Origin of the sequence: Bacillus multifaciens (assembly GCF_030756675.1) — a bacterium.
In the GTDB taxonomy this organism is placed as follows: Bacteria; Bacillota; Bacilli; order Bacillales; family Bacillaceae_G; genus Bacillus_A; species Bacillus_A multifaciens.
On sequence record NZ_JAVBXD010000023.1, the window covers coordinates 1 to 57,671 of the forward strand.

Genomic DNA, 57,671 nt, shown 5'->3' on the forward strand with positions numbered 1-57,671 from the left:
GATCCCTGAAAGATGATCAGGTTGATAGGTTCGAGGTGGAAGCGTGGTGACACGTGGAGCTGACGAATACTAATAGATCGAGGACTTAACCAAACAAAAAGCGTAAGCGACTCGCTCAGAATTGCAGGGCGTTGGAGCTCCTGACGTAGAGGCGTTATTTGCCTCGCAGAAAGGTGCGAAACGACCGGAAATTCTAGTCGCTGGAGCTGGATTAAATCCAATATGCATACTACATGAATGTTATCTAGTTTTGAAGGAATATACCTTCATAAGTCTGGTAATGATGGCAGAGAGGTCACACCCGTTCCCATACCGAACACGGAAGTTAAGCTCTCTAGCGCCGATGGTAGTTGGGACTTTGTCCCTGTGAGAGTAGGACGTTGCCAGGCTTTTATTATTCCGCAGTAGCTCAGTGGTAGAGCTATCGGCTGTTAACCGATCGGTCGTAGGTTCGAGTCCTACCTGCGGAGCCATATGCTTCCATAGCTCAGCTGGTAGAGCACTTCCATGGTAAGGAAGAGGTCACCGGTTCAAGCCCGGTTGGAAGCTTGCGAGAAGTATCAAAACTTTTTGGCCCGTTGGTCAAGTGGTTAAGACACCGCCCTTTCACGGCGGTAACACGGGTTCGAATCCCGTACGGGTCACCACTTTTGGAGGATTAGCTCAGCTGGGAGAGCACCTGCCTTACAAGCAGGGGGTCGGCGGTTCGATCCCGTCATCCTCCACCATATATATTTAAATGTCGGAGGGGTAGCGAAGTGGCTAAACGCGGCGGACTGTAAATCCGCTCCTTCGGGTTCGGCAGTTCGAATCTGCCCCCCTCCACCATTTTTAAAAACAACCTTACAAAGGTTTATTTTTTTGGTGAGACGACTATACTAATAAGTATTAATGGGCTATAGCCAAGCGGTAAGGCAACGGACTTTGACTCCGTCATGCGCTGGTTCGAATCCAGCTAGCCCAGCCATTTAAGAGCCATTAGCTCAGTTGGTAGAGCATCTGACTTTTAATCAGAGGGTCGAAGGTTCGAGTCCTTCATGGCTCACCATTTTTGCGGAAGTAGTTCAGTGGTAGAATACAACCTTGCCAAGGTTGGGGTCGCGGGTTCGAATCCCGTCTTCCGCTCCAACTTGGGGCCTTAGCTCAGCTGGGAGAGCGCCTGCCTTGCACGCAGGAGGTCAGCGGTTCGATCCCGCTAGGCTCCATACAGTTAAAAAAGCTTGAAGTCGAATAATAGACTTCAAGCTTTTTTGTTTATCCCACTATTCGTGGGCAGTAAGACCCCCATCTCAAAATTCCGAGAAAGTCGTTGTCCAGCTCCAGTGGCTAGAATGTTCGGTGGCTTCGCTTCTTCCTACGAGGTAAAAAACACCTCTACGTCAGAAGCTCCATCCCCCTCACATTATGAACGAGCTACTTCCAGTTTTCTAAAGAAGATAGATGGGAGATGAAAACATCCCCCGCTGATTGAAGTTTCACTTTATGTAAATCCATTTTGATATATAAGTTGTTGCTATGCAGAATACAACATGACCACTACTTGCTTTCTCCTTTTGCTTAAAACCTTGCATGTGGCAGAAAAAGGCCCTCGCCGCTTCTATGCATGGCCAGATGCTCTCGCCTTTCAAAGAAAGGTTTTTAAATTTCAATTTATATATTTTTGGTGACTTCAACTTTAATATTGAAGATCAAGGGAGTTGTTTCATGTGAAGATTATTATTGCGTCTGATTCATATAAAGAAAGTTTAACGGCTTTAGAAGTATGTGAAGCAGTAGAAAAAGGGTTTCGCTCTATATACCCGGAGGCAGAGTATATCAGAATTCCTATTGCAGATGGCGGAGAAGGGACAGTACAGGCACTTGTTGATGCAACGCAAGGGAAAATCGTGAAGGTTCCTGTGACAGGTCCATTAGGAAATGTAGTAGAAGGATTTTACGGCCTTTCTTCGGATAAACAGACTGCTTTTATTGAAATGGCAGCTGCTTCTGGTTTACATCATGTTCCACTTGAGAAAAGGAATCCATTTGTAACGACAACAAGAGGGACGGGAGAACTTATTTTACACGCGTTAGAACAAGGAGTTCATCGTATTATTTTAGGGCTTGGGGGAAGTGCTACAAACGATGGGGGAGCAGGAATGTTATCCGCGTTAGGTGTCCGTTTTTTTGATAGTAATAATTGTGCTATAGAGCCAAATGGAGGAAATTTAGATAGTATTACATATTTTGATATATCACAGTTAGATTCCCGTTTAGCACGGATTAAAATTGAGGCAGCTTGTGACGTTGCGAATCCCTTAACAGGGGTGACAGGGGCATCGTTTATATTTGGGAGACAAAAAGGGGCTACAGACGAGATGATAGAGCGGTTAGATTGTAATTTAAGACATTACGCTCGATTAATTAAACAAACTCTTCATGTTGATATCGAATTTGTTCCAGGAGCAGGTGCTGCGGGAGGACTTGGAGCGGCTATTGTTGCTTTTTTACATGGTACGCTTAGAAAAGGTATTGATATTGTACTTGATTACACGAATTTTAATGCTCATTTACAAGGTGCAGATTTAGTGATTACAGGAGAAGGAAGAATTGATGAACAGACAGTCTATGGAAAAGCGCCTATAGGAGTAGCAAAACGTGCTAAAGAGCATAATCTTCCTGTTATTGCGATTGCCGGAGCTGTTCATCCGAATCATACTCCTATTTATGAAGAAGGCATTGATGCTGTATTTAGTATCGTTTCAGGAGCAATGACATTAGAAGAAGCTTATAAATTAGGAAAAGAAAATATTTTTACAACAGCACGAAATATTGCGGCTGTATGGAAACTAGGATTACAAAAACGTCCCTACTCGTAAGGGGCGTTTTTTTTATGCATATTTTAGTGAAAAAGTCTTAATTTATTGCTTCTTTCTATTGTATTAAGTGTATATAAATACAAAAAAATGTCGAGTTGAGTCAGATAATATAAAAGATTTAAAATATTTAGTGAAAGCATAAAAGGGGGAATCATCTATGACGAAAGAAATTTCAATTGTGGGAGTACCAATGGACTTAGGACAAATGCGCCGTGGTGTTGATATGGGCGCGAGCGCGATTCGTTATGCTGGAGTTGTTGAAAGAATTGAAAATATAGGATATAACGTAGAAGACTTAGGGGATATATGTATTGAAAGAGAAGTTCAAATAAATGAAAATGAAAAATTACGAAATCTTGAACAAGTTGTAAACGTATGTCATGAGCTAGCAAGTAAAGTCGATAGCATTATTGAGAAGAAAAGCTTTCCACTTGTATTAGGCGGCGATCATAGTATTGCGATTGGAACGCTTGCTGGTATTGCGAAACATTATAAAAATCTTGGTGTGATTTGGTACGATGCACATGGAGATTTAAATACAGAGGAAACATCTCCATCTGGAAACATTCATGGTATGTCATTAGCTGCAAGTTTAGGACATGGTCATCCATCACTTGTTAATTTATACGGTGAGTATCCGAAAGTGAAAAAAGAAAATGTAGTTATTATCGGTGCTCGTTCTTTAGATGACGGAGAGAAGGAGTTTATTCGTAAAGAAGGTATTAAAGTCTTCACTATGCATGAAATTGATCGCATGGGAATGACAGCGGTTATGGAAGAAACAATGGCGTACTTATCACATACAGATGGCGTACATTTATCTTTAGATTTAGATGGCCTTGATCCGCATGATGCACCTGGTGTAGGTACACCGGTTGCTGGTGGTTTATCGTACCGTGAAAGTCATTTAGCGATGGAAATGTTAGCGGAGTCTGGTATGATTACATCTGCTGAATTTGTGGAAGTGAATCCCATTTTAGATGAAAAAAATAAAACTGCAATTACAGCTGTAGCGTTAATGGGTTCTTTATTTGGTGAAAAGTTGAAATAATTTTAAAAAAGCGAAAAAGCAGCTGAAAAGCTGTTTTTTTTGCTTTAAAATAAAGATACAGCGACACATTATGTTTAGAATCATTTCCAGAGGTCTGACATCTAACGATTTCATGTCAGGTTTAGAAATGTGGTTTGAAATTGTGGTTCGTATAATGTATGTTATAATTAATTTGTTGTTGTAAATTACATATAGATGGAGGAAGGGTCAGAATGCCTTTTGGAGATATAAATGTGATTTTTAAATATCTCAGCACTATAGTAGATATCGCCCTTGTGTGGTTTGTTATATATAAATTGATTCTTGTAATCCGTGGTACAAAAGCTGTTCAGCTTTTAAAAGGAATTACAGTGATCATTATTGTTCGTATTTTAAGTAATTTCTTTGAGTTGCATACATTGCAATGGCTTATGGATCAGGCGTTAACTTGGGGATTTTTAGCGATTATTATCATTTTCCAACCAGAGTTAAGACGTGCTCTTGAGCAGCTTGGACGGGGAAGTTTATTTTCACGTGGAGGCAATCAAGAGGAAAATGAACATGAGTCAGTTGTAAATGCTGTTGTAAAGGCAACAGAATATATGGGGAAACGTCGTATTGGTGCGCTTATTACAATGGCGAGAGAAACTGGTATGGGGGATTATGTTGAAACAGGAATCCCGTTAAACGCAAACATTTCATCAGAGTTATTAATTAATATTTTTATACCAAATACTCCGCTGCATGACGGGGCTGTAATTATGCAAGGAAATATTATTAGAGCAGCTGCTTGTTATCTACCATTATCAGAAAGCCCGTTCATTTCTAAAGAATTGGGAACACGTCATCGTGCGGCAATGGGTGTAAGTGAGGTAACAGATAGCTTAACAATTGTTGTATCAGAAGAAACGGGACACATTTCTTTAACAAAAAACGGCGAGTTACATCGTGATTTAAAAAGTGAACAATTAAAAGAACTGCTTATGAAAGAGTTAGGCGGAAACGTAAAACAGTCTTCTTCGTCTTTATGGAATTGGAGGAGAAAACGTCATGGATAAGTTAATGGATAACCATTGGTTTCTAAGAGGAATTGCATTGTTATTAGCAATTATGCTCTACATGTCAACAAACATAGATAAAAATGTATCAGATAATTTTAATCCATCGCCATTTCCAGTAGGAGATACAACAGAAACAATATCTGGTGTTCCGGTATCTGCATATTATGATGAAGATAAGTATATTGTAAGTGGAATTCCTGAAAAAGTAAGCGTCACTCTTGAAGGGCAAAATAACGTTGTGGCAGCAGCTAAAGTGAAACGACAGTTTGAGGTATTTGTTAATTTGCGTGGTTATACACCGGGAACATATGAAATTCCTTTAAAATATAGCGGAGTTCCGAATAATTTACATTTAAAAGTTCAGCCAGCGAAAATACAGGTTACCATTCAAAAGAAAGAAGTAAAATCTTTTCCTGTAGAAGTGAAATATTTAAATGAGAATCAAGTGCAAAAAGGAACAGTTATAGATAAACCGATTGTGAAACCGGGCACTGTAGAAGTAGCTGGTACAACAGAGCAACTTTCACAAATTGCTCTTGTGCGGGCGTATGTTGACTTGAAAGGTGTTAACAAAACCGTGACAAAAGAAGCAAAAGTTGTATTGTATGATAAAGACGGGAATCAGTTAGATTTGAAAACAGGTTCTTCTACTGTTAATGTCACTGTACCAGTTTCATCACCTGAAAAAACGGTTTCCCTAGGTGTCACGAAAAAGGGAAGTTTACAAGAAGGTATAACTGTAACGAGTATAAAAGTTGAACCGAGTGAAGTAGAGATTTATGGTTCGAAAGACGTACTTGATAATATTACATCTCTTGAGGGCATCGAAGTCGACTTAAGTAAAATTACAGAGTCAACTACCTTCGATGCCTCTGTTTCTTTGCCTAAAGGTGTCACAAAGTCGGATCCTGGCCAAGTAAAGGTAACAGTTGAAGTACAAAAGCAACAGCGAAAAACAATAACTGACATTCCTTTACAGGTGAATGGGTTATCAGATTTATTAACAATGAAATTTTCCGATCCACAAAATGGAAAAATTAGTATTGATGTTTCTGGGGATGCAGGTATTATAGAAAAGATAAGTGCGGATCAGATTAAAGCATCAATTAATGTAGGAAATATGAGTGCAGGAACACATGACGTTCCGATTCAAATTAGTGGTCTAAGTAATGTCACATTAGAATTAAAACAAAAGAATGCGAAAGTAGAGCTTGCAAAGAAGCAAGATACAGGACATGAAGTACAAGGGCAGCCAGAGCAGCCAACGAATAAAGGAAATGAGCAAGAAAAAAGGAGCGAATAGCAATGGGAAAATATTTTGGTACTGACGGCGTACGAGGTGTTGCTAATGAAGAATTAACGCCGGAATTAGCATTTAAGATTGGTCGATTTGGTGGTTATGTATTAACGAAAAATACAGAGCGTCCAAAAGTCATTATTGGCCGTGATACACGTGTGTCTGGACATATGTTAGAAGGTGCTTTAGTAGCTGGACTATTATCAATTGGGGCAGAAGTAATGCGCCTTGGTGTTATTTCTACTCCTGGGGTTGCTTATTTAACGAAAGCGTTAGATGCACAAGCTGGTGTGATGATTTCTGCATCTCATAACCCTGTACAAGATAATGGAATTAAGTTTTTTGGTCCAGACGGTTTTAAATTAACAGACGAGCAAGAGGCAGAAATTGAAGCGTTATTAGATAAAGAAGTAGATGAACTTCCACGTCCTGTTGGTACAGCTTTAGGTCAAGTAAATGACTATTTTGAAGGCGGACAAAAATACTTACAATACATTAAACAAACTGTAGATGAAGATTTCTCTGGCCTACATATTGCGTTAGATTGTGCACACGGTGCAACATCTTCTCTAGCACCGTATTTGTTTGCTGATTTAGAAGCTGACATTTCAACAATGGGAACATCGCCAAACGGTATGAACATTAACGATGGTGTAGGTTCTACGCACCCTGAGGTATTAGCTGCGTTTGTGAAAGAAAAAGGTGCTGATGTTGGTTTAGCATTTGACGGAGATGGTGACCGTTTAATTGCTGTTGATGAAAAAGGAAATGTTGTAGATGGCGATCAAATTATGTACATTTGCGCGAAATATATGAGCGAATCTGGAAAGTTAAAACATAATACAGTTGTTTCAACAGTTATGAGTAATTTAGGCTTTTATAAAGCGGTAGAAGCGAATGGCATTACAAGTAATCAAACAGCTGTTGGTGACCGTTACGTAATGGAAGAAATGAAACGTGGTGGCTATAACCTTGGCGGAGAACAATCTGGTCATATTATCTTCTTAGATTACATCACAACTGGGGATGGTATGTTAAGTGCACTTCAACTTGTAAACATTATGAAAATGACGAAAAAATCATTATCTGAGCTTGCAAGTGAAATGAAACAGTTCCCTCAATTACTTGTGAATGTTCGTGTAACAGATAAAAAACAAGCGTTAGAAAATGAAAAAATTAAAGAAATCATTCGTGTTGTAGAAGAAGAGATGAATGGAGATGGTCGTATTCTCGTTCGTCCTTCTGGTACAGAGCCATTAATTCGTGTTATGGCGGAGGCGCCAACACAAGATCTTTGTGATCAATACGTAAGCCGTATTGTAGAGGTTGTAAAAGCGGAAGTTGGAGCTGAATAATAGCCGAATGTTATTACAAAAAAGGAGCACATTTTGTGCTCCTTTTGCATATACTTGTTATCTACAATGGAAAAATCTCATTGACGATTTATTCCATTTGTTATAAGATAATTTTGTTCTTTTTCTCAGCAAAATAGATTGAAGTAAGAAGCGCCAGAACTACTTGTGATGTAGTTGACGAGGAGGAGTTTATCGAGATTTCGGCGGATGGCTCCCGGTTGTTCATCACAACCGAAAGCTTTTACTTAAAGCATTGAGGTGACTCAATAGACAAAGGTGAAAGTGTGATGAGAGAAAAAGAACGGATTACACTAGCAGTATGAAGTATACAGGCTGAAACCAAAATGAGAGGAAGGTGAAAGCCGTTATAAGCTTACAAAGCTAGCGATATGTAAATCCGTTTTTTTGTATGCAAAAATAAGATCGGGCTATGTCGTTATATGTTTATGAAAGAGCATAAGCATATTGTAACGGCGACTAATTATGTGTGGAATCGTAGGATTTATTGGGGAACAAGATGCAAAGGAAATTTTATTAAAAGGGTTAGAGAAGCTAGAATACCGCGGATATGATTCAGCTGGTATTGCAGTGCAAGCAGCTAACGGTGTTGTTGTATTTAAAGAAAAAGGCCGTATTGCAAAACTTCGTGAAATCGTGGATGAAAATGTAGCAGCTAACGTGGGAATCGGTCATACACGTTGGGCAACTCATGGCGTTCCAAGTCAGGTGAACGCACATCCGCACCGAAGCACTACAGAGCGCTTTACCCTTGTGCATAACGGTGTAATTGAAAACTACGAGTTATTAAAGAATGAATATCTTCAAGATGTAAACTTTGTAAGTGAAACAGATACAGAAGTAATCGTTCAGCTTGTAGAAAAACAAGTGAAAATAGGTTTGACGGTAGAAGAAGCATTCCGTAAAACATTAACACTATTACACGGTTCATATGCATTAGCATTACTTGATGCAGATAACCCAGACATGATTTATGTTGCTAAAAATAAAAGCCCGCTATTAGTGGGTACTGGAGATAACTTTAATGTTGTTGCAAGTGATGCAATGGCAATGCTACAAGTTACAGACCAATTTATTGAACTAATGGATAAAGAAATGGTTCTTGTAACAAAAGAAAAGATTACAATTCAAAATTTACAAGGTGAAACGATTGATCGTGCACCATTTACAGCAGAATTAGATGCAAGTGACATTGAAAAAGGAACATATCCTCATTTCATGCTAAAAGAAATTGATGAGCAACCACTTGTTATTCGTAATATTATTCAAAAGTATCAAAATGAAGATGGCGAAATTGAACTTGATGCAGAAATTCGCAATGCAATTTTAGAAAGCGATCGTGTGTATATCATCGCATGTGGAACAAGTTATCATGCAGGTCTTGTTGGAAAACAATTCATGGAACGTTTTGCAAAAGTACCAGTAGAAGTACATGTAGCAAGTGAATTCTCTTACAACATGCCATTATTAACAGAAAAACCATTCTTCATTTACATTTCACAAAGTGGTGAAACTGCTGATAGCCGCGCAGTACTTGTGCAAACAAATGAAATGGGATATAAAGCATTAACAATTACAAACGTACCAGGCTCTACACTATCTCGTGAAGCCAATTATACATTGCCATTACATGCTGGTCCGGAAATCGCTGTAGCTTCTACAAAAGCATATACAGCACAGCTTGCAGTACTTGCAATCTTAGCAGCTGACATTGCAAAAGCAAAAGGTTTAGCAATTGGCTTTGATTTAATCAAAGAACTAGGTCTTGTTGCAAACGCAATGGAAGTACTTTGCAATCAAAAAGAAGAAATGGATGCAATTGCGAAAGAATACTTAGCAACAACACGTAACTGTTTCTTCATTGGCCGTAGCGTTGACTTCTACGTTGGTTTAGAAGGTGCATTAAAGCTAAAAGAAATCTCTTACATCCAAGCGGAAGGCTTTGCTGGAGGAGAGTTAAAACACGGTACAATCGCGTTAATTGAACAAGGTACACCAGTTATCGCAATTGCGACGCAAGAGCACGTAAACCTTGGAATTCGCGGTAATGTAAAAGAAGTAGCAGCCCGCGGAGCAAACCCTTGCATCATCGCAATGAAAGGCTTAGAAATGGAAGGCGACCGCTTCATCGTACCAGCTGTACACGAAGCACTAGCACCGCTTGCAGTAATTATTCCATTACAATTAATCTCATACTATGCAGCACTTCACCGTGAGTGTGACGTTGATAAACCACGTAACTTGGCTAAGTCGGTTACTGTTGAGTAAGAGGGTTGTAGGTTTGGTATAAAGTGTAGATTTAAAATAAAGTTGCACTGTTTCTCCCCCTTTAGATATGATTATCTAAAGGGGTGTTTTTATGTCGAAAAGAAAAAGAACATCTGAGATCGAACAGTGGATTAAACAAGGTCGAGGGACCGGTATTGGAGTAGATTATAAACCTTGGCTGAAATTCAAGATGTTTCCTCATTAGGGCGGTCAACAAGATTAAAGGGTATAAAGACCGCCAGACAACATGAGTTTTTATCGGATTTGGAACGGAACTACTTTTATTTAACTGAACATTCGGATTTTGTTATTGATATTCGTGAGCAATTTCCGTTACTGCCGTCGGAAGAAACAATTGTTATTGCAGATGAGTTAGGTATTGAGCATCCTACTAATCCTAAAACTGGTGAAACAATTGTTATGACAACGGACTTTTTATTAACAGTTGATAAAGGACAAGGTGTATTTGAAGTCGCTCACACTATCAAAATGAAAGATAAGCTATTAGAAGAATGTGTGTTAGAGAAGTTTGAAATTGAACGGGAAAATCGCTCTTTGTCGATGTTAATATTATCATCATTTGAAATTCGTGAATGGAAAACTATTCATGATCGACTGCTTATAAATCTTGTGAATGATAGTAGAACTTGGACAAGTAAGTTATTGAAAAGCATTGAAGGCCAATGTATTACAGTGGTGAAAGCTAAACGCAGTTCTAAATGGATTCAGCATAGGATGGGGGTTTTATCCCGCATTAACGGGCTGTAAGACTCTCACCTCGAGATTCGGCGAATGTGAGGAAGTTAGGTGGGAGATCGACTATCCGTAAAAGACCGATTGGTGAGGGCTGATTAAAGTTTCACTTTATTGAACAAATTAGATTACTAGACATTACGAGGGGGTTTATTAATGAAAATGAATGAAAAAACATATCTAAGTATAGAAGAGATTATTTCATTACCAACCTTATCAGGTACAAACATAAGTGATGATGGCAAAAACGTAGCATTTGTCAAGAAGACAGCTAACTGGAAAGACAATAAATATAGGAATCATGTATGGATATATGAAAAAGATAAGGGGCAGAGTTACCCATTAACAACTAGGGATATAGATAGTACATACCCATTATGGTCTCCAGATTCTAGGAATATCGCATACCTTAGCCCAGTTGGTGACGGGGATAATAAGAAAAATCAGATCTTTGTTAATTCAATAGATGGTTATAGTGGGGTTCAAATTACTGATGAGAAAGAAGGGGTCAGTAAATTCAAGTGGGAGCCTACTGGCAAGGGTTTTTATTATGTTGCACAGTCAAAAGAATCTGAGGCGATAAAGAAACGTAAGGAACAATATGGAGATTTCCATCATATAGGTAAGGAATACCAGAATCATTGTTTATATTACATTGAAATAGAAAAAGTGATAGAAAATGATAAATATGAACACGAAAATAGCGTTGTTTATCAACTAACTGATGGGAAGGATTTTCATATCCATGAATTTGATATTTCAAATGATGGGAAAAAGGTTGTATTAATGGCTACACCAAGCCCAAATATGGGAGATTATATTAATGGAGATCTATACATACTAGATATTAAAGCTAGAGAGCTACAAAAGATGAATATAGATAAGTTGTTGGGAGGGAGCGTTTGCTTTTCTCCTGATGGCAGCAAAATATGTTACTCAGCAAGCATAAGGGAGAAGGATTACTATAAGACCCATATACAAGACAGTACATTAGAGATATATGATATTAATAATGAAGAGCTAATTCAACCTTTAACAGATTTTGATAGTACGGTAATTCCATTACGGTGGACAGCTAAAGGAATTTTAATTAGATGGCAGAATAAAACGAATTATCTTATTGGGTTGCTATCTGAGGATGGCACTGTGGAAATATTAAGTGAAAAAGTAGATGGCTTTATAATGGATGCTTCTATAACAAGGGATGGAAATCATATATCCTATAATAAGGCTATAACAAATGAAACCTTTGAAATCCATTTAGACGATAAAAAAATAACGAATGAAAATAGCTTTTTCAAAGGAAAGCTTAAAAGTAACAGGGAAATAATCTCATGGCAAAGTAGTGATGGTCTTGAAATAGAGGGTGTTTTATCAACCCCAGTAGATTTTGATGCAAATAAAAAATATCCCTTATTAGTGGTAATCCATGGTGGTCCGGCTTGGGCATCCTTTCCAATATTTTCAGACTGTTTTAATGAGAAATATCCTATTGAACAGTTTATCGAAAAAGGCTTTATAGTTTTAGAACCAAACTACAGGGGAAGTTCTGGTTATGGTAATGAATTCTTAAAAGCAAACTATAGAAAACTGGGAATTGCTGACTACGATGATGTTATATCTGGAGTGGATAAACTAGTTGACAAAGGGATGGCAGATAAAGATAGAGTAGGGGTTATGGGATGGAGCAACGGGGGATATATATCAGCTTTCTGTTCTACGTTTAGTAGTAGATTTAAAGCTATTTCAGTTGGAGGTGGAATTACGAATTGGAGTACCCATTATGTAAATACAGATATACCTTACTTTATTAGGATGTATTTAGGAAATAATCCATGGAATGATCCAGAGATATATACGAAAACATCACCAATGACATATATTAAATCAGCCTGTACTCCCACTTTAATCCAACATGGCGAAAAGGATGCAAGAATTCCAACTCCAAATGCATATGATCTATATCAAGGATTAAAGGATATGGAAGTTGATACAGAATTAATTATATTTAAAGGAATGGCATATAGTTCTGACCAGCCAGGAATTCATGTGGCTATTATGAAGCAGAATTTGATGTGGTTTTCCCACTATATTCTTGGAGAAAGTATGAAAGATTTTAGGGTTTTATAATGGATATCCTCACAGGATACATAAGGATGAAACAGTCTTCATAAGGAAGCTTTTTTTTTCATATTTAGCCTGTGATTGTAGCTCTATGATTTCCATGTGAATCTCCACTGTATAATACTCTAGCAACTACATTGACTTACAATTGTATAGCAACGTTATGGCATTAAGCTCCCTGTACCTTTGTAGGGTACGGAAACGATTCGTGTAAAAACTGCAATAGGATAAAAACGTGGCTCAGATATGGAAAATTACATATTTGCCACGTTTTCTACTTATAAAAGATTAATTAGACCTAGAAGGCAAAGTAGATATAAGAAATGGATATTTCAGTACAACTGGTTTATCTACGGGACAAAAAAAGATATATTAAGTAGAATAATCAAGCTTTTCCGGAATTTAGCTCTTGTTTTTTGCTGAAAAAACAATACTTCACACAAGGTTTTGATCAAACTTTTTTTAACACCTACAGGGATTAGGTTTTAAAGTTCATTCTCTTTTCATTGAGTACATTCCGGTTTAAGTTGTAATTATTCAGTAAAGGACACGCCATAAATAAAAGGTAGCGTATGATTCCCAATTTTTCCATGGAAACGATATTTCTAAGATTTCATATTTCGTAGGCTTTCGGTCCATATTACGTAATATTTTTATCGAATTAATAAGACCCACATCATCGATTGGAAAAGCTGTCTGGAACCTGAGGCAGCGCATTAGAACATAATTGGCTGTCCAAGGACCGATGCCTCGTATTTTAATTAAGTTTTTTTCAGCATCTTTAAAGTTCATTTTCATTAATTTCTCCTTCGATAATTCTCCACTTGCCATTAACCTGGCAATTCCAATGATATATTCACTTTTTTTAACCGTCATTTTAATATCTGCTAGGTCAGTAGGTGTTAACAGTGCAATTCGTTCGTACGGTGGGAACACCCAATACTTTTTACCATTCCATTCGATGTAATCGCCAAATCCTTCTACAAATTGCTTCTTTAAGGAGTACGCGAACGCTAAGTTAATTTGTTGCCCTAAAACTCCCCAACATAAAGCTTCAAATAAGTCGGGAATGCCGACGACTCGCAATCCATAGAATTTTCGGACAGGCATTTTAAGTAATGGATCTGCTTTTGCCATTTCATAAAATGGGGTTAAATCGTTATCAAGATCAAACCATTCACGAATATATTTTACAATCTCTTCCCGTTGCCACTCTTCAATAGGCCTAGAATCATTTAAGAACTGAATAATCATTTGTTTATTATCGATTACTCTTACCTGTACCAAGGACCGAATTCCCCCAATGGTTATGACTCTTGTAATGATACCGTTCTCGATTTCATACATGCATTCATTTTTTTCCCTTGTTAGATAGCCAAGGTTAGCATTCATGTCAAACTCTTCAGGTAATGTAATAATAATATCATCATTGACTTCATGCCATTTCACTTTTTCATTCTCCTCATCTTAATACTATCTCCTATAATATTCACAAAATAATTAGAAGGAAAACTCACACTGATTGAAGTTTTACTTTATCACATAATAATCTTGATTAATTTCGTTATCTTGCTATTTCATTCCTAGAATTGTACATTCTGAATTTATAGGGAGTATATTGTAAGGAGAGGTGAGATAAATGCTGGATAGCATCAATAATGAATTCCAAGAGAGTCATGATCATAGAATTTTGAATGACGTGGACATGATGACAAATGAGAAGTGGCAAGCAATTATAGACAATGATGCTTCGTACAATAATCAATTTTTCTATGCTGTAAAGACCACGGGGATCTTCTGTAAACCGTCATGCAAATCTCGCGTTCCGAAAAAAGAAAATGTACGTATTTTTCCAAACGTAGAACAAGCTCTCCGTGCAAATTTTCGCCCTTGTAAACGTTGTAAGCCTACTAATGTGAGATTGCCTGATAGTGAATGGGTGACACTTATCACAGAATACATTGATAAAAATTTTACAGAAAAATTAACTCTAGAAACGCTATCAGATATTGCTCACGGGAGTCCCTATCATTTGCATCGAACGTTTAAAAAGATTAAAGGCATCACACCAGTTGAGTATATACAACAGGTTAGGTTAAACGCGGCTAAAGAGTATTTGATTCAGACAAATAAAGCAATTGCGGATATCGCTATATGTGTGGGTATGGCTAACACGCCCTATTTTATTACCTTATTTAAAAAGAAAACCGGACAGACACCAGCACAATTTCGTCAAATGAGTAAAATGGAGGAAATGTAAAATGGAAACAAAGAATAAACCAACCCTTTATTGGTCTTTACTAAAGTTTAAGGATTGGAAATTTTATATTGCTTCAACCTCTAAGGGTTTATGCTACGTGGGTTCACAGAACAAACCATTCGAAGAATTGTGCGAATGGGCTAAGAAACGCTTTCCAGAAAGTCCTCTTATTGAAGATGGTGAAAAGCTTGAACCCTATGCGGTTGAAATTACCCAGTATCTAGAAAGAAAAAGGAAAACCTTTACTGTTCCATTTGATTATAATGGGACAGCATTCCAGCTTGCAGTCTGGAACGCACTTTGTGAGATTCCATACGGACAGACGAAGTCCTATTCCGATATTGCAAATTATATAAATAAACCAGCAGCTGTTCGTGCTGTAGGGGCAGCCATCGGAGCTAATCCAGTATTAATTACCGTACCTTGTCATCGTGTAGTAGGAAAGAATGGATCATTAACTGGCTATCGTGGTGGATTAGAAATGAAGACACTGCTTTTGAATCTGGAAAGACAAGCTTCTTCCAGCAATGAGTGATTTTTGCCGTACAATGAAGGGAAAGGAGGTTCCGTCATGAAAAGTGAATTGTTCTATAAAAACCCGAAAACCATCCTTAATAAAGGTACAGGCTTTCTTTCTGGATATACTCATTCACTAAATCCTTATACAGGCTGTTCATTTGGGTGTTCATATTGTTATGTACGCCAAATGCCTGTATCCCTTTTTCGAGAAGGGGAATGGGGAAATTGGATCGATGTTAAAAATGGAGCTGCGAATTTACTAAGCAAGGAGCTTCATCGTGCCAAAGCCAAAGGGAATGTAACCATTTTTATGTCATCAAGCACAGACCCGTATCAACCAGTAGAGTATAAGGAAAAAGTAACGCAATCTCTACTAAAGGTTATAGTAGAAGATCCCCCTGACTTCTTATTAGTACAGACGAGGAGCCCACTTGTAAGTCGAGATATCGATTTGCTGCAGCATTTAAAAGATAGAGTCCGGGTAAGTATGACGATTGAAACGGATTCGGAAACGATACGTAAACATTTTACTCCAGAGGCACCTCCTATTCAGGCACGCTTTAAGACATTGGAAAAATTAGTGGATGCGGGAATACCGACCCAAGTGGCGATAGCACCCATATTACCGAGTGGAGAATATTTTCCTGAGAAATTGAAGCCATTCGTCGATCGGATATGTATTGATGACTACTTTATGGGCGATGGCAGTGGAGGAAAGCGGACGAGAAAACTTGGAATTGAAAAAAAATACGCCCAACTTGGTTTAGAAGAATGGTATGGACCGCAAGTTATTAAAAAAGTATATAACAGATTTATAGAAACCTTTCCGGAAAATCAGGTTTATGTGAGCCAGGCAGGGTTCGAACCGTAAAAAAAAATAGGAAGTAATTGCATGCGATATTAATGAACATTCCTTAAATAATTTGAAATTTTACCCGAAGAAGAGACAATGGTGCATTTGTCGATGAAATCACCCAAGCTGGCTACAACGCTTTTTCACGTTTGTTCCGAATTCAATGGACTGAACCCGAGAATTGAATTTAATATCAAGGGTAAGGCTGAGAATTCGAAGTTTTGGCGGCAATGGCATAATATCCAAGGAGGAAGACATGGAAGTTTTTGTGAAATATTTAGCGGGTATCGATAACCCTGATCACCGCGACCGAACAGAGGAAATTTTGGAGTGGGTTGCTAATAAATTTACAAATTTGGAACCGCAAATCAAGTGGAATACGCCAATGTTTACCGATCATGACACATTTATCATCGGCTTTTCCACAGCGAAGCATCATTTGAGTGTTTCACCCGAAGAAGTAGGCATTGCGCACTTTGCCGATGAAATCGCCCAAGCTGGCTACAGCGCTACGAAAGGCTTGTTTCGAATTCCGTGGAATGAGCCGGTAAATTACGAATTACTTGAGAAAATGATCGAGTTTAATATTTTGGATAAGACAGACTGTTCAACTTTTTGGCGGAAATAAAAAAATCTGATTATGAAGGGTGAACTGAACCCGAATAGGTCTACTTTTTTTAGTGTCCACTATTCGGGATTCAGTTTATTAAATTCATGCTTTTTAATTAATTGATTTGTAGGTCGTTCCAATCTTCTCTTAATAAGCCAAACAAATATACATCATGGAACTTGCCAAATCTAAAAATTTCATTGCGTAAAGTACCTTCTTTTACAAAGTGACATTTTTCGTATGAACGAATGGCGTTCTTATTGAAACTAAACACTTGCAGTTTAATTTTATTAATGTGAATGTAATTAAAAATGAACGATATTAAAGTGTTCATAGCGTCTGTACCAATGCCTTTATTTTGCCATTGTGCTCCGATAGAGATACCGACAAAACAAGTGCTATTTTTCCAATTGATTGCGAAAACACCACATGATCCAATCAATTCGTTTGATCTCTTATCAAAAATACCAAAAATAAATTCTTCCTTTTTGCTACTAATACCATTGAAAAAAGTTGTGTTGTCTTCGAGCGTCCCTGGAAATGGGATGTCATCATTTGCAAGTAATAGCGCACCTTTTTCATTTTCCATTTGAGCAAAGCGCTCAAGGTGGTTTTGTTCCATTTGTTTTAATATAACAGCTTGACCTGTCAAAAAGTGATTAAAAAACTGTTCCATGTTATTCTCCCTTTATTAAGGGGCGCAGCCGGAGGTACAACCCCTTAGATGTTTTGTTGATTAAACAAAACATCTACTGCAATTTTCGCAAACATATTCACAACTCCTTTTAGTTAATACTTCCATTATATCTGATGTAAAAATATTTGAAAATTATGTTTTTAATAATTAGGGGCACTTTCTGACATAGTACAAAGATAGCTCTAATTTCATCAAATTGTATGTTCAATCTGAGTAGACTCTATCTGAATACAAAGGAATGTAGTAAAATTAAGGTATCTAATTGTTTATTATAGGTTGTTTATTAATAGGAGGAGGGCGAGAATCGATAATTTTCGGTTATGCAAGAAGATTGATACTGAAAAGTAGTCAGCGGCTATATGAGGTATTTTTAATCAAACTTTATTCCGAACTATTCCGCGCGGAGCACCATATTACAAGTAACAGCAAAGCAAGGCTTTAACTCTTGCAAGAAGCTGGGTAAAGGGCGTGGTTTTGTATGTTCCGAGGGCCTTGTGAATGGACTTCTTACTTTCTTACTATTTCTAAATAGTTTATAATTATCAGATAATAGTAGATATTTTACTATGTAAATCATTATAATAGATTATGATACGGTTATAATTGAGACAAAAAAGATGTGTTCCTAGGTGGGGGTCTAGGTGGCGCCTTACTTTTTATAACATTTAAGTAGGAGGGCCAGCTCTTTTTTGTAAATATAGGGGATGAGGATGGTTATAATGAGCAGCATACAGAAAAAAACAGACATTATTTTAATTGGTGCTGGAGTCATGAGCGCGACTTTGGGATCATTGCTGAAAGAGTTAGCACCTGAGTGGGAAATCAAAGTCTTTGAAAAACTTGCAGATGCAGGAGAAGAAAGTTCTAACGAATGGAATAATGCAGGTACGGGCCATGCTGCACTATGCGAGCTTAACTATACATCTGAAAAATCTGACGGATCTATAGATATCAGCAAAGCTATAAAAATTAATGAACAGTTTCAGCTTTCAAGACAGTTTTGGTCTTATCTTGTAAACAGCAATCTGATTCGTAATCCGCAGGACTTTATCATGCCAATACCTCATATGAGTTTAGTACAAGGAGAAAAAAATGTAACGTTTTTGAAAAAACGTTTTGAAGCGCTTTCAAATAATCCGCTGTTTCAAGGGATGGAATTTTCCGATGATCTTGAAAAGCTGAAGAAATGGATTCCGCTTATCATGGAAGGTCGTACATCGAATGAACCGATAGCGGCAACCAAAATTGACTCTGGAACAGATGTCAACTTTGGGGCTTTAACACGCATGTTATTTGATCACTTACGGAGTAAAAACGTCGAGATAAACTACAAACATAGTGTTAAGGATATTAAACGTACTAGCGGTGGCTTGTGGGAAGTAAAAGTGCATGATATCGATAGCGGTAAAATCGAACATCATACTGCAAAATTCGTCTTTATCGGCGGTGGGGGCGGAAGTCTGCCTTTACTACAAAAAACCGGTATCCCTGAGTCAAAACATATTGGAGGATTCCCGGTAAGTGGATTATTTATGGTATGTAACAATCCGGAAGTTGCAGCGCAGCATCATGCAAAAGTATACGGTAAAGCTAAGGTTGGTGCTCCGCCAATGTCCGTTCCGCATCTTGATACAAGATATATCGACAACAAAAAAACGTTGTTGTTTGGACCGTTTGCCGGCTTTTCACCAAAGTTCTTGAAAACGGGTTCAAATTTTGATTTGATAGGTTCCGTAAAACCGAATAATGTCTTCACGATGTTGGCAGCAGGCGTAAAAGAGATGGCATTGACAAAATACTTAATCCAGCAAGTTATGTTATCGAATGAAAAGCGAATGGAAGAATTACGAGAGTTTATTCCGAACGCTAAAAGTGAGGACTGGGATGTAGTGGTAGCTGGCCAACGTGTGCAAGTTATTAAAGATACTGATGCCGGGGGGAAAGGAACGCTTCAATTTGGTACGGAAGTTGTCAGTTCTTCTGATGGCTCAGTAGCTGCATTGCTCGGAGCTTCTCCGGGGGCTTCTACTGCCGTTCATGTTATGCTGGAGGTATTAGAAAAATGCTTCCCACAACGTATGAAAGAGTGGGAACCGAAAATAAAAGAAATGATTCCTTCTTATGGCGTGTCACTAGTGGAAAACCCTGAGATTTTCAAAGAAATTCATAATTCAACAGCGAAGACGCTTGGTCTAAGCAAAAAAGAAATGGCTTGTTGTTAATTTTTGGATGTGAAACAGTTTAAGTAATATAGTCTGTGGATTTGGAATAAAGTCACGATGTCGCCCCCCTTTTAGATAATTAGATTTAAAGGGGGGCTTTTTATCGTAAAAAGGAAAAGAATATGTGCTATAAGTATTGTTAAGTTGAGATGTTCTAAAGCTTGTTTAGATCCTGTGTTACAGGATCTTTTTTCATTAACTAAAAGGGCAGTCTGGTAGCAGAAGGGTTTCACTATAATGATATCGAATTTGGCATTATGATAAATTATTTTAAGGGGAGAAAATAATTGAACCTAGGATATGTCATGGAGACTTTCATCCATTTAACTTAATCATGAGCAATGATAACGTGAAAATTATTGATTGGGTGGATGCTAGCTCGGGAGATATTCGTGCAGATGTATATCGAACATATCTGTTGTATTCGCAATCTTCAGTAGAATTAGCTGAAATGTATTTGCATATATATTGCCAAAATACTGGTTTAGCAAAGGATGAAGTTTTTGAATGGGCTCCTATTATTGCTGGGGCAAGGTTATCGGAAAATGTATCTTCAGAAAACGTGGAGCATCTAAATCAGTTGGTAGATCAGTATTGGAATTAAGGAATATCATAGAGGGGACTATGAAAAAATTGCTTAGCCTTATATTTGATATAGTCACTAAGCGGTTATATGATATAAATACCAAAGTATAATGAAATGCTTAAGTGAAAAAATAATAACCGGAAGAAAGTGGGGATTTAAATGATTAATAAAGTCGGTCAAATTATGTTATATGTAAATAACCAAGATGAGGCAGTGCAATTTTGGAAAGAAAAAGTAGGGTTCTGTGTAGTTTCTGAAGAAGATAATGGCCAAGGGTTTAGATGGATTGAAATTTCTCCAACAAAGGAAGCAGGGACGAGTATTATTCTTCATAATAAGGAGCTAATTGGTAAAATGCAGCCTGAATTAAATCTGGGTACACCTTCGCTGATGTTTTTTACGGAAAATCTCGATCAGTTATATAAAGACTTATCAGATAAAAAAGTCACAGTCGGAGAAATTGTAAGCATGCCTTCTGGTAGAGTATTTAATTTTGCTGATCATGAAAATAATTATTTTGCAGTAATGGAAAAAAAGTAAATTAAAAACACACTAAAAGAGAGAGCATGATGACATCTCTTTTGGTGTGTTTTTTTGTAAAGTGTAATAAGAAATATTTGGGCTCTAACTGTCATATGAAAATAAAGGGTTAACTGAACTGCAATGTAATTCACTAAGCTAACGAATAGATTGTGAAGATGAGTGGGAGGGGAACATATGGATTCAAGGAAAGCATCTTTGAGCTTCGAGAAAGCTAAATGTGGTGGTCTTTATGAAGGTGCCATGTATACAATCATCGTCAATAGGCTTAGGACGGCTGGTTGTGTTTTCGCCGAAGATGAGGCACGGCTGCTTATTTCTGCGGCCATGACGCCGGCTGAACTTGCCGCCATGGTGGACCGGCGAGTAACTGGTTTTCCTCTCGAACACATCATCGGATGGACGGAGTTTTGTGGTCTACGGATAGCGGTGGGACCGGGAGTCTTCGTACCCCGCTATCGCACAGAGTTTCTCGTCCGCCAGGCTGCCGCCCTCACTCGGCCAGGAGCTGTCGTAGTTGACCTGTGTTGTGGTTCGGGTGCATTGGGCGCTGTACTGGCTGCAATGCAGGAACGGATTGAGTTATACGCCTCCGACATTGACCCAGCTGCGGTGCAGTGTGCTTTGCAAAACGTCGCTGCAATCGGTGGTCGTGTGTACGAAGGTGATCTCTATGAAGCATTGCCCACCATACTGCGCTGCCGCGTCGATGTCCTAGTTGCGAACACACCCTATGTACCTACCGAGGCGATCAGGCTGCTCCCTTCAGAGGCTCGCATACACGAGGCGCGTGTGGCGCTTGACGGGGGAACGGATGGGCTTGATATACAGCGACGAGTGGCGGCTGAGGCATCGCTTTGGCTGGCACCTGGTGGCCATCTGCTTGTTGAGACGAGTGAGTGGCAGGCATCGTATACCGCCGAGATATTCACTCGGAATGGGTTGATACCGCGTTTGGCCAGGTCTGAAGAGCTGGATGCCACCGTGGTCATCGGAGCGAAGAAAATCAGTAGGGGATAACTGGCTGTAAAAGCCCAATTGGGCTTTTACAGCCAGTGAGGAGATGAAGAAGGCCTACTGATGGAAGTTTTACTTTATTTGAATACTAACTTTGCAAGCTGCTTATAAATCTCTACAATTTCTTCAAGTCTCATTCTTACTAACCCGCTTGAGGATGGAGCAACAAAATCAATTGTTCCAGGTATGATTGGTTCAGGCTGCTGTCCCCACGGCGCTACTTTTTGTCCGCTATATTCTTGATAAACACCTTTTCCAACAAAACAAACCACTTTTGGTTTTAACCGTATAATTTTTTGTTTTAAAATTTCTTTTCCTTCCTTATACTCTTCTTTTGTAATTTCATTCGCCGCCTTAGTTGGTCTTGTTACTATGTTTGTAAGACCCATATCGAGATCCAACAGTTTATAATCTTCCGAAGCATCATATTTCTTAGGGGTTAATCCCGCTTCATAGAGAATTTTCCAAAAGCGATTATTGGGATTGGCGAAGTGATGTCCTGTCTCACTTGAGCGAATACTTGGATTAAAGCCGACGAATAAAATGTTTAAATCTTCTTTAACATGATCATTAATTGAGTTCAAGGTTAAACCTCCTCTTTTATGGAATTTAAACGTATAAAGTTTTTTTATTTTACCACAAGTTCTGGATTACATTTCCTATTCAAAAGATGTAAGGGGCAGTTCAAATTATTCATGATGCTCTGGTTGTTATGTTAATGGTGTTTTCGCACGAGGGAAAAGTACTTTTCCTCGTATTTTGTATTTCCTGTGAAGAAATGAGTTTTTGCAACTACTTCTTAATTAAGAAATAGTTAAGAAGTAGTTAAGTCCCATTTAAACCTTTTTTCCGATAATAAAATGAGAAGCATACAAAAAGGTATATGGCAATCAGTCAATCACCTTACGATAAAGGAGGATTTGAAAATGTCTCTTTCACAATTCAATATTGATGTCTTTCGAGCAATCAATGATTTAGGTAAACAATATTCGTTCTTAAACTCGGCCATGGTATTCTTGGCGGAATATATGGTATATATTTTAGGCTTAATTATTATCGCTTATTGGTTTACCGGGTCCAGAAAAGGTAGGATGATGGTTATTCAGGCGATGATTGCTTTTGTAATTGCTGAGGTGGTTGGAAAAATAGCAGGGAAATTCCATTTCAATTATCAACCGTTTGCAGTGTTGCCTGATGTGAATAAACTTGTCAATCATGCGGTAGATAATTCATTTCCTAGTGACCATACGATTCTATTTTTCTCAATTTGTTTTTCGTTTTGGCTTGTTCATAAAAAGACTTGGTGGTTATGGCTTATACTTGCATTTTGCGTAGCGATCTCTCGTATTTGGGTAGGAGTTCATTATCCTTTCGATGTTGTAATAGGAGCTTTAATAGGATGTGTTTCAGCGGTATTTTCGTATTGGTTAGTACCTAGATTTTCTTTTATCACACAATTGCTTACTCTATATGAAAGAGTAGAACAACATGTTTTACCATCCAAAAACAAATCAAAGGGATTTTGAGTATACAAGTATAAAAATCTTTAAAGAGGCTGAGCATAAGTCAAACATTGACTTATGCTCAGCCTCTTATTATATCTTTGTACTTATTCAGCTTTTTCAATAGCTCTCATGGATTCAACCACTTTAACCATCATGGAACATTCGACCCTCTTACGGAAGATGTCACAACTGAAATCGTAGATTCCATTGATGGAGCCAGTTGCGTGCAGCGCATTGGCAGGGCAGCCGCCGCTGCAGTAAAGCTTCGCCCAACATTCCTGACATTCTGGCTTAGAATAACAGTTGCTTTCTTTAAATTGGCACGCTGTTTCTTGTTTTGTAATTCCATCCCAGATATTTCCCATGCTGTATTCTTGATCTCCAACAAATTGGTGGCAAGGGAAGAGCTCGCCCCATGGTGTGACAGCGAGATATTCGGTTCCTGAGCCGCAACCTGAAATTCTCTTTTGGATGCAAGGGCCTTCAGAGAGATCAAGCATGTAATGGTAGAAGGTGAAGCCATTGCCTTCTTCCTCACGCTTTAGCATTTCCTGGGCGAGAATTTCGTACTGGTTGTAAATCTCAGGTAGGTCTTCTTCGGTAAGTGCATATGGTTCCCGAGGATCACAGATGACTGGTTCCATCGAGAGTTTGTCGAAACCAAGATCTGCGATATGAAAAATGTCATTAGTAAAGTCGACGTTGTTGTGAGTGTAGGTTCCACGCACATAGTATTCTTTATCTCCACGCTTTTCGATGAATTCCTGGAACTTCGGAACGATATAATCGTAGCTGCCCTTTCCAGTTACTGTTTTACGCAGGTGATCGTGGACTTCTTTTCTTCCATCAAGACTTAATACGACGTTGTACATTTCCTTGTTTAAGAACTCCGTGACCTCATCGTTTAAGAGCATCCCATTTGTAGTGAAGGTGAAGCGAAAAGTTTTTTTGTATTCTTTTTCTTTGCTTCTTGCGTAAGTGACAATTTGTTTAACAACTTTCCAGGCCATAAGCGGTTCTCCGCCGAAGAAGTCGATGTCGAGGTTTCGGTGGTGACCGGAGTTTTCTAGTAGATAATCGATCGCTCTTTTACCAACCTCATAGCTCATAATCGCCCTATTTCCGTTGTATTTTCCTTGGCTGGCGAAGCAGTATTCGCATGACAGATTGCATGTATGTGCGACGTTGAGGCAGAGGGCCTTTACATAAGTTTGGCGATTTCTTAAATCAATTGAGAGATTCTTAAATTCATCCGCAGTAAAGAGTTGCCCATCATTTTTCAGCTCTTCAATATCTACGATTGTTTCTTGAATGTCCTTCTCAGAGATGCCTGCATCATGTGCGTATTTTTCCAGCATCATTGTTACGATTGCTTCCGCAGGAGTAGTCTCATAAAGCGCGATAATTTCATAGGCGAGATCGTCGACAACATGTACCGATCCACTATAGGTATCGAGCACGATGTTGTAGCCGTTTAGTTTATATTGATGAATCATACTTGATAATCAAGCTCCTTTTATTTATAAAGTGAAACTTCCATTATACCTGTTCATACGGGATAAAAATGGCCGCCCATCTGGGAAGCAGCTGGGCGGTACGTGTCTTGTTTCCTATCTGTTCATTGTGTTTTCACACTTTTGATTTGCAACTCCGCAAGACGTTTTGCAAGCTGATTGGCAAGATGTTTGGCATGCGCCACATCCACCATGTTTTACCGTATCCATTAGTTTACGAGTGCTAAGTGTTACGATTCTTTTCATGACGTATAACTCCTTTTAAAAAGTATTTTTTAAGTAACAAGCTCCATGTTTGTGAATTACTTCACATTAAAAGTTATAATTTGTGAATCGTTTCACATTTACAACTGCAATTTGTGATTGCTTTCACATTAATTTCAGTAATTATTTTAACAATACCTTCGATTTACGTCAATTACTCGTGTTGTTTTGATACTGCGGAAATGCCACTTGATTGTGGGTCTTCTTTTTTTCATCGCGATGTGAAGGGTATTGAGAGTTTAAAACTTTCTCATATAATTATGATTTGGGATTTCCTATTATATAATAGGGAATCCGTCCGTTCTTAAGATCATAAACGGACGGAGATTTTTATTTTACGAGTTTTGCGATTATGACCCCTGCGCGCGATATTTTCGCTGCAATTCTTTTAATTCTTCTACCAAATCCTCTCCAATCGTAGGAGCAAGTTTATCATATATGGGTGATAGCGTTTTTTTCCACTCCTGTTGCTCTTTGTTAGTTAGTTCGTGAATTTGAATCGATGAGTTTTGTTTAATCAGTTCAAGTTGTTCTTTATTTATTTGAGCGGCTTGTTGGTTATTCCAATCAGTAGTTTCTTTCATTGCTTCTGTTAATATTTGCTTCGTTTTTTGGGTTTGCTTGTTCCAAGTTTTTTGATCCATCATGACAACATATCCTAAATATCCGTGGTTACTAATTGTCAAATAGTTTTGAACGTTATAGAATTTTTTAGAGTAGATATTTGAAATGGTATTTTCTTCACCGTCAACTTTTCCTGATTCAATTAATTGATATGTAGAATTGAATGAATCTTGATGCGACTTAACCTTTAATAAATCGAATTGGGATTGGATAACATTGCTTTGCATAATGCGAAAAGATTGTCCTTGTATATCTTTTGGTGTATAAATAGGTCCTTTGTTTGAAGTGATTTGCTTAAAGCCGTTGGACCAGTGGGCAAGCCCTTTTATTCCATCTTTTTGTAAGGATTGAAGTAATTGTTCCCCAATTTTTCCGTTTAAGCCTTCTTGCAAGGCTTCATAATTTGAAAAAGCAAATGGTAAATCAAGTACACCCCATTCAGGGGAGAACGTTCCAAGCTTTGATGTGGAGGGCGCAATCATTTGTACTTGTCCAGATTTTAAAGCGTGAAATTCTTCTATATCAGAATATAGGCTTCCGTTAGGGAAGACCTCTATTTTTATTTTACCATTTGATTTTTCATTCACGAGTTCCGCAAATTTGTTAGCAGCAAGCCCTTTCGGTGTATTTTCTGCGACAACATGGCTAAATTTGAAGACGATCTGGTCTTTTAGCCCGTCTTGGTCATCGTCATATGAGAGTTCATTTTGAGGAGAGTGCCCCTGATGAATAAAAAATAAAGCGCTTGCAATAAAAGTGATAAAAAGGAGTGTAAAAATAGCTGCTTTTTTCATCGTCGTTCTCCTTTTGAAGTAGTTATCCCGTAAAAGCCCGATTGGTGAGGGCTTTCCATCAGTGAGAAATGCGTCACTGATGGAAGTTTCACTTTATTGTAAGCATACCGAGAAGATTTCTATTCGTAAAGATGCTTTTAGGAGAAAGGAGGTCCAAGTGTGAGGAATTTACCAATCCGTTGGAAGATTACGATTCTTTCTTATGCAGTTGTTATCGTTTCACTCATGATTGGTGGAGGGATTATCGTCGCGAATATTCAACAAAAAGAAGAGAAAGAATTAAGAATTAGATCTATGAATACAGCACGAACAGTAGCAGAAATGTCAGATGTAAAGAAGTCTCTTCAAGAAAAAAATGGGTGGGTAACGTTAAATTCTGTTATTGAAAATATTAGAGTTATTAATGAAACAGATTATATTGTTGTTATGAATATGGAGCGAGTTCGCTATTCACATCCTGTGAAAGAAATGATAGGAAAAGTTTCAAAAGGAGCAGATGAAGAAGCGGCATTTGCAGAGCATATTTATTTTTCAAAAGCAAAGGGAGAAATAGGTACTGTCATTCGTGCTTTTATGCCTATTAAAGATCAAAACTTAAACCAAATCGGCGTTGTTGTGGTAGGAAATAAAATACCAAACTTCTTTGAGATTATGAGTGAATTAAGGGGAGAAATTCTTTTTATAGTCATCTTAACTTTAATACTTGGATTGATAGGTTCGTTAATGCTTGCTAATCATATAAAAAAACAGATGTTTCAGTTGGAGCCATATGAGATTAAAAGAATACTTGAAGAAAGGACAGCAACCTTTCATTCCATGAATGAAGGGGTGATTGCAATTGATAATCAAGAAATGATTACGGTTTTTAATGAGAAAGCGAAACAAGTTTTTCATGTAAATGGAGACGTTGTCGGACAGCCTATTCGAAAAATATTACAGGATACAAGGCTTCCGGAAATCGTGGAGAAGAATCAAGCGGTATACAATGAAGAGATAAAAGTAAGTGGCAAAGTCATTTTAAGCAATCGCATACCTATTAAGAAGGATAATGAATTAATCGGAGCTGTGGCAATTTTTCAAGATCGTACGGAAGTAACGAAGCTTGCGGAAGAATTAACTGGGGTAAAGAACTTTGTTGAGGCCCTGCGTGTGCAAAGTCATGAGCATATGAATAAACTTCATACAATTGCAGGTCTAATTCAGCTCGGTAAAGCTGATAAGGCCTTGCAACTTGCCTACAACACTTCAGAAGAACAGGAGAACGTAGCAAACTTTTTAAATGAGACAATTAAAAATGATGCCGTTGCAGGGCTTCTTTTAAGTAAAATAAGTAGAGGAAAAGAGCTCGGAATTCAAGTGAATATTGATCAAAATAGTTATTTAGAAGCTTTTCCGTACCAATTAGATCAACATGATTTCGTTGTTTTATTAGGGAATTTAATAGAAAATGCATTTGGGTCATTTGAACAAATTGAGGCAGCAGATAAAAGAATTGATATTAGTATTGAGCAGTCAGAGGATGTGTGTGCGATCTTAATAGAAGATAATGGATGCGGAATAAAAGAAGAACATTTACCAAGGTTATATGAAAAAGGATTTACTGTGAATAAACGTGACGGGACAGGTTATGGTCTTTTTCTAGTAAAACAAATTGTTGAAAAAGGAAGAGGAGAAATTAAAATTTCATCTTTTGAAGGTGAAGGAACTAGCTTTATCATTACTTTTCCAATGGGGATGGAGGCGGAATTGTATGGCGTATAAAGAGGAATTTAAAGTAGTGCTAATCGAAGATGATCCAATGGTTCAGGAAGTAAATAAAGAGTTTATAAAAAGTGTAAAAGGGTTTCAAGTAATTGCTATCGCCAGCAATGGCGAGGAGGGGATTAGCTTTGTAAAAAAAATGAATCCAGATCTTGTTATTTTGGATATCTTTATGCCTAAAAAAGATGGTATTCAAGTATTGCAGGAATTTCGAAAACAACAATTAGAAACGGATGTAATTGTTGTTTCTGCTGCGAAAGATAGGGAAACAATTAAACTCATGCTGCAAAATGGAGCAATAGATTATATTATTAAACCTTTTAAGTTGCATCGCATCCAGCAAGCGTTAGAGAAGTATCGCCAATATAGAATAAGTTTGAGAGATTCTGGATCTATTTCGCAGGAACAGCTCGATTTATTATTATATTCTGGGCGCTCTGAGAGAACGATGAACAATTTACCAAAAGGTTTAAATGAGTTTACATTAAATGAAATTGTAACGTATGTAAAACAGCAGGAAGAACCTCGTTCTGCTGAAGATGTGGCGCGTGCCATTGGCATAGCTAGAGTGACGGCTCGTCGTTACTTAGATTATTTAGAAAAAAAGGGTGTTATTCATTTGGCAGTTCAGTATGGGGGAGTTGGAAGACCGATTAATCGTTATGTGTTTCGAGCAATGAAAAGTTAAGACCAAAATGAACAAAATATTCGTTATGACCATAAACTTCTCTCTTTTTAATGTAAACGCTATCATTATGTTAGAAACGAACAGATAGAAAATTTAGAAAAATCAAAGGGGAGAAGAAAGGTGAAACGACTCTTTAAAAATTTAACCTTTCAAGTATTAACGGCTATTGTACTTGGGGTGTTAGTTGGATTACTTTGGCCAAGTGTTGGTAAAGAAATGAAGCCGATAGGCGACACATTTATCAATGCTGTAAAAATGGTAATTGCACCAATTATTTTCTTAACAATTGTACTCGGTATTGCCAAAATGGGGGATATGAAAAAGGTTGGTAAAGTCGGCGGAAAAGCTCTTATTTATTTTGAGGTGGTAACGACATTTGCCCTTATTGTTGGTTTAATTGTTGTAAATGTTATGAAGCCAGGAGAAGGCCTTAACTTTAATGAGCTTGCAAAAGGGGATGTATCAAAATATACCCAAAACGGTGGAAACGGCATTAACTGGATTGAGTTTGTTACCCATATCGTTCCGTCTAATATGGTTGATGCGTTTGCGAAAGGTGATATTTTACAAGTATTATTCTTTTCGATTTTATTTGGTGTAGGATTAGCGGCTCTTGGGGAAAAAGGAAACTCAGTCATTGATTTCTTAGACAAACTTTCACATGTATTCTTTAAAATTATTGGTTATGTAATGAAAGCTGCACCGATCGGGGCATTTGGTGCTATGGCATATACAATCGGTAACTTTGGACTTGCTTCGCTTGTACCACTTGGTAAATTAATGATGTCAGTATATATAACGATGTTCTTATTCGTTTTTGTAGTTTTAAATATTATTTGTAAGATATATGGATTTAGTTTATGGAATTATTTAAAATTTATTCGAGATGAGATATTAATTGTATTAGGAACAAGTTCTTCTGAATCTGTATTGCCAAGAATGATGAATAAGATGGAGCGATATGGATGTTCAAAATCTGTTGTTGGTCTCGTTATTCCAACAGGTTATTCCTTTAATCTTGATGGTACGTCTATCTATTTATCCATGGCAGTTGTCTTTTTAGCACAAGTATTTGGTATCGATCTAACAATTGGACAGCAAGTTACCATTATTTTAGTACTTATGTTAACGTCTAAAGGTGCTGCAGGTGTGACAGGAAGTGGATTTATTGTATTAGCTTCTACGTTAGCTGCGTTAAAGGTTATTCCTTTAGAAGGATTAGCGTTACTTCTTGGGGTCGATCGCTTCATGAGTGAAGGAAGAGCCATCGTAAACTTAATTGGAAACGGGATTGCAACAATCGTTGTCGCGAAGAGTGAAAATGAATTTGATGAAGCAAAGCACGCAGAAGCCGTTTCTGGTATAAAAGGATTAGCAGAGGCGAAGGAAGCTGTATAATGCATGAATAGAAGGAACTATCCACTAGAATAGGTGGATAGTTTTTTTGAAATTATATAAATACAAATTGAAAAACTGACATAAAAACCGCTTTCCTTTTAGGTGGGGGATGAAGCCCTTCACTGATGGAGGCATCATTTTGGTGTAAAAGGACCTCTCCCCCCGCAATATCATTACATGAAATGCCAGATTGAATGGGGCTTTCATACTCAAATGTGCCGATAGCATAATTGTGATTAGTAACATCATTTGTTTTAAATTGAATATGGATTGCATTGGTTTTATAAAATTCTACTAGGAGAGAATTCTTTGCTAACTGGGTAGGGCATGTAAGGAATGGATATTATCTGCAAACAGAACCGCAGTTTAAGTATTGAACTGTTAAAATTTATTTGGAAATTGCTTTATAATACCTTCTGTAAGTATATCGGCCATTTTAACAATATGGTCTTCACCTTCATCGAAAGCACGAATATCTGCATCCCAATCCTTTTTGATTTACATAAATGTTCTATTGTTAGTTTGTATTGCTTTGCTAGTTTTATTCCTCTTACCTACAAAAGGGGATTGTCATATAAGCAATGTGGATAAAGTGACGATATTGTGAACAGAATATCGCTGTAGGTAGAAATGAGAGCAGATACGTGTAAATTTTTACTTGTTATCGCTATAATAATGATAGAAGACATACAGTGAACAAAAGGAGCAGTTTAAAATGAAGCAAAAAGCTTGGGGCGCGATTCTGCTTAGTAGTGCATTACTATTAACCGGATGTACTAGTAATAAAGAAGCAAAACAAGAAACGAAGGAAAAAGTAGAGCAAACAAACCATAAAGAAGACAATCCTGAAGATTTGAAAGTGTATCAATCTGTACATAGTCAATATGAAGACAAAATTAATAATGAAGTAAATGAGGCTATGAAGCTTTGGAAAAAAGCGGAAGAAGAATCTGGAAAGGCAATGAAACTCCCGGAGTTTAAAGAAGACGTACAAAAGGTAACGGACAATACGTTAGCAGATATTGAGAATGTGCGTAAAGAAATTCGGGTTCCAAAATCAAAAGAAAGAGAAAATGAATTATACGTAGGTTTTTTAAATGAAACAGAACAAGCGGTGAAAAAATTAGACCGATTAGTGAAAGAAGGAGATACTTCATTAATTCGCGATATTGAGGTGCACCTTTCTACAGCAGTTAATTATTATGACCGTTTTAAAAAAGAAGAGAAATCAGCGAAATAACTTTGTTTTCAAACAAAGTGAGTAGCCCTTTTAGACGAAAGTTAAAAGGGCTACTTTATTTCTATCTGTTCGGATCTTCATGATACATATAGGTGTACTTTTAGAGTTCACCTTTTACTTTGGCATTTTATATTCTTTTTTCGTTCCATCTGTAAAGACAACTTCTAAGTCGAATTTTTCATAGTCTTTGTCAAGTTGGAATACATCTACTACTTGATTAATGACATCTTCATCTTTTGTGTCTTTATCAAATTTTAGTTGCTGTAAGAGTGGAGTGAGCTTTGTTAATGCTTCATCTCCAGCTAGCTTTTCATTTGTTTTACGATCTTCTAATTTTACCTCAGGTTTGTCGCTTGCTGTTTTATGTTTGTAGTCAGCTTCGTAGTCTTTCTTTGTATCTTTGTAGTTTGCTTTTAAATCAAATTCATTAAAGCTTAATTTTAAATCTTGGTTAGCTGCTTGTTTTCCACCTTCTGTCGTTTTCTTATCAGTAGTTGTATCCTGTTTCTTAGGTGTACAGCCTGTCATTGCAGGTAATAGCATGAATGCTAAAAGGATTGAAAATAAAATTCTCATTTTATAAAACCTCCTTAGTTGTTTTCAAATAAAGTTTTTCCAATATTTATCTTTTTATGTAAGAAAGAGCAATTATTTTTTCGAGTATCGCTCTTAAGGATTTCCAAAAAACGGATTGACAATAATTAGAAAAGTTATATAATCTAAATGTAAGTGATCACTTGCATTAGAAAGAGAGGATTATATGGCGCGCTCAAAGACAGCAGAGAAAATTATTCAAGCAGCAATTGAGTTAGTGAAAGAAAGAGGATATAAAGCGGCAACAACGAAAGAAATCGCAATGCGCGCTGGCGTCAATGAAGTAACCATATTTCGTAATTTTAAAAACAAAAAGGGTATCATTGAAGCAGCCGTTTATGAATTTTCATATGTGCCGCATTTAAAACAATTTTTACAAACAGAAATTGTGTGGGAATTAGAAACAGATTTGAAGAATTTAGCAAGGCATTACCATAAATTTTTAAATGAAGCGAAAGATATTATTTCTATTGGTATACGTGAAACAGGTGAATTTCCTGAATTAGATGATGAAATTGCTAAGATACCAAAAGGCTTAAAAGAAGAATTGATGATTTATTTTGAAAAGATGCAGCAAAAAGGGAAAATTATTCATACAAATATTGAAGCACAAGTCATGAATTTTATATGGATTAATTTCGGTTATTTTCTATCCAAACTACGTTTTGACAATCGAATCATGGAAATCAATGATGAGAATTTTATTGAAAATAATATTACCTTATATGCTAGGGCGTTAAGACCCTAGTATTTATTTGAAAATAAATGCAAGTATGTACTTGCATGCGGGAGGGTGAAAGATGAATACATTAAAACAGTTTTTTAAAATACCAGGTACGTATGTAGGGATTGTAGTAGCATTGGCATTCCAACTTATTTTCTTTTGTGTTTGGCTAACAGCATATGATGGAGTATATGAAAGAGCGAATGAGATGCGTATTGCTATTGTGAATCAAGATGCGAACATGGGAAGTAAAATCGCACAAGGTTTACAGAACAACTTGCCTTTTCAAGTGAAGAATGAGAAGTCTATGGAAAAAGCAAAAGAGGAAATGGATAAACATGTATACGATATGATTATTGAAATTCCAGCTTCTTTTTCAAAAGATATAAGTGAAAAAAGAAAGGCGGATTTAAATTTCCATATTAACCAGGCAAGCGCTATGATGGCAAAGCAGATGATGGAAGGAGCTGCGAAGCAAGTTCGTGACAATGTAAATAAAGAGGTATCAAGTTATAAACAGCAAGCAGCTGCTGGGAAGTTGCAAGCTATGGAACCAGGCAGCGCAGAAGCAATAAAAGGATTAACGGAAGACTCAGTTGGATTTGCGATTCATAAAGTAAATGATGCGAAGGGATTTTCCATCAATATGGTACCGCTTATGATCGTATTAGCTTCATTTGTAGGAGCGATGATTATGAGTATGGAATTATATAAAGCATCGCAACTTGTTGAACGAGGTTTGGGGAATTTCTTTTCAAGGCAACTTATTAATATGGTTGTTGCTGTGATATTAGCAACTATTACAGTTATTTTGATGAAGTTCTTTCATATTCAAATACAGGAATCGATATTTACGGTTTGGTTGTTTCAAACCATTGTCTTCTTTGCTTTTCTTTCTTTAACGCAAATGTTTCTTAATTTGTTTGGAAATGCAGGGATGCTATTTAATATTCTTTCGTTATCTTTACAGCTTGTGAGTGCTGGTGTGATGGTACCGCATGTAATGCTATCACATACGTATCAAACAATTGGAACATTACTCCCTGCCACATACGCAGCGGATGGATATTACACAATTATATTTGGAGGAGAGAGTTTAACAAAAAATATCATGTATTTATGCATGATTATTGTAGTAACTCAAATCATTGCTGTAATCGGATATAAAATATCTATCTTACTCAAGAGAAATCAAGCTGCAATAAAAGGGAATGAGGCATAAAGAAAAAGGTATCCTTTTTGGGGATACCTTTTGTATATTACTTTTCAATTTTTGCCCATTTAAAGTTTAATGGACCCGCAAAATCAACTTCAACGACATCTTTTACATAAGAGCGCTGTAAATAAGATTTTCCGTTTTGATATAGAGGTGAGATTACAGCATCTTTAAATAAGATTTTTTCTGCTTGTTTTAAAATTAAATTGTTTTTCCACTAGCCTTTTTGTTTGTTGCTTCAATTGCTTCTTGCATCATGTTCATAAAATTATTTTCATATAGTACTTTTAAACCTGCTGCAGTTGCGCCGCCTGGTGTTGTCACTTGTTCACGAAGCATAGCAGGATTATTTTCACTTTCCAGCATAGAAGCAGACCCGGTAATCATTTTGATTACGAGATGCTTTGCAGTTATTTCATCGATACCATACTGTTTTGTTGCTTCAATTAAGCTCTCAGCAAAGTAGTAGAGAAAGGCAGGGGCGCTTCCTGTGACAGCTGTTAGTTGATGAATTTCTTCTTCTGTACATAATTGTGCGTCTCCAATACCTTTTACGAGCATTTGCAAAATTTCAAGATGTTCTTTGCTTACAAAAGAGCCTGCTGTGTATAAAGAAATGGATTTCCCGATTGTAGCAGCTGTATTTGGCATAATCCAAGCAACGGCAGTACCTTTAGGAAGCTTTGATTCTAAATAAGAAGGTCCAATACCAGCTGCAACTGTTACAATAAACTGATTGCTGACAAGTGGAGAGAGTTCAGTTAACAGTTGTTCATGCGCTTCTGGAGGCATTGCTAAGACGATAACATCAACATCTGCCGCATATTGTTTCCAATCTGTTGTTGTAGAAACAGCATACTTTTCACGCAACTCTGTAAGCCTTTCTTGATTTCGTTGATTGGATACGACAATCTCAGCAATGTGTTCTTTACTTGTATGAAGAAGCCCAGCAAAAAGGGCTTCAGCCATACGACCTGCACCAATAAATAGCACTCTTTGTTTCTTTGGCATATTTTTTGATCCTTCCTGTAGGAAATGTATTGCTAAAACGATACCATTGATAAAAGAGAATTGTAAAAAGAAAAGGCTTGTATACAAAAAAATCCTAGTTTCAGAAAGTAGCATTTCCGAAACTAGGATATATCATTAAGCTTTTGCCAAACCAAGTAGAACAGCCCCGCCAATAATTAAAGCACTGCCAAGCGCGATAAATACCATTTGACGTTTTGTTTTCTTTTCACCTAAGAAGACAATTGCACCAAACGTTGAGATGACAATCCCTGTTTGGGATAATGAGAAGCTCGTTGCAACGCCAACCCGTGGTAAGGAAAGAAGTAAGAATAAGTTTCCTGTTCCCCAAAGTAGACCAGATAAGATATTGCGAATTGCATATTTGTTAAATGGTTTATGCTTAAATGTCAGTACAAATGCTCCAACGAACATACCAACTGCTTGCGGTAAAATAGCAGCCCAGCCATCGATGTTGTACCAACGAATAATAATTACATATCCAAAATAACCGAAAGTCGAAATAATGAGAGTAAGTAACCCTTTTTTCAATTGTCCTGGTGGTTGTGCATTTTCTTTATCATCTAAAGAAGTAAACACAACACCGATTACGATTAAGATAATTGCAATCGTTCCCATGATAATTGTAGTAGTAGTTGTCCACTCATGAAAGGCAATAACTCCAAAGATAGAAGTAGCTACAAGCTGCATACCTGTTGAAATGGTAACAGTTGTTGAAACGCCTATTGTTTGAACGGTTTTTAATTGATTGACTTGTCCTAAAGCCCAAAATAAGCCTGAAACAAAGCCGACAATTAATATAGATAAAGATAGTGCCGGTGTTGTAAATGCATACATAATTGTTGCGAAGAATAGGGCACCAATTGTCATACCTACCGTTTGGCTATATGCACCACCACCCATTTTTACACTTACTAATAAAACGTTTCCCCATGCTAATGCAGGAAGAAGTGCTAATAAAATGTCCATTACAAGACTCCCTTCTTGTTATATCAGAGTTCTAACGATTGGTAATTTTCCACTTAAGAAGTAGAGGATTACCGATCGTTAAAACGATAAAGTAGTGAGGTTTATAAGGAGAATACTGTCATTATATAAATGTGTTTTCATTTCTCCCTTTTTTGGCACCCCCATATAATAACAGGAAAGAGTCTCTTTTAGAAAGTAAATTCAAATAGAATGTATATTTCTATGAATATGAAAATTGTAATAGTTTATGTGGAAATTAGAAGATATAATAATTTGGATTTTTTATCCATTTAAATTGGTATAGTAGAGGGAAAATAGCATATAAAGGGGATGTAGAGTGTGAAAGATTATGTAGTGCAAGAACAGAAAACAAATAAGATTCAAGTGGTAAGAGCAGATATAAGTCATGTCGAAGGGATTGCCAAGGTTTGTACAGATGGATGGCTAGCGACATATGAAGGTTTGCATAGCCAGGAATATATCGATCGTGTCATTGAAGAATACTATAATCACGAGCGTATTCATAAGGAAGTACTGACGAATGACGAAAATTGGTATGGTTGGTTCGTCGCATTGGAAAACGGACAAGTTGTTGGAGCGATTGGTGGAGGCACAACGGGTGAAAAATGTGGAGAAATTTTTGTCCTATATTTAGATCCGAATCGAAGAAGAGAAGGAATCGGGACATTGTTAGTAGATTATTTTACAGAAATTCAAAAAGAAAAAGGGATCATAGAGCAGTGGGTGTCGGTTGCCAAAGGGAATGAAAAAGGAATTCCCTTTTATGAAGCAAAAGGATTTGTAAAACAATCTGAACGTCCGAGTCAAGGAAGTACAGAAGAAGAATCGGCTGTATCTTGCAGGTACTGCCGAAATATATAGCGAAATAGCCTCCGCTAAAGAGGCTATTTTACATTTACATGTTCCTTTTGTTCGTAGTGCACAAGCTGATTATTGTGGAAGACAGAAGTATGGTCATATACGTCTTCTTCTTGTAAAACCGTAGGTAAAAAGTGCTTCGTTAAAGAGTTTATCCCTCTATTTTCGTTAGATAAAATCCAGGGAATGTGCTTCCAATCTAAAATACCTTCAGCTACTTTTTTCGGAGTGCGATAAGAAATATGAGCTGGGAGATTAGCGATAAACAGGTATAATCCATCGGAATTTGTATTGTCGCTTGTCCATGATAATGTTCCTTTATAGGTGACTTCTTGCTCTGTTAAATGTAGTCCTGTCTCTTCTTCAATCTCACGTAGAATGCATGCCATTGGCGTTTCCGCTTCTATCATTTTTCCACCAACACCATTCCACAAGCCTTGCAGCGGTGCTTTTTCCCGGTTTAGCATTAATATTCCATCGTCGTTTCGGATAAAACAAAGTGTTTGGTTATACATATAATTCCCCCTTATTTTCTATAATTCTACATAAACATCTAATTTCCATTTCATTTCGCGGGAAATAATATAAAAAACAGTAGCTTTGTCGAAAGCTACTGCTAGAAAGAAATTACCTTTTTATTGATAAATTGAATGAGCAATAAAAAGACAATTGACATACCGACAGTTGTAAGAACGAGCGCCCATGCAAGTGGCATGTTACTTGCATCAATTGCCATATAAATTGCGGTTGGAATTGTTTGTGTTTTACCGGGAATATTACCAGCGAACATAAGCGTCGCACCAAATTCTCCTAGGGCGCGGACGAAACTTAAAATCATTCCGCCAAGTAGAGAAGGGAATGCGAGTGGTAATGTTACATGTAAGAACACTTGTAATTCATTTGCTCCAAGGTCTCTAGCTCCGTCTTCAATTTGTTCATTGGCAATCATAAAACCCGTTTTTGCTGATTGGTACATAAGCGGAAATGCAACTACAGTTGCAGCAATCACAGCGGCCCAAGATGTAAACATAATCGATTGTTGAAACAAAGTTTCGATCCACTGACCGATGGGACTGTTTTTTCCAAAGATGATAATGAGAAAAAATCCAATTACAGTGGGCGGCAGTACCATAGGCAGTAGAAAAATAGTTTCTAATAAAATTTTATAGCGCTTCGAGGATCGAGCTAAAATACGGCCAATTACCGTTCCGAATACCATCACAATGATCGTAGAAAGTGCAGCAACTTTTAGTGAAAGAATGATAGGTGACCAAAATGTATCAAATATCATCGTTACGATTACAGCACTGTAAAACCATATTTTTTAAAGATAGTTATAGCATCTTTAGATTGTAAATATCCATAAAAAGCAGTTGCCTCTTTTTTATGTTTCGTTGCTTTTACGATACCTAATGGATAGTGGATTGGTTCGTGTGAATTAGCCTGTGCTGTGTTAGCGATTTTTGCTTTCTTTGAAATGAGGGCGTCTGTTTTATAAACAATCCCTGCATTAACGTTTCCCGTTTCTACGTATGTTAATACTTGACGCACATCTTTTGTGTATACGATTTTATTTTGAAGGTCGTTCCAAAGATTTAAATGAGTAAGCGCCTCTTTTGCGTATTTTCCAGCTGGAACAGATTCAGGTGTACCTAGTGCAATTTTTGTTACTTGCTCATCTTTTAACGATTGAAAATCTTTTAGATTACTATCTTTAGGAACAACTAATACTAGCTCATTGCCGAGTAGATTTTTCCCTTCTTTCTGATCAATAAGTCCTTTCGTTACGAGCGTTTGAAATTTATCTTCTGCGGCAGAGAAGAATAAATCAACAGGAGCTCCTTGTTCAATTTGCTGTTGAAGCTTGCCAGAACCGTCGAAGTTAAATGAGAGCTTTATATTTGGTTCTTTCTTTTCATATTGTGTTTGAATCTCTTTTAGTGCATCTTGTAAACTAGCTGCTGCAGAAATGGTAAGTTCAACCTTTTCTTCTTTAGAAGTAGTTTTTTCTTGTTTATTTGTGCTTGTACATCCCGTACTTATTACGAGAAGTAGTGTGAGTAAAATACTGCAAGTAAAGCGAAATATGTACTTATTCATTTTCGTTTCTCCCTTCTTTTATCCCCATTTTAATTATAACTAAATATATTTAATTATAAATAGTTATAATTAGTTATGTTGTGATTTTTTTCACGATAATGAAAATAAATAGAAGAAAAACTGCTATTTTTGTTACAATGAAGGCAGAAAGCGAGGAATCGGTTTATGGATCATCATTCCTACACAACAGAAGAAGTAGCGAAGCGGTTAAAAGTATCGAAATTAACAGTATATGATTTGATTAAAAAAGGTGAATTGCCTTCTTATCGAGTGGGGAGGCAAATGCGTGTTGATGCAAGTGATTTAGAGCAATATATTACTGCGATGAAAACAGGAAAAGTACAGGCAGTTTCATCTATACAAGTAATAAACCCGACGAGTAAATCTGATTCTTGTATTATCAGTGGACAAGATTTATCTTTAGATATGTTAACGAAACATATAGAAAGTCGTTTGGAAGTTTCTAATATGTTAAGGGCGTATCAAGGAAGTTTAACAAGTTTGATTCAGATGTATCAAGGAAAAGGAGACATTGTGAGTCTTCATTTGTTCGATGGAGATACGGGAGAATACAACATTCCGTATGTAAAACGAATTTTAGTTGGACAGCCTTGTATTGTTATGAACTTATTATCAAGAACATCAGGTTTTTATGTGCAAAAAGGAAATCCGAAACAGATAAAGACATGGAATGATTTATGTAATACATCCATTCAATTTGTAAATAGGGAAAGAGGATCTGGTATTCGAGTTCTTGTTGATGAACAATTGCGTATAAATGGAATATCAAAAATGGACATTTGTGGCTATGATTGGGAAGAATCAAATCATATTGGCGTTGCTTCTCAAGTTGCAAATGGAAAAGCTGATGTAGGAGTAGGAACAGAAAAAGTAGCGCAAATTGTAAATGTAGATTTTGTTCGGCTTATACAAGAACGTTACGATTTAGTAATTTTAAAAACAGAAGAGAACATGGAGCTAATTGAAACAGTAAAGTTGGTATTACAGTCTCCTGAATTTCAAAATGAACTGCGTGCTATTGGTGGATATGATATAAGTAAAACAGGTCAAATTATATATGAAACAAATTAAAAAGTGCTGCTTGTAGGATTACAAGCAGCACTTTTCATTTATATAAAGGGGGGGGAGTGCAGTGTCATACAAGGACATGTGCAAGTGCGTAAACAACTGCTGTAAGAAGAGCCGCACCGCTTACAAGTCCCATGTAATCAAATTTGTTAAAAGTAATGTTGTTCATAGTTATCTCTCCTTACTTATGTAATCAGTAGCGACAATTTTTGCATCGATAAGGGGGCTAACACGAGCCGCATTGTAGTTGCGATCCTTGTTTAGTATGTGAGTGCCTTTTCGATGTGTTTTTGTTGCCCTGTTTCTGTTTTAAGTATATGACAGGTGAAAGGGAGTAACTATCGAATTAGCTTACAGTAGGATTACAGTTTTGTAAGGGAAAGATTTTAAAAATTGTCACTTAATTTTATTACCAACTATTAATACTTAGTGTTATAATCGAAGGTAAATACAGTTATAAAAAATTAAATTGTAGAAGGGAACAGGTCGAATGTATACATTCATTGTAAGGCTGTTGAAATATATATTTAAAACATTTGGAAAAGTAGAAGTATATGGAAAAGAAAAATTACCGCAAAGCGGAGCATATGTGGTAGCTTGTACTCATACAAGTTGGATGGATGTTGTCATGTTAGCGACGGGAATGTTACCAACGAAAATTTACTATATGGCCAAAAAGGAATTGTTTGAAAGTAAATTTGGGAATTGGTTTTTTAATGGAGTAAATGCATTTCCTGTTGATCGCGCAAATCCAGGACCAAGTACGCTGAAAATTCCATCTAGGTTATTAAAAGAAGGGAAAGTTGTGGGGATTTTTCCGAGCGGAACGAGATCAGCAGAAGCGACTTCTCTGAAAGCTGGTGCTGTTACAATTGCCTTTCGTTCTAATGTTCCGTTAGTTCCAGCTGCATACGTTGGGCCTAACAGTTTAAAAGAATTGTTTCGTGGAAAAAGAGCGCAATTAATTTTTGGTGATCCGATTCAAGTGGAGCAGTCAGCGCAAATGGATCGTAAAGAAGTGATGCGATTGATGACAGAAAAATTAAATGAGACGTTTACACAGTTAAAAGAAACGTTGCAAGAAGATAAAACTGCATAATAGTAATAGGAAAAGACGACCTGGCATAGAAGGTCGTCTTTTCAAATTTATCTATATAAGGGGAAAGGGGACACAAAATTATATAAGGATTACTGCGGCAACGTAAATGAATGCTGTAAGAAGAGCCGCACCGCTAGCAAGCCCAGCGTAATCAAATTTGTTAAAAGTCATTTGGTTTTCCATTATAATCTCTCCTTACTTGTTTGATTTAGTAGAAACAGTTTTTTTTAATCTGCTCTGTTTCTGACTTTATTGTACGAAATCAGGGGAGTTTGAACTATCGAATTAGCTTACAGGAAACTTACATTTTTGTAAGAGAAGTGTAAGGTAGTTCAATGGTATACGTTCCCTTTTTTTTCTAAACTAAAAGAAAGGTTACGTATAAAATGCAAGGGAGGAAACCAAAATGGAAAAAATGCGGAGACGTGTATTTTTGGGGGTACTTGCTAGTATTGTTATCGTTGTCTTACTATTACCAACAAAGCTTGGTCCAGTAATTGATAAATATAATCCGTTTTATCAAACGAAAGCGTATTACACAGTCGTAAAAGGTATTGGTCAACATATTGGAGATGGCTGGTATGAATATGAGTTTGTTGGATATGATGAAGATGGACGGGAACAGAAGATTACAAAAACGATTCAGAAAATGTTAAAACAAAATGAACCGTTAGAAATCATTGCAAAAGGGCGTTATGCTGAGAGATTAGTTGAAATAGATAAAGAAGATATTCCGCTCAATGCGAGAGGGAAGCTTTTAACAATACAATAGAAAGAAAGACATAGTGTAACTACTCACTCACTCTATGAAAAACCGACAGAAAAGCATTTTTTTAAATGGTCGAGAGGGACTGGCTATGTATAGGAGCGGTCAGGGCCTTTTCCTGCCACGCGCAAAGTTTTAAAACAAAGAAAGGTAGCAAGGTGTAGGTCCATTTTTATCTTCATGGCAGCAACCTATATGCTGAAAAATGAAAATAACATTCTATAGGTAATAAGGGGCGTATTTTCACTGGAATAATACCCCTTGCCAAACTTCTAAATGAAATTTATAGCTGAGTGATTACGACATATTACAATACTGTAAGGTACGTGTAATGTAATTCGATAGTTGTGATCGCAAGTATGACCTATAATAAAAGCAGAAAGAATGAAATACATCTTTCTGTCTGAATCAATAATGTGATGAAAAGGATTAACAACCAACTACATGTGGGTCTCATCTCAAAAGAGGTGGGACTATTTTTCTATCTTACAAAAATGTAAGGTTTACGTAAGCAAATTCAATGGCTCTTTTGTCATATTTCTCTCATAATAGAAATAGATATAAAAGTTAGGGAGATTATAGAAGGGAGACAAGTGAGATGCAAAAAGAAGAAGTAGTTAAGTTTCCGTTAGTAGAGTGTTTTAGCTACTTTGGTGTTGCGATTGTATGTATTGGGATTTTTGATATAATTACAAACTTTATTGTTTAATAAATAAATGAACAAGAAGGCGAGCCTTCTTGTTTTTTTTATTTTATATACATTTTAGAAAGTTGTACTATATAAATACAAGTTGATGACATAAAAACCTCTTTTTTAAGGAGGGGAGAGAGCATCTGGCCGTGCATAGAAGCGGTTAGGGCCTTTTTCTGCCACATGCAAGATTTAAAACAAAGGGAGAAAGCAAGTAGCGGTCATGTTGTATTCTGCATAACGGCGGCTTATATGTTGAAAAATGAAAATGGATCGATATACAATGCCAAGAAAAGGTGATAGAAATGAAATGGATTGATAGTCATATACATTTGGATCAATATAAAAGAGAAGAGCAATTCCAGTTAATTGAAGATATACAGAAGACGAAGGAAATAGCAGGACTGATTGCGGTGTCGATGAATTATCATTCTTGTCAGCAAACATTGGAGTTAGCGAAGGATTATTCATTTATCTATCCAGCTCTTGGGTATCATCCTGAGCAAGATGTTGATTCCAAACAATGCGGAAAAATTTGTAAATTAATTGATAAAGAAGCACATCGTATTGCGGCGATTGGAGAAGTTGGTTTGCCTTATTATTTACGCCAAGAAAATCCGACATTGTTGTTAGAGCCATATATTGAAATGCTAGAAAGATTTGTACATATGGCTCAAAAGTATAATTTACCAATCATATTACACGCTGTATACGATGATGCGGAAGTTGTTTGTGATTTACTTGAATCTTATCGAATACGCCATGCTCATTTTCATTGGTTTAAGGGAAGTGAACAAACGATGGAGAGAATGATAGGGAATGGGTATTATATTTCGGTTACCCCTGATATTGTATATAAAGAAAAAATTAAAGATATTGCTGCTTTTTATCCGTTATCACATCTTATGGTGGAAACAGATGGACCGTGGAGATTTAATAATGAAATGACGCATCCAAGTATGATTTTGCAAGTGTTAAAGAGTGTAAGTGAAATAAAAGGAATATCGCTTGAAGATGCTGCGGAAACAATCTATAAAAATACAGTTCAATTTTATAATATATAAATTTAAGTTAAAAAAGGGCATAAAAACCCTTTTCTTTTAGGCGGACGAGAGTGCCTGGTCATGCGTAGAAGCGGTCAGGGCCTTTTCCTGCCACGTGCGAAGAGAGCAAGTAAGTGCAGGTCATGATGTATTCTGCATAGCAGCGAATTATATGTTGAAACATTAAACTAGTTTCAATGATTGATAGAAAAATATTACATTTTTATATTTGTTTTGTATCTTTTGTATCTTTTGTATCGCAAAATCAGACTTAAGAAGGATGTTGGAGCTGTATATTCTTGGTATGATAGATAAAGAGTTGTATATACGTAATGCTGAAAGGGGACAAATTTCAGCGAAAGAAGAGGTAATATACATGAAGAAATTTTTTATAGGATTCTTAGTTGTTTTTGGAGTATATATGTTTTTTCGAGGCGAATCAGAAGGTGCGGGAAAACCTGTAAGCCAAACGAGTTATGTTGATTCAGAAGAAGCAAAACAGATAAAACAAATTATTAGCGAAGAGGCTAAGAAATATAATCTCCCAGAATGGATACCTCTTACAATTGCCGAGCACGAGAGTCGTTTTAATCCAAGAGCTGTTGGAGATCATGGAACATCGTTTGGGTTGTTTCAACTGCATCGCGGTGGTGGACTTGCTCCTGAAAATGTAACAGATGAGGAGTTAAAAGATCCGCGCAAAAATGCTGAAATTGCTATGCCTCATTTGGCAAAAGGATATAAAAGAGGTATGGAAAAAGGGTTAACAGAATTTGAGTTACTTAAATATGTAGCGAACACATCCGGTTGGCCCGGTACTCTCGGAACAGAGTGGACTGATAAAAATATGAAATATAATATTGGTCTAGAGAATGTGTATTATCAAAATAAAGGTGTTATGAAAGAGTAGGTTCTGTGATGACCTACTCTATTTTTCTATAAAATATGTCTCTAACTGTTCTTTTACTGTTTGTAATTGCATAGAAACTTGAGGGATGTTATAGCCAACATATAGTGGTGAAACGACAAACCGGGGAACAATTTTACATATCATTTTTCCCTCTAAGTTATAAAAAAACATGTTATAACTATTACATCGTTTATGAAAGTCTTGTAATACGTAGCGTACGGTTTTTTGAATATAATCAGCCATTAGGTCAATTTGATTTGTATTTTCTATTATAATGTTAAACTCTGTGAAGCCGATAATTGGATGAGTAGAAATATTTAGTTCAATTCCGTGTTCTTTGCTTACAACGATTCCTTTGAAGTGTTCGGTTCTTATATTTTGTCGATAGTCGACTTGTTCCATGCCGATAATTTGCATATGTGCATGGTGAATTGTTCCCCCTGATAGAGGTCCATGGTTTTTATATAAAATAACAGATTGGAATTTTTCGCTTTGCTCTAACGATAACCAGTGCCCAACTGAAAATCGGATAAGCTTTCGCATATGCTCTTGGGTATAGGTTGCAATATGATCATGACAATTATTAGTTTCGATAATGACTGTTTGTAATGTATTTTGTAATGTCGGATATTTATTTTTTAGCCAAATAATTGTTTCGTCCGTTTCTAAAATATCGCTTAGTTGTGTGTGATCGCAAAATGGGCAAGTTGTTTTTTTATTTTGCATGCTGTTTGGTTTTTGTTGACTAATCTGATTTACAAAGTATAACTGTTGTTGTGTCTCCATATTTCTCCCCCTATTTGTCATATTCCAACTAGTACATATTCGTGAAAAGTCATTTTAAATCCTTTATAGTGGAATTAGGAAAAACGGGAATATTACAGATGTAGGTACGCATGAGGAACTGATGGAGAATCATACATATTATAAAAAAATTGTACAACAGCAATTTGCTATGGAAAAAAGTAAAGACGAGCTATCCTGCTTGAGTTAGGATAGCTCGTCTTTACTTTTTTCGTCATCTTTTCATACGTTGTTAATTTCATCAACAATTGGTTTTGCATCAACTAAAATGTGAATAACGGTTTTTACAATATCTATCATGTGTTATTCCTCCTTTTATTTTTGAGTCACAGCTGTCTTTTATGTATGAATATGTCTATTTACATTATTTTCAGAAAAATGACTATTCAAACCTATTTTAGGAGAGTATAATGAAAAGGTAAGTATAAAATTCCGTACGAAAGAGGTGAAAGAGATGAATCGTTCTATAGTTATGCGCACGCAATTTCTAGATTTTATCTACATTTGTCGTGCAATTTTTCATCGTGTAGTTGCTAACGGGATACGTATGCCTTTTTTTAGCAATTTCATACTAACTATTGAACGATAGAAGTCTCTTCACCCATTTTATAGAAACGTGTGAGAAGGGAACTATGGTGGTTCCCTTTTCTATTTTGAAATAAAAGCCGTGGGTAAGGTTCTTTACTCATGGCTTTTTTACGTTGAAAGGAGTACGGAAAAGATGATGATTTGTAGTGTAAATAATATAGCGAAGACGTTTGGTGGAAATATCATATTTGAGAATATATCACTTGAAATAAAGAAAGGCGAACGTATTGGTTTAGTTGGCCGAAACGGCAGTGGGAAAACAACAATTTTTCAACTGTTAACGGGGATTGAACATGTGGATGGCGGTGCGATTCATATGAAGAAAGGTACGCGTATTGGTCATGTTGCTCAAATTCCGAGGTTTGCGGAAGGAATGACTGTATATGATGTATTACGTTCTGCATTTGTGAAAGAGCAAGCATTAGAAAGAAAGATGCGGGAACTTGAAGAGAAGATGGCTGTAGACGTTACGGAAAAAATAATGGCGGAGTACGGAGAAATACAGGAGCAGTTTTCGTTTTTAGGTGGTTATGAAATAGAAGCGAATATGATGAAAGTGGCTAATGGTCTGCAAGTGACAGAATTATTTTCGCGCAACTTTATAGAACTAAGCGGCGGTGAACAGACGAAAGTGAGTCTTGCATATATGCTTCTTAAAAAACCGGACTTATTGCTCCTAGATGAACCGACAAACCATTTAGATTTATTTGCAGTAGAATGGCTTGAGCAATTTTTAAAGGAATATGATGGGACAGTCGTTGTCATTTCACATGATCGTTATTTCTTGGATGAAGTCGTAACGAAGATTTTTGATTTAGAAGATGGGGAAATACATGTTTACCATACGAACTATTCACAGTTTGTAAAGGAGAAAGAAGAAAGATTATTGCAAGAGTTTCAAGCGTATCAAGAGCAGCAAAAGAAAATCAAGAAAATGAAGGAAGCTATTAAAAGGCTTAGGGAATGGGCCAATCAAGCAAATCCGCCAAACGAGGGATTGCATAAACGTGCTCGCAATATGGAACGCGCTCTAGAGAGAATGGAAAAATTGAAGAAACCAACTTTAGAGCATAAGCAAATGGGTCTTCAGTTTGAAGGACAAGAACGAAGCGGGAAAGACGTTGTGATCATGAAAGAAGTGGGAAAGAATTTTGATGAATATGTGTTATTTCAAAATGTAGAATTACATGTTCGTTTTCAAGAGCGCGTTGCGATTGTTGGACGGAACGGTACAGGAAAGACAACGCTATTGAAATTATTATTACAAGAAATGAATCCAGATACAGGTGAAATTCGCATTGGTAGCGGAGTAAAGCTTGGCTATTTGTCTCAACATATGCAATTGAACAGTAAACAAACGGTATTAGAAATGTTCAGGGAGCAGGTAGCGGTAACGGAAGGCGAAGCACGTCATATACTTGCTCGCTTTCTATTCTACGGACCAGCTGTATTTAAAAAGGTGAATCAATTAAGCGGGGGCGAGCGAATGCGTTTGCGGTTAGCGCAGCTCATGCATCAAGATATTAATTTTCTTGTACTTGATGAACCGACAAATCACCTTGATATTGAATCAAGAGAAGTATTAGAAGAAGCGCTTGAACAGTATAATGGAACGATTTTAGCTGTATCTCATGATCGTTATTTCTTAAATAAATTGTTCCCTAAAACGTATTGGATTGATAATCAAACGGCGTATGGGTTTGCTGGAAATTATGCTTGGGCACGTGAAAAGTGGGAAGAAAAAAGAGAAACAGAACAACGAAGCGTTGAGAAAAAGGAACGAGTAGCAGCTGCGCCAAAGCCTATAAATAAGAGCATTATTCATCTGGAAGAACAGCTTATGAATGTGGAGAAAAGTATATACGAGATAGACTGTCAAATGGCGAAAACGAAAAGTGTTGAAGAGCTGGAGAAGTTGCATCATGAAAAAGAGGAAAAAGAGTTGTTAAGAACAAAATTATATGAGGATTTGGAGAGTAGTATAGATATGAAAGAGTAAAAGCTGGTGTATGCCAGCTTTTTAAATTTCTTATATATAAATTTATTTAAGTCATCGCTTTGTTGTTGTATTGCACGTAATCTGTTTAATTTTTAGAGGTTGATTCTTTTTTTGTAGAAAATAACCACATGAGAAATTCATAAAATACCACTAAAAATAATGACTGTATAATATTTTCGATCCATTTAAATTGGTTATAATTGTTATAATCAAATAAAACGAGAATAATATATAAGGAAATCAATAAAATTAAAGGTCTTTTAAGTTTTAGATTCATAAGTATCATTCTCCTTTACATATTAGCCACAATGCCACTTTAACATAAAACACTTGTGGTTTCTATATATTGGAATTTTGTTGCGACATTCCTATTTTTAAAAGGAGGGGATAAAGAGGGTAAGAATATGGATTCTATATATTTTGTTTGAATACGAGGTGAAACTGTATGCTAGGATATGCCCGGCTACTTACGATTGTGCTCATTTGTGTTATATATGCACTGCAGATTCCACATGGGGAACTAGGTTTGCAATTATTTGTTGGTGCTGCCTGTTTGATTTATGTTGTGAATCATTGTTTGCTTATGACATCACATAGCGGAGAGCGACGAATATGTTTTATATTGTTATCGAATGGGATTGTAACGGCTATATTGGGATTCTTATTTCCAAAAGTAGATTTGTATTTAGTTTTGTTCGGTGTAGATGCGATAACTTTATTTATTAATATTCAATCGAAAGTGATAGCCCGTTTTTTTATTGGATTTTTCTTTATCTGTTGGTTTGCTATTTTAATATATTCATATCAATATTTTGGAGAACTTGAAATTTGGGGGAATCTTATTTCGTTTATGTTCGTTGTATTTAGTGCTCTTACTGGAGGGTTAATTAAAAAACTAACATTAGCTCGCCAAACGGTAGATGAACAGTATGAAAAATTGACTTCATCACATGAAGCGCTACAAGAAGCGCATGAGCAATTGCAGCTATATGCAAAAGAGGTGGAAGAATTAGCGGCAGTGAAAGAACGAAATGAGATTGCGCGTGAAATTCATGATACGGTTGGTCATAATATGACGGCGTTGCTTGTTCAACTGCAGCTTGCTGAGGAGTTATTGAAACAGAAATCAGATGAGACTGGGGCGGTTTTGCAAACATGTCATGAGTTAGCAAAACGGTCGTTACAAGAGGTGAGAGCGTCTGTTCGAACTTTGAAAGAAGAAGAGAATGCAGGAGATTTAGTCGGTAATATTAGGCAGATGTTACATGAATTTTCGCATGCAACAAATGTGAGAACGACATTTAAATTGCATGGTGATCCAGTCACCATTCCGTTGTCATTACACCCAACTATATTGCGTATTATGCAGGAATCGTTAACAAATGCAAAGCGTCATGGTAAGGCGAATACATGTGAAATGAAACTTTCTTGCTTGGATGGAAAGGTACACATATTCATTTCTGATGATGGAGCAGGCGTAAATGAAGTGCATCCTGGTTTTGGACTTATTAATATGAAAGAACGTGTAGAAGAACGCGGAGGAATGATTCGGTTTGAAAGTGAAAAAGATAAAGGATTTCAACTAAACGTAGAGTTCCCACTAAGGGAAAAGACGTGGGTAATAGGGGGAGCGGTATGATTCGAATTATGATTGTTGACGATCAGTCGTTAGTTCGTGATGGATTAGCGATGTTATTAAATTTACGTCCAGAACTTGAAGTAGTTGGAACTGCAAGTGATGGAGAAGAGGCCGCGCAAAATGCCGAACGATTTCAGCCTGAAATCATTTTAATGGATATCCGTATGCCGCGTGCAAACGGTGTAGAAGGAACGCGTTTAATAAGGGAGCAATTTCCTCATATAAAAGTACTGATGTTGACGACGTTTAATGATAGTGAACTTATTTTTGAAGCGCTTGAACAAGGGGCAAGCGGCTATTTATTAAAAGATATGGCCACAGATACAATTGTGCAAGCAATCTTGACTGTACATGCAGGGGGAGTTGTACTCCCGCAAGATATGACCGCTGAAATTGTGAAAGAATTGAAGAGAACAAAAGTAGATAGTATTACTGAGCAACATGCTCCAAAACAAATAGAGCAGTTAACAGAACGGGAAGTGGAAGTGTTGCGGGAATTAGGATATGGATTAAATAATAAAGAAATTGCCGAGAAGCTATTTATTACAGAAGGAACGGTAAAAAATCACGTCTCTAATATTATTAGTAAATTGGAGCTTCGCGACCGAACACAAGCAGCTATTTTTGCGGTGCGGTACGGTGTGACAGCTTACATATGACTTTTGGCATAGATAAGTATGAAAAAGCAGCAGATAATGCTGCTTTTTTGTTATGCATTTTCTATCTAAAGAGAGATGGAAAGATGAGGAAATCCTTTTACAATCATAGTGAGATTACATTAAAGGGGCTGAATCGACATGCTAGTCGTAGATCATATTACAAAATCTTTCGGGAAAAAAGAAGTCGTGAGAGGCGTATCATTTTCGATTGAGAAAGGGGAAACATTCGGACTGCTTGGTCCAAATGGAGCAGGAAAATCAACAACCATTTCCATGATTTGTGGTCTCTTTCCGTACGATAGCGGGGATATACGTGTTGGCGGGAAGTCTGTGAAAGAATATCCAATGGATACGAAGCAGAAAATTGGGGTTGTCCCGCAAGACATTGCGTTATATCCGACGCTTTCAGCGAAGGAGAATTTAATTTTCTGGGGGAAAATGTACGGCCTGAGCGGAGCGGCAGCAAAGAAACGCGCAGATGAGGTGTTAGCATATGTTGGTTTAGAAGACCGCGCTAAAGATAAGATTGAAACATTTTCAGGCGGTATGAAGCGCCGTGTAAATATTGGGGTAGCACTTATGCATGAACCTGAGTTATTAATTATGGATGAACCGACAGTTGGAATTGATCCGCAATCAAGAAATCATATTTTAGAAACAGTGAAAAAGTTAAATGAAAAGGGAATGACAGTTATTTATACGAGTCATTACATGGAGGAAGTTGAGTATTTATGTGAGCGCATTGCAATTGTAGATCACGGCAAGGTCATTGCACTTGGAACGAAAAGCGAACTATGTAATCGTCTTGCAGATGGTTTTATGGTGAAGCTACAAGTCAATCGTTACGATCAACAATTATTGCAGAAATTACAAGCACTTCCTGTTGTAGAGCGTATTGTAGCGGATGAGGATTCGAATACCATTGATATTGCGCTAACACATAGTGATGCAGTTGGGATGGTCGTTTCAGAGGTTGTTGGAAATCGTGTGCAAATTGCAAAACTTGAAGTACAAGAGCCGAATTTAGAAGCACTCTTTTTACAACTAACAGGTCGTTCACTTCGTGATTAAGGGGGAGAGAGTATGAAGAGCTTTATTATCGCATGGAAAGATTTTAAGATACGTTTTACGGATCGGCGTGGTTTCATGATGATGTTGCTTATGCCGCTTTTATTAACAGCTATTTTAGGATCAGCTTTAAGTGCGGTCCTAGATGAAGGCGGATTACCGAAAACGGTAATTGGATACTATCAAGAAGATGAAGATACGTTTGCTACTATGTTTCGAACAGACGTATTAGAGGCAAAAGAAATAAAAGATGATGTGAAAGCCTGGAAAGTTTCTTCGCGAACCGACTTAGAAAAGATGTTGAAGGAGAAGAAGATTGATGTGGGGATTGTTATTCCGAAACAGTGGGGTGAACACATACAGGAGGGGAAACTGAAAGAAGTTGTATTACTCACTGATCCTGCAAAAGACATACAAGCGAAAATTGCAGATTCATTGATTCTTTCTTTTACTGAACGAGCGCAAACGGTAGCATTTGCTACAAAAAGTGTGGTAACGGATTTAGCGCAATCTCAACAAGGAAATGTGCAAGAAGTAGCAAAGAATATGGGAAGCGATCTGTCGGCTATTGCAACTTCACGTGAAAATGGAATTAAAACAGGTACAATTGGTAAGAAGACGGTTGTTGCCATGCAATATTATGCTGCGGCCATGTTGGTTATGTTTCTTCTATATAACGTAACAGTTGGTGCAAAATCAATTGTAGGAGAACAAAGAACAGAAACGTTAGCAAGGTTGTTAACGACACCGACAAGTTCTTATTCTGTTTTGTTAGGTAAATTTTTTGGAACATTATTATTCGCGTGTATTCAATTTGGTGTATTCGTCATTGCAACCCATTATGCATTCGGTGTGAATTGGGGGGATGACAGTGCACAGCTTATTGCAGTGGGAGTTTCCTATGCAATTTGTGTGTCGGGATTATCAATGCTGATTGCTGCATTTATTCGAGATGAAAAAACAGCAGATGTTATGGGCGGGATTGGTATCCAACTGTTAGCAGTATTAGGCGGTTCTATGTTACCGATTTATGCATTCCCAGAAGCGTTGCAAAAGTTTGCTAATATTGCACCAAATAAATGGGCACTTACGAGTTTTCTAGACATTATGTCAGGAACGTCTTGGAATACGTTATTACCGATTATTTTAAGTTTATCTAGTGCTGGCATCCTTTCCGTTATTATTGGAACATTACGGTTACGTACTAGATAGGAGGAGAGAGCAGTGAAAAAAATTTGGGCGATTTGTTCACTAGAGTTAAAGCAAATATTGATGAAGCCGCAAAGTTATTTTCTTATGTTAGGTATGCCAATTCTTTTCACATTAATTTTTGGTGGGCTTCTAGGTGGAAGTGGTAATGATAAGGTGAAAATTATTTTGGTTGATGAAGATCAAACAAAATTATCAGCTTCCTATTATGAATCATTAACGCATAGCAATCTTGTAAGTGTGGAAAAAGGATCATATGAAGAGGCAAAGAAGAAAATTGAAAATAAAAAAGCCTCTGGTATTGTAACGATTGGGAAAGACTTTCAACAACAAATGTTAGATGGGAAAAGTGATAAAGTTATCTTCCAATCTAGTGTTGATTTTACAGGCGGCGCTTCTGTAGAGCATGTGTTACAAAATACACTGAAGAAAATGGAAGTGGAAGTAAAAGGAGCAAGTGTATGGAGCCAAAATAGCGGGAAGTCTTGGGAGACAATGTACGAAACCGTCCATACGAAGGCTGAACCTGTTCAAATTCACAAAGAATCTATTGTAACAGGAAAGAAAACAATTAATGGTGTATCGGCTAGAGCAGCAGGATTTTCGATTTTATTTGTAATGATTGTTATGCTGAGTAGCACAGGAACGATTTTAAAAGCGAAGCAAATGGGCGTATGGCATCGCTTGCTGGAAACATCTGTTACAAGAGCCCAAGTATTAGCTGGATATATTCTCTCATTCTTCTTAGTCGGTTGGGTTCAATTTGGAGCACTTATGATATTAACAAATCTATTATTTGATGTACAGTGGGGAGATATGTTGGGGATTATTGCGCTTGTCTCAGTGCTATTATTTGCTGTCATTGGGTTAGCTTTATTGTTAGCCAGTGTTGTGAAAACGACAGAGCAACAATCGGCATTAGGAAATATCGTCATTATTTCAACTTGTATGATTAGTGGACTGTATTGGCCGATTGAAATAGAACCGGAGTTTATGCAAAAGATTGCTAACTTTGTCCCGCAAACGTGGGCAATGCGCGGTTTTACAGAATTAATTGCGAGAGGAGGAGGACTGGCAGATATAACGGGATATATTGGAGTGTTACTTCTATTTGCTGGTATCTTCTTTGCCATCGGTTTAACAAGAATACGTTATGATTGAAAAAAGAAAGCAGAATTTACAGCTCGGCACGCTGAATTCTGCTTTCTTTTTCTTGTTTTTCCATTGGTCTAAGTGAAATGATAATCGCAATCCCGAACATGAAGATAAGCACTAAAAAGAGGACGAGCGTCGGGAAGAACGGGAATAAGAGTAATGCTCCTAATATAACGAGCATTAAACAAATATAGTTCAAGACGTGTAGGAATAACTTGTCCATGTTTTCTCCCCTTTATTAAGAATCTGCTATTATCATATGCTCGTCTTACAAAAAATAGAATAGATTTCCAAGTTAAGCATTTTCATACACATGACTATTTGTCAGAAAGAAGTATTGGAAATTCTAGCAATGTCCAAAAAAAGAAGATAACCCTACTATATAGTAGGTGATTATCTTCTTTTTCTATGTTTCATTACCCTTGTATTGTTTTAAGTAAAATATGTTGCCGGATGGCGTAAGCTACACCATTCTCATCATTTGTCACTGTTACGATATCGCAGAGCTGTTTGACAGCGTCCTCTGCATTTCCCATCGCAATCGACAAACCTGCTACTTCTAACATCGGTACATCATTAAAATTATCTCCAATGGCAATTGTATCTTGTAAAGGGATATGAAAATATTTTGCCATTTCTTGCAATCCGTTGCCTTTATGCCCGTGTTTGTCCATAATTTCTAAGTTTGTTGGAGCGGATGCTGTCACCATTACTGCTGCATCTTTTTCTAATGATTGTAGTAATTGTGTACGATTATCTTTATTGAATGTAAGAATGAAGAATTTAGAAATTTCAATAGTTGAATCGGATATTACATCTTCGATACTTTGGAATGTTGTAATTAAGTTAGCCTTTAGTTGTTTTTCAGTAATTCGCTCAATTTCTTCAATTGTAATGTCAAGAGACTCCTTATTTAGTTGAAAAGATTTCGTAACTTGTTCTTTCCAATTGTATGGTGCATACACACCCTTGTTTGTATAGAGTTTATACGGAAACTCTTCCGCTTCGAGCTGCTTGGCAATTTCATATACTTTTTCTTTTTTCAAAGTACGTGAGTGAATGACCTTTCCATCAGCGTATACTACTGCTCCATTACTAGCCCCAAGTGGAAGGGATAATTGGTATTGCTCAAGTAGTTTTAAAATATCTTCTTTGGCTCTACCAGAACAAATCATAACGATGTGTCCTGCTTCTTCAGCGTTTCTGATTGCTTCTAAATTTTCATTGGAGATTTCTAGATCGGATGATAACAGTGTGCCATCCATATCAAGTGCGATTAATTTCAAAGTGATCACCTCTTCGTTTCCATCATACTAAATTGCGCGGTATATCGAAACTGTTACACATATATTGGAAAGAAATAATAGCATTATAGATTCCTAAAAAAAATTTGTAATAAATTCATAGAGCTATTGCTTAAATAAAATAGTTATGTTACATTAATGTTACAAACGTTACAGTTATTACTTAAATGTGACATTAAGTTGAAAACTATGAATAAACTATTTCTTGAAGATGACATAAAATTTTAATTACATATAAATATTTATAAAAAAAGGAGAATGAGAGCAATGGAAAATAAAGAAGTATTACAACTAACAAAAATGGACTTATTAGGATCAGCAGGAGCAGCAGCGACATTAACGGCATTAATCGTATTTCTATCAAGTGTTTTAGTGTAATTTGTAAAAACTGAGCGGAATATATACATCTTATAAAAGGAGAATGAGGATAATGGAAAACAAAGAAGTATTACAATTAACAAAAACGGACTTATTAGGATCAGCAGGAGTAGCAACAGCGTTAACAGCATTAATCGTATTTCTTGCAAGTGCGTTAGTATAATTCAAAGCAATTTTGTATAGGAAGTAGAGCGGAAAACTATTACAAAATGAAAATTACATATAGAAATCTATGAAAAGGAGAATGAGGATAATGGAAAACAAAGAAGTATTACAATTAACAAAAACGGACTTATTAGGATCAGCTGGAGTAGCAATGGGTTTAACAGCACTAATTATGTTTTTATCAAGTGCTTTAGTATAATTTAAGTAGATAAATTTGAACGTGAAAGACAAGAGGGGCTTCGAAAAACGAAGTTCCTTTTTTTATTGGGCTATTATTTAAATGCAAATTTAAAAATGGTATAGACCCCTCCTTCTTTTTAGGTGAACGAGAGCATCTGGCTATGTATAGAAGCGGTCAGGGCCTTTTTCTGCCACATGCGAAGTTTAAACAAAGAGAGAAAGCGAGTGGAAGCGCCTTTTTTTCTGCATAGCAGCAATCTATATGTCGGAAAATTAAAATGGATTCATATAGATGCTGAAAAAACAAAATGGGTTTATATGGTAAGGGAAACGCTATTTCGGATGGGATAGATAGAAAAAAGTCGAATTTTCTATGTGAAAAAAAGGAAGGTATTTGACAGAAAAAATAGAAAATTTAAAATTGACAAAATAAATTGTGGTGCAATTTGTTTTTTTGTTTTTTTGTTTTTTTGTTTTTTTGTTTTTTTGTTTGCGATTGGAAGCGTTTACGATTTTGGGAGAAGGTATTAGAAATTTATATTATAGGGGGATGAAGAAGTTATGGAACAAAAGTCTATGGATACTTTAGCGGCACAGATGGAGGATTTTTTCCCAGTACGTGATGTTGATCATCTTGAATTTTATGTCGGTAATGCGAAACAAACAAGTTATTACCTTGCGAGAGCATTTGGATTTAGCATAGCTGCATATTCTGGTTTAGAAACAGGAAATCGAGATAAAGTATCTTACGTCCTTATACAAAAAAATATGCGTTTTGTAGTGTCGGGTGCTTTAAATACAAATAGCCGCATTGCTGAATTTGTAAAACAGCACGGTGATGGTGTAAAAGATGTGGCACTTCTAGTAGAAGATGTAGAGAAAGCATATGCAGAAGCTGTAAAGCGTGGTGCAGTTGCAATTGCTCCGCCAGAAGAGCTATCTGATGAACACGGAACGCTTAAAAAAGCGGTCATTGGCACATACGGTGATACAATTCATACACTTGTAGAAAGAAAAAATTATAAAGGTGCGTTTATGCCAGGATATGAACCACTTGAATCTATTGTTCCATTTGAAGAAACAGGTTTAGTTGCTGTTGATCATGTTGTTGGAAATGTGGAGAAAATGGAAGAATGGGTAAGTTATTATGAAAATGTAATGGGCTTTAAACAAATGATTCATTTTGACGATGATGATATTAGTACAGAGTATTCTGCGTTAATGTCGAAAGTAATGACGAATGGAAGTCGTATTAAGTTTCCGATTAATGAACCAGCAGAAGGGAAAAGAAAATCACAAATTCAGGAGTATTTAGAGTTCTATAATGGAGCAGGTGTACAACACCTCGCATTATTAACGAATGATATTGTGAAAACTGTTTCCGCACTGCGTGCAAATGGTGTCGAATTTTTAGATACGCCAGATACGTATTACGAAGAGTTAACAGCACGTGTTGGTCAAATTGATGAAGAGATTGAAAAATTAAAAGAGCTAAAAATTCTTGTAGATCGTGATGATGAAGGATACTTATTACAAATTTTCACGAAGCCAATTGTAG

The 57,671-nt window shown here is 36.8% G+C and carries 54 protein-coding genes, 9 tRNA genes, 2 rRNA genes and 5 pseudogenes (1 of these 70 running past the window's edge); 51 read left to right on the forward strand and 19 right to left on the reverse strand.

Going from position 1 to position 57,671, the window contains the following annotated elements; translation table 11 throughout:
* From Q9306_RS14835 to Q9306_RS14925, 19 genes and pseudogenes are all read left to right on the forward strand, one after another.
* A 23S ribosomal RNA gene (locus Q9306_RS14835) occupies positions 1-93 on the forward strand; the annotation flags it as partial.
* A gap of 180 nt (positions 94-273) precedes the next feature.
* Positions 274-389: ribosomal RNA gene (gene rrf / locus Q9306_RS14840) — 5S ribosomal RNA — on the forward strand.
* 9 nt (positions 390-398) lie between these two features.
* Positions 399-473 (forward strand) — tRNA-Asn (locus Q9306_RS14845).
* A 3-nt stretch (positions 474-476) separates the two neighbouring features.
* A tRNA-Thr gene (locus tag Q9306_RS14850) sits at positions 477-549 on the forward strand.
* Between the two features lie 23 nt (positions 550-572).
* Positions 573-647, forward strand: a tRNA-Glu gene (locus Q9306_RS14855).
* 5 nt (positions 648-652) lie between these two features.
* Positions 653-728 (forward strand) — tRNA-Val (locus Q9306_RS14860).
* Between the two features lie 16 nt (positions 729-744).
* Positions 745-828: transfer RNA gene (locus Q9306_RS14865), tRNA-Tyr, on the forward strand.
* A gap of 64 nt (positions 829-892) precedes the next feature.
* Positions 893-967, forward strand: a tRNA-Gln gene (locus Q9306_RS14870).
* Positions 968-972: 5 nt separating this feature from the next.
* Positions 973-1,048, forward strand: a tRNA-Lys gene (locus tag Q9306_RS14875).
* A 5-nt stretch (positions 1,049-1,053) separates the two neighbouring features.
* Positions 1,054-1,128: transfer RNA gene (locus Q9306_RS14880), tRNA-Gly, on the forward strand.
* A 4-nt stretch (positions 1,129-1,132) separates the two neighbouring features.
* Positions 1,133-1,205 (forward strand) — tRNA-Ala (locus tag Q9306_RS14885).
* Between the two features lie 501 nt (positions 1,206-1,706).
* A complete protein-coding gene (locus Q9306_RS14890; RefSeq protein ID WP_306199736.1) occupies positions 1,707-2,858 on the forward strand; it encodes a glycerate kinase in 1,152 nt (383 codons plus the stop codon).
* Positions 2,859-3,015: 157 nt separating this feature from the next.
* Positions 3,016-3,909 (forward strand): arginase, encoded by an 894-nt coding sequence (gene rocF / locus Q9306_RS14895; protein WP_306199739.1) that lies wholly within the window; start codon positions 3,016-3,018, stop codon positions 3,907-3,909.
* 212 nt (positions 3,910-4,121) lie between these two features.
* Positions 4,122-4,946 carry a diadenylate cyclase CdaA gene (gene cdaA, locus Q9306_RS14900; RefSeq protein ID WP_020060807.1) on the forward strand — a complete coding sequence of 275 codons (825 nt, stop codon included), beginning with the start codon at positions 4,122-4,124 and terminating at the stop codon, positions 4,944-4,946.
* Entirely contained in the window at positions 4,939-6,252 is a 1,314-nt protein-coding gene (locus Q9306_RS14905) for a CdaR family protein (protein ID WP_306199742.1), read from the forward strand. The genes cdaA and Q9306_RS14905 overlap by 8 nt, the downstream gene beginning before the upstream one ends.
* 2 nt (positions 6,253-6,254) lie before the next feature.
* Positions 6,255-7,601, forward strand: coding sequence for a phosphoglucosamine mutase (gene glmM / locus Q9306_RS14910; protein WP_306199744.1), 1,347 nt, complete (start codon positions 6,255-6,257; stop codon positions 7,599-7,601).
* A 483-nt stretch (positions 7,602-8,084) separates the two neighbouring features.
* Positions 8,085-9,887: a glutamine--fructose-6-phosphate transaminase (isomerizing) gene (gene glmS / locus Q9306_RS14915; RefSeq protein WP_306199747.1), complete on the forward strand. Its 1,803-nt coding sequence runs from the start codon at positions 8,085-8,087 to the stop codon at positions 9,885-9,887.
* Between the two features lie 91 nt (positions 9,888-9,978).
* A pseudogene (locus tag Q9306_RS14920) lies at positions 9,979-10,433 on the forward strand (TnsA endonuclease N-terminal domain-containing protein); the annotation flags it as partial.
* 363 nt (positions 10,434-10,796) lie between these two features.
* A complete protein-coding gene (locus Q9306_RS14925) occupies positions 10,797-12,770 on the forward strand; it encodes a S9 family peptidase (RefSeq protein WP_306199750.1) in 1,974 nt (657 codons plus the stop codon).
* Between the two features lie 531 nt (positions 12,771-13,301).
* On the opposite strand, the gene Q9306_RS14930 is transcribed toward Q9306_RS14925, so the two are convergent.
* The gene (locus Q9306_RS14930) at positions 13,302-14,213 is read right to left on the reverse strand and encodes a DNA glycosylase (protein WP_306199752.1); all 912 of its coding nucleotides are present in this window, start codon (positions 14,211-14,213) and stop codon (positions 13,302-13,304) included.
* Between the two features lie 190 nt (positions 14,214-14,403).
* On the opposite strand from Q9306_RS14930, the gene Q9306_RS14935 reads away from it, so the two are divergent.
* The 4 genes from Q9306_RS14935 (at position 14,404) to Q9306_RS14950 (ending at position 17,024) form a co-directional block, all read left to right on the forward strand.
* Positions 14,404-15,024, forward strand: a complete 621-nt coding sequence (locus Q9306_RS14935; RefSeq protein ID WP_306199754.1) for a bifunctional transcriptional activator/DNA repair enzyme AdaA — start codon at positions 14,404-14,406, stop codon at positions 15,022-15,024.
* A gap of 1 nt (position 15,025) precedes the next feature.
* Entirely contained in the window at positions 15,026-15,559 is a 534-nt protein-coding gene (gene adaB / locus Q9306_RS14940) for a methylated-DNA--[protein]-cysteine S-methyltransferase (RefSeq protein WP_306199756.1), read from the forward strand.
* 36 nt (positions 15,560-15,595) lie between these two features.
* Positions 15,596-16,414: an SPL family radical SAM protein gene (locus Q9306_RS14945; protein WP_306199758.1), complete on the forward strand. Its 819-nt coding sequence runs from the start codon at positions 15,596-15,598 to the stop codon at positions 16,412-16,414.
* Between the two features lie 238 nt (positions 16,415-16,652).
* Positions 16,653-17,024 carry an iron chaperone gene (locus tag Q9306_RS14950; RefSeq protein WP_306199759.1) on the forward strand — a complete coding sequence of 124 codons (372 nt, stop codon included), beginning with the start codon at positions 16,653-16,655 and terminating at the stop codon, positions 17,022-17,024.
* A 97-nt stretch (positions 17,025-17,121) separates the two neighbouring features.
* Here the strand turns inward: Q9306_RS14950 and Q9306_RS14955 are convergent, their stop codons facing one another.
* Complete coding sequence (locus Q9306_RS14955) at positions 17,122-17,682, reverse strand: GNAT family N-acetyltransferase (protein WP_306199761.1); 561 nt, start codon at positions 17,680-17,682, stop codon at positions 17,122-17,124.
* Positions 17,683-18,422: 740 nt separating this feature from the next.
* On the opposite strand from Q9306_RS14955, the gene Q9306_RS14960 reads away from it, so the two are divergent.
* From Q9306_RS14960 to Q9306_RS14975, 4 genes and pseudogenes are all read left to right on the forward strand, one after another.
* On the forward strand, positions 18,423-19,925 hold the full coding sequence (locus Q9306_RS14960; RefSeq protein ID WP_306199763.1) for a malate:quinone oxidoreductase: 1,503 nt from the start codon (positions 18,423-18,425) through the stop codon (positions 19,923-19,925).
* 283 nt (positions 19,926-20,208) lie between these two features.
* A pseudogene (locus tag Q9306_RS14965) lies at positions 20,209-20,529 on the forward strand (phosphotransferase family protein); the annotation flags it as partial.
* A 141-nt stretch (positions 20,530-20,670) separates the two neighbouring features.
* Complete coding sequence (locus tag Q9306_RS14970) at positions 20,671-21,051, forward strand: VOC family protein (protein WP_306199765.1); 381 nt, start codon at positions 20,671-20,673, stop codon at positions 21,049-21,051.
* A gap of 243 nt (positions 21,052-21,294) precedes the next feature.
* A complete protein-coding gene (locus Q9306_RS14975; protein WP_306199923.1) occupies positions 21,295-22,071 on the forward strand; it encodes a putative protein N(5)-glutamine methyltransferase in 777 nt (258 codons plus the stop codon).
* A 74-nt stretch (positions 22,072-22,145) separates the two neighbouring features.
* Here the strand turns inward: Q9306_RS14975 and mug are convergent, their stop codons facing one another.
* Positions 22,146-22,652, reverse strand: coding sequence for a G/U mismatch-specific DNA glycosylase (mug, locus tag Q9306_RS14980; protein WP_306199767.1), 507 nt, complete (start codon positions 22,650-22,652; stop codon positions 22,146-22,148).
* Positions 22,653-22,994: 342 nt separating this feature from the next.
* Between mug and Q9306_RS14985 the strand changes: the two genes are divergently transcribed.
* Positions 22,995-23,594, forward strand: a complete 600-nt coding sequence (locus Q9306_RS14985; protein ID WP_306199770.1) for an undecaprenyl-diphosphatase — start codon at positions 22,995-22,997, stop codon at positions 23,592-23,594.
* A gap of 83 nt (positions 23,595-23,677) precedes the next feature.
* Here the strand turns inward: Q9306_RS14985 and scfB are convergent, their stop codons facing one another.
* The 3 genes from scfB to Q9306_RS15000 form a co-directional block, all read right to left on the reverse strand.
* Entirely contained in the window at positions 23,678-25,069 is a 1,392-nt protein-coding gene (scfB, locus tag Q9306_RS14990; RefSeq protein WP_306199774.1) for a thioether cross-link-forming SCIFF peptide maturase, read from the reverse strand.
* Positions 25,070-25,183: 114 nt separating this feature from the next.
* The gene (gene scfA / locus Q9306_RS14995) at positions 25,184-25,333 is read right to left on the reverse strand and encodes a six-cysteine ranthipeptide SCIFF (protein WP_081625642.1); all 150 of its coding nucleotides are present in this window, start codon (positions 25,331-25,333) and stop codon (positions 25,184-25,186) included.
* Between the two features lie 368 nt (positions 25,334-25,701).
* The gene (locus Q9306_RS15000) at positions 25,702-26,769 is read right to left on the reverse strand and encodes a TRAP transporter substrate-binding protein (RefSeq protein ID WP_306199779.1); all 1,068 of its coding nucleotides are present in this window, start codon (positions 26,767-26,769) and stop codon (positions 25,702-25,704) included.
* Positions 26,770-26,928: 159 nt separating this feature from the next.
* Between Q9306_RS15000 and Q9306_RS15005 the strand changes: the two genes are divergently transcribed.
* The 3 genes from Q9306_RS15005 (at position 26,929) to dctP (ending at position 30,616) form a co-directional block, all read left to right on the forward strand.
* The gene (locus Q9306_RS15005; protein WP_306199782.1) at positions 26,929-28,530 is read left to right on the forward strand and encodes an ATP-binding protein; all 1,602 of its coding nucleotides are present in this window, start codon (positions 26,929-26,931) and stop codon (positions 28,528-28,530) included.
* Positions 28,520-29,218 carry a response regulator gene (locus tag Q9306_RS15010; protein WP_306199785.1) on the forward strand — a complete coding sequence of 233 codons (699 nt, stop codon included), beginning with the start codon at positions 28,520-28,522 and terminating at the stop codon, positions 29,216-29,218. Before Q9306_RS15005 ends, Q9306_RS15010 begins: the two co-directional genes overlap by 11 nt.
* Before the next feature lie 120 nt (positions 29,219-29,338).
* Entirely contained in the window at positions 29,339-30,616 is a 1,278-nt protein-coding gene (dctP, locus tag Q9306_RS15015; RefSeq protein ID WP_306199788.1) for a C4-dicarboxylate transporter DctP, read from the forward strand.
* A 381-nt stretch (positions 30,617-30,997) separates the two neighbouring features.
* Here dctP and Q9306_RS15020 read toward each other — a convergent pair.
* Positions 30,998-31,114 (reverse strand): annotated as a pseudogene (locus Q9306_RS15020) (glycosyltransferase); the annotation flags it as partial.
* 217 nt (positions 31,115-31,331) lie between these two features.
* Between Q9306_RS15020 and Q9306_RS15025 the strand changes: the two are divergent.
* The gene (locus Q9306_RS15025; RefSeq protein ID WP_306199792.1) at positions 31,332-31,856 is read left to right on the forward strand and encodes a hypothetical protein; all 525 of its coding nucleotides are present in this window, start codon (positions 31,332-31,334) and stop codon (positions 31,854-31,856) included.
* A gap of 114 nt (positions 31,857-31,970) precedes the next feature.
* Here Q9306_RS15025 and Q9306_RS15030 read toward each other — a convergent pair whose 3' ends face one another.
* Positions 31,971-32,432, reverse strand: coding sequence for a YusW family protein (locus tag Q9306_RS15030; RefSeq protein ID WP_020060769.1), 462 nt, complete (start codon positions 32,430-32,432; stop codon positions 31,971-31,973).
* 184 nt (positions 32,433-32,616) lie between these two features.
* Between Q9306_RS15030 and Q9306_RS15035 the strand changes: the two genes are divergently transcribed.
* Positions 32,617-33,198 carry a TetR/AcrR family transcriptional regulator gene (locus Q9306_RS15035; protein WP_306199795.1) on the forward strand — a complete coding sequence of 194 codons (582 nt, stop codon included), beginning with the start codon at positions 32,617-32,619 and terminating at the stop codon, positions 33,196-33,198.
* A 52-nt stretch (positions 33,199-33,250) separates the two neighbouring features.
* The gene (locus Q9306_RS15040; protein ID WP_306199798.1) at positions 33,251-34,396 is read left to right on the forward strand and encodes a YhgE/Pip domain-containing protein; all 1,146 of its coding nucleotides are present in this window, start codon (positions 33,251-33,253) and stop codon (positions 34,394-34,396) included.
* Between the two features lie 37 nt (positions 34,397-34,433).
* On the opposite strand, the pseudogene Q9306_RS15045 reads toward Q9306_RS15040, so the two are convergent.
* The 3 genes and pseudogenes from Q9306_RS15045 to Q9306_RS15055 all read right to left on the reverse strand — a co-directional run.
* Positions 34,434-34,589: pseudogene (locus tag Q9306_RS15045) on the reverse strand (ABC transporter substrate-binding protein); the annotation flags it as partial.
* Between the two features lie 2 nt (positions 34,590-34,591).
* Positions 34,592-35,401, reverse strand: coding sequence for a pyrroline-5-carboxylate reductase (gene proC / locus Q9306_RS15050; RefSeq protein WP_306199801.1), 810 nt, complete (start codon positions 35,399-35,401; stop codon positions 34,592-34,594).
* A 135-nt stretch (positions 35,402-35,536) separates the two neighbouring features.
* Entirely contained in the window at positions 35,537-36,388 is an 852-nt protein-coding gene (locus tag Q9306_RS15055) for a GRP family sugar transporter (RefSeq protein WP_306199803.1), read from the reverse strand.
* Positions 36,389-36,727: 339 nt separating this feature from the next.
* Here Q9306_RS15055 and Q9306_RS15060 point away from each other — a divergent pair, with 339 nt between their 5' ends.
* Positions 36,728-37,270, forward strand: a complete 543-nt coding sequence (locus Q9306_RS15060) for a GNAT family N-acetyltransferase (RefSeq protein WP_306199806.1) — start codon at positions 36,728-36,730, stop codon at positions 37,268-37,270.
* A gap of 23 nt (positions 37,271-37,293) precedes the next feature.
* Here Q9306_RS15060 and Q9306_RS15065 read toward each other — a convergent pair whose 3' ends face one another.
* The 3 genes from Q9306_RS15065 to modA form a co-directional block, all read right to left on the reverse strand.
* Positions 37,294-37,782, reverse strand: coding sequence for an NUDIX hydrolase (locus tag Q9306_RS15065; RefSeq protein WP_306199810.1), 489 nt, complete (start codon positions 37,780-37,782; stop codon positions 37,294-37,296).
* Between the two features lie 101 nt (positions 37,783-37,883).
* Positions 37,884-38,558, reverse strand: a complete 675-nt coding sequence (gene modB, locus Q9306_RS15070; RefSeq protein WP_306199812.1) for a molybdate ABC transporter permease subunit — start codon at positions 38,556-38,558, stop codon at positions 37,884-37,886.
* Positions 38,559-38,566: 8 nt separating this feature from the next.
* Complete coding sequence (gene modA / locus Q9306_RS15075; RefSeq protein ID WP_306199815.1) at positions 38,567-39,367, reverse strand: molybdate ABC transporter substrate-binding protein; 801 nt, start codon at positions 39,365-39,367, stop codon at positions 38,567-38,569.
* A 165-nt stretch (positions 39,368-39,532) separates the two neighbouring features.
* On the opposite strand from modA, the gene Q9306_RS15080 reads away from it, so the two are divergent.
* Positions 39,533-40,459: a helix-turn-helix transcriptional regulator gene (locus Q9306_RS15080; protein ID WP_306199818.1), complete on the forward strand. Its 927-nt coding sequence runs from the start codon at positions 39,533-39,535 to the stop codon at positions 40,457-40,459.
* Positions 40,460-40,523: 64 nt separating this feature from the next.
* On the opposite strand, the gene Q9306_RS15085 is transcribed toward Q9306_RS15080, so the two are convergent.
* Positions 40,524-40,625: a DUF3948 family protein gene (locus Q9306_RS15085; RefSeq protein ID WP_306199820.1), complete on the reverse strand. Its 102-nt coding sequence runs from the start codon at positions 40,623-40,625 to the stop codon at positions 40,524-40,526.
* Between the two features lie 321 nt (positions 40,626-40,946).
* Here Q9306_RS15085 and Q9306_RS15090 point away from each other — a divergent pair, with 321 nt between their 5' ends.
* Positions 40,947-41,555 (forward strand): lysophospholipid acyltransferase family protein, encoded by a 609-nt coding sequence (locus tag Q9306_RS15090; RefSeq protein WP_306199823.1) that lies wholly within the window; start codon positions 40,947-40,949, stop codon positions 41,553-41,555.
* Positions 41,556-41,633: 78 nt separating this feature from the next.
* Here the strand turns inward: Q9306_RS15090 and Q9306_RS15095 are convergent, their stop codons facing one another.
* Positions 41,634-41,738: a DUF3948 family protein gene (locus Q9306_RS15095; protein WP_306199826.1), complete on the reverse strand. Its 105-nt coding sequence runs from the start codon at positions 41,736-41,738 to the stop codon at positions 41,634-41,636.
* Positions 41,739-41,970: 232 nt separating this feature from the next.
* Here Q9306_RS15095 and Q9306_RS15100 point away from each other — a divergent pair, with 232 nt between their 5' ends.
* The 3 genes from Q9306_RS15100 to Q9306_RS15110 all read left to right on the forward strand — a co-directional run bounded on the left by Q9306_RS15100 (position 41,971) and on the right by Q9306_RS15110 (position 44,965).
* Entirely contained in the window at positions 41,971-42,327 is a 357-nt protein-coding gene (locus Q9306_RS15100) for a YxeA family protein (protein WP_306199926.1), read from the forward strand.
* Positions 42,328-43,317: 990 nt separating this feature from the next.
* Positions 43,318-44,076, forward strand: a complete 759-nt coding sequence (locus tag Q9306_RS15105) for a TatD family hydrolase (RefSeq protein ID WP_306199828.1) — start codon at positions 43,318-43,320, stop codon at positions 44,074-44,076.
* A 355-nt stretch (positions 44,077-44,431) separates the two neighbouring features.
* Positions 44,432-44,965: a transglycosylase SLT domain-containing protein gene (locus Q9306_RS15110; RefSeq protein ID WP_306199831.1), complete on the forward strand. Its 534-nt coding sequence runs from the start codon at positions 44,432-44,434 to the stop codon at positions 44,963-44,965.
* A gap of 18 nt (positions 44,966-44,983) precedes the next feature.
* Here Q9306_RS15110 and Q9306_RS15115 read toward each other — a convergent pair whose 3' ends face one another.
* Complete coding sequence (locus tag Q9306_RS15115) at positions 44,984-45,751, reverse strand: DUF4931 domain-containing protein (RefSeq protein ID WP_306199833.1); 768 nt, start codon at positions 45,749-45,751, stop codon at positions 44,984-44,986.
* 472 nt (positions 45,752-46,223) lie between these two features.
* Here Q9306_RS15115 and Q9306_RS15120 point away from each other — a divergent pair, with 472 nt between their 5' ends.
* The 7 genes and pseudogenes from Q9306_RS15120 to Q9306_RS15150 all read left to right on the forward strand — a co-directional run bounded on the left by Q9306_RS15120 (position 46,224) and on the right by Q9306_RS15150 (position 54,092).
* The gene (locus Q9306_RS15120) at positions 46,224-46,358 is read left to right on the forward strand and encodes an RAxF-45 family protein (RefSeq protein ID WP_306199835.1); all 135 of its coding nucleotides are present in this window, start codon (positions 46,224-46,226) and stop codon (positions 46,356-46,358) included.
* A 132-nt stretch (positions 46,359-46,490) separates the two neighbouring features.
* Positions 46,491-48,111 (forward strand): annotated as a pseudogene (gene abc-f, locus Q9306_RS15125) (ribosomal protection-like ABC-F family protein); the annotation flags it as partial.
* Positions 48,112-48,801: 690 nt separating this feature from the next.
* Positions 48,802-49,995: a sensor histidine kinase gene (locus Q9306_RS15130; protein ID WP_306199841.1), complete on the forward strand. Its 1,194-nt coding sequence runs from the start codon at positions 48,802-48,804 to the stop codon at positions 49,993-49,995.
* Positions 49,992-50,654, forward strand: a complete 663-nt coding sequence (locus tag Q9306_RS15135) for a response regulator (RefSeq protein WP_306199844.1) — start codon at positions 49,992-49,994, stop codon at positions 50,652-50,654. The genes Q9306_RS15130 and Q9306_RS15135 overlap by 4 nt, the downstream gene beginning before the upstream one ends.
* Before the next feature lie 138 nt (positions 50,655-50,792).
* Positions 50,793-51,725, forward strand: a complete 933-nt coding sequence (locus tag Q9306_RS15140) for an ABC transporter ATP-binding protein (RefSeq protein ID WP_306199847.1) — start codon at positions 50,793-50,795, stop codon at positions 51,723-51,725.
* A gap of 12 nt (positions 51,726-51,737) precedes the next feature.
* Positions 51,738-52,934 (forward strand): ABC transporter permease, encoded by a 1,197-nt coding sequence (locus Q9306_RS15145; RefSeq protein ID WP_306199851.1) that lies wholly within the window; start codon positions 51,738-51,740, stop codon positions 52,932-52,934.
* A gap of 12 nt (positions 52,935-52,946) precedes the next feature.
* Complete coding sequence (locus Q9306_RS15150; RefSeq protein ID WP_306199854.1) at positions 52,947-54,092, forward strand: ABC transporter permease; 1,146 nt, start codon at positions 52,947-52,949, stop codon at positions 54,090-54,092.
* A gap of 16 nt (positions 54,093-54,108) precedes the next feature.
* Here the strand turns inward: Q9306_RS15150 and Q9306_RS15155 are convergent, their stop codons facing one another.
* Together Q9306_RS15155 and Q9306_RS15160 are read right to left on the reverse strand one after the other, a co-directional pair.
* On the reverse strand, positions 54,109-54,309 hold the full coding sequence (locus tag Q9306_RS15155; protein WP_306199857.1) for a hypothetical protein: 201 nt from the start codon (positions 54,307-54,309) through the stop codon (positions 54,109-54,111).
* A 193-nt stretch (positions 54,310-54,502) separates the two neighbouring features.
* Entirely contained in the window at positions 54,503-55,372 is an 870-nt protein-coding gene (locus Q9306_RS15160; RefSeq protein WP_371932389.1) for a Cof-type HAD-IIB family hydrolase, read from the reverse strand.
* A 285-nt stretch (positions 55,373-55,657) separates the two neighbouring features.
* On the opposite strand from Q9306_RS15160, the gene Q9306_RS15165 reads away from it, so the two are divergent.
* The 4 genes from Q9306_RS15165 to hppD form a co-directional block, all read left to right on the forward strand.
* The gene (locus tag Q9306_RS15165; protein ID WP_098916068.1) at positions 55,658-55,768 is read left to right on the forward strand and encodes a DUF3948 family protein; all 111 of its coding nucleotides are present in this window, start codon (positions 55,658-55,660) and stop codon (positions 55,766-55,768) included.
* Between the two features lie 52 nt (positions 55,769-55,820).
* The gene (locus Q9306_RS15170; RefSeq protein WP_020060739.1) at positions 55,821-55,931 is read left to right on the forward strand and encodes a DUF3948 family protein; all 111 of its coding nucleotides are present in this window, start codon (positions 55,821-55,823) and stop codon (positions 55,929-55,931) included.
* Positions 55,932-56,021: 90 nt separating this feature from the next.
* Positions 56,022-56,132 (forward strand): DUF3948 family protein, encoded by a 111-nt coding sequence (locus Q9306_RS15175; protein ID WP_230317786.1) that lies wholly within the window; start codon positions 56,022-56,024, stop codon positions 56,130-56,132.
* A gap of 542 nt (positions 56,133-56,674) precedes the next feature.
* A protein-coding gene (hppD, locus tag Q9306_RS15180; RefSeq protein ID WP_306199869.1) for a 4-hydroxyphenylpyruvate dioxygenase crosses the window boundary here: on the forward strand, positions 56,675-57,671 show its 5' portion. The gene runs 122 nt beyond the window's last position; only the first 997 of its 1,119 coding nucleotides appear in the window; the start codon lies at positions 56,675-56,677; its stop codon lies beyond the right edge, outside the window.

Bases quoted from the DNA above. Each gene is read 5' to 3' on its own strand.
- Q9306_RS15000 (WP_306199779.1), bottom strand. From the start codon at position 26,769: ATGAAAAAAGCAGCTATTTTTACACTCCTTTTTATCACTTTTATTGCA.
- rocF (WP_306199739.1), top strand. From the start codon at position 3,016: ATGACGAAAGAAATTTCAATTGTGGGAGTACCAATGGACTTAGGACAA.
- proC (WP_306199801.1), bottom strand. From the start codon at position 35,401: ATGCCAAAGAAACAAAGAGTGCTATTTATTGGTGCAGGTCGTATGGCT.
- scfA (WP_081625642.1), bottom strand. From the start codon at position 25,333: ATGAAAAGAATCGTAACACTTAGCACTCGTAAACTAATGGATACGGTA.
- Q9306_RS14925 (WP_306199750.1), top strand. From the start codon at position 10,797: ATGAAAATGAATGAAAAAACATATCTAAGTATAGAAGAGATTATTTCA.
- Q9306_RS14985 (WP_306199770.1), top strand. From the start codon at position 22,995: ATGTCTCTTTCACAATTCAATATTGATGTCTTTCGAGCAATCAATGAT.
- Q9306_RS14975 (WP_306199923.1), top strand. From the start codon at position 21,295: ATGTATACAATCATCGTCAATAGGCTTAGGACGGCTGGTTGTGTTTTC.
- Q9306_RS15105 (WP_306199828.1), top strand. From the start codon at position 43,318: ATGAAATGGATTGATAGTCATATACATTTGGATCAATATAAAAGAGAA.
- Q9306_RS15165 (WP_098916068.1), top strand. From the start codon at position 55,658: ATGGAAAATAAAGAAGTATTACAACTAACAAAAATGGACTTATTAGGA.
- Q9306_RS15115 (WP_306199833.1), bottom strand. From the start codon at position 45,751: ATGGAGACACAACAACAGTTATACTTTGTAAATCAGATTAGTCAACAA.
- Q9306_RS15055 (WP_306199803.1), bottom strand. From the start codon at position 36,388: ATGGACATTTTATTAGCACTTCTTCCTGCATTAGCATGGGGAAACGTT.
- Q9306_RS15145 (WP_306199851.1), top strand. From the start codon at position 51,738: ATGAAGAGCTTTATTATCGCATGGAAAGATTTTAAGATACGTTTTACG.
- Q9306_RS15010 (WP_306199785.1), top strand. From the start codon at position 28,520: ATGGCGTATAAAGAGGAATTTAAAGTAGTGCTAATCGAAGATGATCCA.
- Q9306_RS14905 (WP_306199742.1), top strand. From the start codon at position 4,939: ATGGATAAGTTAATGGATAACCATTGGTTTCTAAGAGGAATTGCATTG.
- Q9306_RS14950 (WP_306199759.1), top strand. From the start codon at position 16,653: ATGGAAGTTTTTGTGAAATATTTAGCGGGTATCGATAACCCTGATCAC.
- Q9306_RS15090 (WP_306199823.1), top strand. From the start codon at position 40,947: ATGTATACATTCATTGTAAGGCTGTTGAAATATATATTTAAAACATTT.
- glmM (WP_306199744.1), top strand. From the start codon at position 6,255: ATGGGAAAATATTTTGGTACTGACGGCGTACGAGGTGTTGCTAATGAA.
- Q9306_RS15170 (WP_020060739.1), top strand. From the start codon at position 55,821: ATGGAAAACAAAGAAGTATTACAATTAACAAAAACGGACTTATTAGGA.
- Q9306_RS15175 (WP_230317786.1), top strand. From the start codon at position 56,022: ATGGAAAACAAAGAAGTATTACAATTAACAAAAACGGACTTATTAGGA.
- Q9306_RS15135 (WP_306199844.1), top strand. From the start codon at position 49,992: ATGATTCGAATTATGATTGTTGACGATCAGTCGTTAGTTCGTGATGGA.
- Q9306_RS14935 (WP_306199754.1), top strand. From the start codon at position 14,404: ATGCTGGATAGCATCAATAATGAATTCCAAGAGAGTCATGATCATAGA.
- Q9306_RS15130 (WP_306199841.1), top strand. From the start codon at position 48,802: ATGCTAGGATATGCCCGGCTACTTACGATTGTGCTCATTTGTGTTATA.
- Q9306_RS15110 (WP_306199831.1), top strand. From the start codon at position 44,432: ATGAAGAAATTTTTTATAGGATTCTTAGTTGTTTTTGGAGTATATATG.
- Q9306_RS14945 (WP_306199758.1), top strand. From the start codon at position 15,596: ATGAAAAGTGAATTGTTCTATAAAAACCCGAAAACCATCCTTAATAAA.
- Q9306_RS15155 (WP_306199857.1), bottom strand. From the start codon at position 54,309: ATGGACAAGTTATTCCTACACGTCTTGAACTATATTTGTTTAATGCTC.
- Q9306_RS14970 (WP_306199765.1), top strand. From the start codon at position 20,671: ATGATTAATAAAGTCGGTCAAATTATGTTATATGTAAATAACCAAGAT.
- Q9306_RS15040 (WP_306199798.1), top strand. From the start codon at position 33,251: ATGAATACATTAAAACAGTTTTTTAAAATACCAGGTACGTATGTAGGG.
- Q9306_RS15065 (WP_306199810.1), bottom strand. From the start codon at position 37,782: ATGTATAACCAAACACTTTGTTTTATCCGAAACGACGATGGAATATTA.
- Q9306_RS14960 (WP_306199763.1), top strand. From the start codon at position 18,423: ATGAGCAGCATACAGAAAAAAACAGACATTATTTTAATTGGTGCTGGA.
- Q9306_RS15140 (WP_306199847.1), top strand. From the start codon at position 50,793: ATGCTAGTCGTAGATCATATTACAAAATCTTTCGGGAAAAAAGAAGTC.
- Q9306_RS14955 (WP_306199761.1), bottom strand. From the start codon at position 17,682: ATGGAACAGTTTTTTAATCACTTTTTGACAGGTCAAGCTGTTATATTA.
- adaB (WP_306199756.1), top strand. From the start codon at position 15,026: ATGGAAACAAAGAATAAACCAACCCTTTATTGGTCTTTACTAAAGTTT.
- Q9306_RS15095 (WP_306199826.1), bottom strand. From the start codon at position 41,738: ATGGAAAACCAAATGACTTTTAACAAATTTGATTACGCTGGGCTTGCT.
- Q9306_RS15080 (WP_306199818.1), top strand. From the start codon at position 39,533: ATGGATCATCATTCCTACACAACAGAAGAAGTAGCGAAGCGGTTAAAA.
- cdaA (WP_020060807.1), top strand. From the start codon at position 4,122: ATGCCTTTTGGAGATATAAATGTGATTTTTAAATATCTCAGCACTATA.
- Q9306_RS15100 (WP_306199926.1), top strand. From the start codon at position 41,971: ATGCGGAGACGTGTATTTTTGGGGGTACTTGCTAGTATTGTTATCGTT.
- Q9306_RS15030 (WP_020060769.1), bottom strand. From the start codon at position 32,432: ATGAGAATTTTATTTTCAATCCTTTTAGCATTCATGCTATTACCTGCA.
- Q9306_RS15035 (WP_306199795.1), top strand. From the start codon at position 32,617: ATGGCGCGCTCAAAGACAGCAGAGAAAATTATTCAAGCAGCAATTGAG.
- modA (WP_306199815.1), bottom strand. From the start codon at position 39,367: ATGAATAAGTACATATTTCGCTTTACTTGCAGTATTTTACTCACACTA.
- Q9306_RS15085 (WP_306199820.1), bottom strand. From the start codon at position 40,625: ATGAACAACATTACTTTTAACAAATTTGATTACATGGGACTTGTAAGC.
- scfB (WP_306199774.1), bottom strand. From the start codon at position 25,069: ATGATTCATCAATATAAACTAAACGGCTACAACATCGTGCTCGATACC.
- Q9306_RS15120 (WP_306199835.1), top strand. From the start codon at position 46,224: ATGAATCGTTCTATAGTTATGCGCACGCAATTTCTAGATTTTATCTAC.
- Q9306_RS15025 (WP_306199792.1), top strand. From the start codon at position 31,332: ATGAAGCAAAAAGCTTGGGGCGCGATTCTGCTTAGTAGTGCATTACTA.
- modB (WP_306199812.1), bottom strand. From the start codon at position 38,558: ATGATATTTGATACATTTTGGTCACCTATCATTCTTTCACTAAAAGTT.
- glmS (WP_306199747.1), top strand. From the start codon at position 8,085: ATGTGTGGAATCGTAGGATTTATTGGGGAACAAGATGCAAAGGAAATT.